Source organism: Marinobacter santoriniensis NKSG1, assembly GCF_000347775.1.
In the GTDB taxonomy this organism is placed as follows: Bacteria; Pseudomonadota; Gammaproteobacteria; order Pseudomonadales; family Oleiphilaceae; genus Marinobacter; species Marinobacter santoriniensis.
Genome location: NZ_APAT01000015.1, coordinates 968682 through 1022286, shown reverse-complemented (window position 1 = coordinate 1022286; position 53605 = coordinate 968682). Strand labels below are relative to the sequence as shown.

Annotated in this window: 63 protein-coding genes (2 of these 63 only partly in view); 26 read left to right on the top strand and 37 right to left on the bottom strand. The window is 57.4% G+C overall.

The window, feature by feature from the left end:
* Positions 1-357: the 5' portion of an NAD-dependent epimerase/dehydratase family protein gene (locus tag MSNKSG1_RS10535; protein ID WP_008939252.1), read on the bottom strand. 582 nt of this gene lie to the left of the window's left edge; only the first 357 of its 939 coding nucleotides appear in the window; it begins with the start codon at positions 355-357; its stop codon lies beyond the left edge, outside the window.
* Between the two features lie 148 nt (positions 358-505).
* Positions 506-679: an RSP_7527 family protein gene (locus tag MSNKSG1_RS19225; protein WP_160164272.1), complete on the bottom strand. Its 174-nt coding sequence runs from the start codon at positions 677-679 to the stop codon at positions 506-508.
* Between the two features lie 126 nt (positions 680-805).
* Between MSNKSG1_RS19225 and gcvA the strand changes: the two genes are divergently transcribed.
* From gcvA to MSNKSG1_RS10520, 3 genes are all read left to right on the top strand, one after another.
* On the top strand, positions 806-1684 hold the full coding sequence (gcvA, locus tag MSNKSG1_RS10530) for a transcriptional regulator GcvA (RefSeq protein WP_008939251.1): 879 nt from the start codon (positions 806-808) through the stop codon (positions 1682-1684).
* 146 nt (positions 1685-1830) lie between these two features.
* Entirely contained in the window at positions 1831-2163 is a 333-nt protein-coding gene (locus MSNKSG1_RS10525) for a thioredoxin family protein (RefSeq protein WP_008939250.1), read from the top strand.
* Between the two features lie 60 nt (positions 2164-2223).
* Entirely contained in the window at positions 2224-2553 is a 330-nt protein-coding gene (locus MSNKSG1_RS10520; RefSeq protein ID WP_227497990.1) for a hypothetical protein, read from the top strand.
* 81 nt (positions 2554-2634) lie between these two features.
* Here MSNKSG1_RS10520 and rlmF read toward each other — a convergent pair whose 3' ends face one another.
* From rlmF to MSNKSG1_RS10505, 3 genes are read right to left on the bottom strand one after another with little or no spacing between them, the layout of a single operon-like run.
* The gene (gene rlmF / locus MSNKSG1_RS10515; protein ID WP_008939248.1) at positions 2635-3579 is read right to left on the bottom strand and encodes a 23S rRNA (adenine(1618)-N(6))-methyltransferase RlmF; all 945 of its coding nucleotides are present in this window, start codon (positions 3577-3579) and stop codon (positions 2635-2637) included.
* Complete coding sequence (locus MSNKSG1_RS10510; RefSeq protein ID WP_008939247.1) at positions 3576-4013, bottom strand: DUF3010 family protein; 438 nt, start codon at positions 4011-4013, stop codon at positions 3576-3578. Before MSNKSG1_RS10510 ends, rlmF begins: the two co-directional genes overlap by 4 nt.
* A 29-nt stretch (positions 4014-4042) precedes the next feature.
* On the bottom strand, positions 4043-4387 hold the full coding sequence (locus MSNKSG1_RS10505) for a PBPRA1643 family SWIM/SEC-C metal-binding motif protein (RefSeq protein WP_008939246.1): 345 nt from the start codon (positions 4385-4387) through the stop codon (positions 4043-4045).
* A 124-nt stretch (positions 4388-4511) separates the two neighbouring features.
* Between MSNKSG1_RS10505 and MSNKSG1_RS10500 the strand changes: the two genes are divergently transcribed.
* On the top strand, positions 4512-5153 hold the full coding sequence (locus MSNKSG1_RS10500) for a DUF1294 domain-containing protein (protein WP_008939245.1): 642 nt from the start codon (positions 4512-4514) through the stop codon (positions 5151-5153).
* Between the two features lie 53 nt (positions 5154-5206).
* Here the strand turns inward: MSNKSG1_RS10500 and MSNKSG1_RS10495 are convergent, their stop codons facing one another.
* The 5 genes from MSNKSG1_RS10495 to MSNKSG1_RS10475 all read right to left on the bottom strand — a co-directional run bounded on the left by MSNKSG1_RS10495 (position 5207) and on the right by MSNKSG1_RS10475 (position 7937).
* Entirely contained in the window at positions 5207-5707 is a 501-nt protein-coding gene (locus tag MSNKSG1_RS10495) for a hypothetical protein (protein ID WP_008939244.1), read from the bottom strand.
* A 1-nt stretch (position 5708) separates the two neighbouring features.
* A complete protein-coding gene (locus tag MSNKSG1_RS10490) occupies positions 5709-6029 on the bottom strand; it encodes a hypothetical protein (RefSeq protein WP_008939243.1) in 321 nt (106 codons plus the stop codon).
* Positions 6030-6154: 125 nt separating this feature from the next.
* Complete coding sequence (locus MSNKSG1_RS10485; protein WP_040886758.1) at positions 6155-6646, bottom strand: MOSC domain-containing protein; 492 nt, start codon at positions 6644-6646, stop codon at positions 6155-6157.
* On the bottom strand, positions 6639-7184 hold the full coding sequence (locus MSNKSG1_RS10480; RefSeq protein WP_008939241.1) for a nucleoside 2-deoxyribosyltransferase: 546 nt from the start codon (positions 7182-7184) through the stop codon (positions 6639-6641). The genes MSNKSG1_RS10485 and MSNKSG1_RS10480 overlap by 8 nt, the downstream gene beginning before the upstream one ends.
* Before the next feature lie 3 nt (positions 7185-7187).
* Entirely contained in the window at positions 7188-7937 is a 750-nt protein-coding gene (locus MSNKSG1_RS10475) for an SDR family NAD(P)-dependent oxidoreductase (RefSeq protein ID WP_008939240.1), read from the bottom strand.
* A 110-nt stretch (positions 7938-8047) separates the two neighbouring features.
* Here MSNKSG1_RS10475 and MSNKSG1_RS10470 point away from each other — a divergent pair, with 110 nt between their 5' ends.
* Positions 8048-9811, top strand: a complete 1764-nt coding sequence (locus tag MSNKSG1_RS10470) for a DEAD/DEAH box helicase (protein WP_008939239.1) — start codon at positions 8048-8050, stop codon at positions 9809-9811.
* A 128-nt stretch (positions 9812-9939) separates the two neighbouring features.
* On the top strand, positions 9940-10098 hold the full coding sequence (locus MSNKSG1_RS19280; RefSeq protein WP_008939238.1) for a hypothetical protein: 159 nt from the start codon (positions 9940-9942) through the stop codon (positions 10096-10098).
* A gap of 4 nt (positions 10099-10102) precedes the next feature.
* Here MSNKSG1_RS19280 and MSNKSG1_RS10465 read toward each other — a convergent pair whose 3' ends face one another.
* The 3 genes from MSNKSG1_RS10465 to MSNKSG1_RS10455 form a co-directional block, all read right to left on the bottom strand.
* Positions 10103-10699 carry a DUF938 domain-containing protein gene (locus MSNKSG1_RS10465; protein ID WP_008939237.1) on the bottom strand — a complete coding sequence of 199 codons (597 nt, stop codon included), beginning with the start codon at positions 10697-10699 and terminating at the stop codon, positions 10103-10105.
* A 138-nt stretch (positions 10700-10837) separates the two neighbouring features.
* Complete coding sequence (locus tag MSNKSG1_RS10460; RefSeq protein WP_008939236.1) at positions 10838-11452, bottom strand: PEGA domain-containing protein; 615 nt, start codon at positions 11450-11452, stop codon at positions 10838-10840.
* A gap of 36 nt (positions 11453-11488) precedes the next feature.
* A complete protein-coding gene (locus MSNKSG1_RS10455) occupies positions 11489-12040 on the bottom strand; it encodes a hypothetical protein (protein ID WP_008939235.1) in 552 nt (183 codons plus the stop codon).
* Positions 12041-12294: 254 nt separating this feature from the next.
* Between MSNKSG1_RS10455 and MSNKSG1_RS10450 the strand changes: the two genes are divergently transcribed.
* Positions 12295-12774 (top strand): FKBP-type peptidyl-prolyl cis-trans isomerase, encoded by a 480-nt coding sequence (locus tag MSNKSG1_RS10450; protein WP_008939234.1) that lies wholly within the window; start codon positions 12295-12297, stop codon positions 12772-12774.
* Positions 12775-12850: 76 nt separating this feature from the next.
* On the opposite strand, the gene MSNKSG1_RS10445 is transcribed toward MSNKSG1_RS10450, so the two are convergent.
* Together MSNKSG1_RS10445 and MSNKSG1_RS10440 are read right to left on the bottom strand one after the other, a co-directional pair.
* Positions 12851-13291, bottom strand: coding sequence for a universal stress protein (locus MSNKSG1_RS10445; RefSeq protein ID WP_040886852.1), 441 nt, complete (start codon positions 13289-13291; stop codon positions 12851-12853).
* A gap of 50 nt (positions 13292-13341) precedes the next feature.
* On the bottom strand, positions 13342-14334 hold the full coding sequence (locus tag MSNKSG1_RS10440) for an MBL fold metallo-hydrolase (protein WP_008939232.1): 993 nt from the start codon (positions 14332-14334) through the stop codon (positions 13342-13344).
* A 110-nt stretch (positions 14335-14444) separates the two neighbouring features.
* Here MSNKSG1_RS10440 and MSNKSG1_RS10435 point away from each other — a divergent pair, with 110 nt between their 5' ends.
* Together MSNKSG1_RS10435 and MSNKSG1_RS10430 are read left to right on the top strand one after the other, a co-directional pair.
* On the top strand, positions 14445-15506 hold the full coding sequence (locus MSNKSG1_RS10435; protein ID WP_008939231.1) for a GGDEF domain-containing protein: 1062 nt from the start codon (positions 14445-14447) through the stop codon (positions 15504-15506).
* A gap of 297 nt (positions 15507-15803) precedes the next feature.
* Positions 15804-16589: an LPS glycosyltransferase gene (locus MSNKSG1_RS10430; protein ID WP_008939230.1), complete on the top strand. Its 786-nt coding sequence runs from the start codon at positions 15804-15806 to the stop codon at positions 16587-16589.
* A gap of 28 nt (positions 16590-16617) precedes the next feature.
* Here the strand turns inward: MSNKSG1_RS10430 and MSNKSG1_RS10425 are convergent, their stop codons facing one another.
* The 3 genes from MSNKSG1_RS10425 to MSNKSG1_RS10415 all read right to left on the bottom strand — a co-directional run bounded on the left by MSNKSG1_RS10425 (position 16618) and on the right by MSNKSG1_RS10415 (position 18360).
* Positions 16618-17565 (bottom strand): GGDEF domain-containing protein, encoded by a 948-nt coding sequence (locus tag MSNKSG1_RS10425; protein WP_152638749.1) that lies wholly within the window; start codon positions 17563-17565, stop codon positions 16618-16620.
* A gap of 109 nt (positions 17566-17674) precedes the next feature.
* Entirely contained in the window at positions 17675-18127 is a 453-nt protein-coding gene (locus MSNKSG1_RS10420; RefSeq protein WP_008939228.1) for an MgtC/SapB family protein, read from the bottom strand.
* 47 nt (positions 18128-18174) lie between these two features.
* The gene (locus MSNKSG1_RS10415) at positions 18175-18360 is read right to left on the bottom strand and encodes a hypothetical protein (RefSeq protein WP_008939227.1); all 186 of its coding nucleotides are present in this window, start codon (positions 18358-18360) and stop codon (positions 18175-18177) included.
* Between the two features lie 208 nt (positions 18361-18568).
* Here MSNKSG1_RS10415 and MSNKSG1_RS10410 point away from each other — a divergent pair, with 208 nt between their 5' ends.
* Both MSNKSG1_RS10410 and MSNKSG1_RS10405 read left to right on the top strand, forming a co-directional pair.
* Positions 18569-20026 carry a type VI secretion system PAAR protein gene (locus MSNKSG1_RS10410; RefSeq protein ID WP_040886757.1) on the top strand — a complete coding sequence of 486 codons (1458 nt, stop codon included), beginning with the start codon at positions 18569-18571 and terminating at the stop codon, positions 20024-20026.
* Positions 20016-20402, top strand: coding sequence for a hypothetical protein (locus tag MSNKSG1_RS10405; RefSeq protein ID WP_008939224.1), 387 nt, complete (start codon positions 20016-20018; stop codon positions 20400-20402). Before MSNKSG1_RS10410 ends, MSNKSG1_RS10405 begins: the two co-directional genes overlap by 11 nt.
* Before the next feature lie 72 nt (positions 20403-20474).
* On the opposite strand, the gene MSNKSG1_RS10400 is transcribed toward MSNKSG1_RS10405, so the two are convergent.
* The 3 genes from MSNKSG1_RS10400 to MSNKSG1_RS10390 all read right to left on the bottom strand — a co-directional run bounded on the left by MSNKSG1_RS10400 (position 20475) and on the right by MSNKSG1_RS10390 (position 22580).
* Complete coding sequence (locus MSNKSG1_RS10400; protein WP_008939223.1) at positions 20475-21029, bottom strand: DUF2845 domain-containing protein; 555 nt, start codon at positions 21027-21029, stop codon at positions 20475-20477.
* A gap of 6 nt (positions 21030-21035) precedes the next feature.
* The gene (locus MSNKSG1_RS10395) at positions 21036-21533 is read right to left on the bottom strand and encodes a DUF2780 domain-containing protein (RefSeq protein ID WP_008939222.1); all 498 of its coding nucleotides are present in this window, start codon (positions 21531-21533) and stop codon (positions 21036-21038) included.
* Between the two features lie 153 nt (positions 21534-21686).
* Positions 21687-22580, bottom strand: coding sequence for a patatin-like phospholipase family protein (locus tag MSNKSG1_RS10390; RefSeq protein ID WP_008939221.1), 894 nt, complete (start codon positions 22578-22580; stop codon positions 21687-21689).
* A gap of 101 nt (positions 22581-22681) precedes the next feature.
* Between MSNKSG1_RS10390 and MSNKSG1_RS10385 the strand changes: the two genes are divergently transcribed.
* Complete coding sequence (locus MSNKSG1_RS10385; RefSeq protein WP_008939220.1) at positions 22682-24424, top strand: N-acyl-D-amino-acid deacylase family protein; 1743 nt, start codon at positions 22682-22684, stop codon at positions 24422-24424.
* On the opposite strand, the gene MSNKSG1_RS10380 is transcribed toward MSNKSG1_RS10385, so the two are convergent.
* A complete protein-coding gene (locus tag MSNKSG1_RS10380; protein ID WP_008939219.1) occupies positions 24380-26056 on the bottom strand; it encodes a methyl-accepting chemotaxis protein in 1677 nt (558 codons plus the stop codon). The two genes, MSNKSG1_RS10385 and MSNKSG1_RS10380, sit on opposite strands and share 45 nt — an antisense overlap.
* Positions 26057-26246: 190 nt before the next feature.
* Here MSNKSG1_RS10380 and MSNKSG1_RS10375 point away from each other — a divergent pair, with 190 nt between their 5' ends.
* From MSNKSG1_RS10375 to MSNKSG1_RS10360, 4 genes are all read left to right on the top strand, one after another.
* Positions 26247-26702: a GatB/YqeY domain-containing protein gene (locus tag MSNKSG1_RS10375; protein WP_008939218.1), complete on the top strand. Its 456-nt coding sequence runs from the start codon at positions 26247-26249 to the stop codon at positions 26700-26702.
* Positions 26703-26781: 79 nt separating this feature from the next.
* The gene (locus tag MSNKSG1_RS10370; RefSeq protein WP_008939217.1) at positions 26782-27477 is read left to right on the top strand and encodes a hypothetical protein; all 696 of its coding nucleotides are present in this window, start codon (positions 26782-26784) and stop codon (positions 27475-27477) included.
* Between the two features lie 46 nt (positions 27478-27523).
* Positions 27524-28243 (top strand): J domain-containing protein, encoded by a 720-nt coding sequence (locus MSNKSG1_RS10365; protein WP_040886755.1) that lies wholly within the window; start codon positions 27524-27526, stop codon positions 28241-28243.
* A 40-nt stretch (positions 28244-28283) separates the two neighbouring features.
* The gene (locus MSNKSG1_RS10360; RefSeq protein ID WP_040886754.1) at positions 28284-30317 is read left to right on the top strand and encodes an alkyl/aryl-sulfatase; all 2034 of its coding nucleotides are present in this window, start codon (positions 28284-28286) and stop codon (positions 30315-30317) included.
* Between the two features lie 64 nt (positions 30318-30381).
* Here MSNKSG1_RS10360 and MSNKSG1_RS10355 read toward each other — a convergent pair whose 3' ends face one another.
* Positions 30382-30588 (bottom strand): cold-shock protein, encoded by a 207-nt coding sequence (locus tag MSNKSG1_RS10355; RefSeq protein WP_008939214.1) that lies wholly within the window; start codon positions 30586-30588, stop codon positions 30382-30384.
* Positions 30589-30802: 214 nt separating this feature from the next.
* Positions 30803-31885 (bottom strand): AraC family transcriptional regulator, encoded by a 1083-nt coding sequence (locus tag MSNKSG1_RS10350; RefSeq protein ID WP_008939213.1) that lies wholly within the window; start codon positions 31883-31885, stop codon positions 30803-30805.
* Between the two features lie 155 nt (positions 31886-32040).
* Here MSNKSG1_RS10350 and MSNKSG1_RS10345 point away from each other — a divergent pair, with 155 nt between their 5' ends.
* The 7 genes from MSNKSG1_RS10345 (at position 32041) to MSNKSG1_RS10315 (ending at position 37104) form a co-directional block, all read left to right on the top strand.
* Complete coding sequence (locus MSNKSG1_RS10345; RefSeq protein ID WP_008939212.1) at positions 32041-32361, top strand: 2Fe-2S iron-sulfur cluster-binding protein; 321 nt, start codon at positions 32041-32043, stop codon at positions 32359-32361.
* 84 nt (positions 32362-32445) lie between these two features.
* Positions 32446-33852, top strand: coding sequence for a cytochrome P450 (locus MSNKSG1_RS10340; protein WP_008939211.1), 1407 nt, complete (start codon positions 32446-32448; stop codon positions 33850-33852).
* Between the two features lie 228 nt (positions 33853-34080).
* Positions 34081-34572, top strand: a complete 492-nt coding sequence (locus tag MSNKSG1_RS10335; RefSeq protein ID WP_008939210.1) for a fasciclin domain-containing protein — start codon at positions 34081-34083, stop codon at positions 34570-34572.
* A gap of 241 nt (positions 34573-34813) precedes the next feature.
* Positions 34814-35779: a CsgG/HfaB family protein gene (locus MSNKSG1_RS10330; RefSeq protein ID WP_008939209.1), complete on the top strand. Its 966-nt coding sequence runs from the start codon at positions 34814-34816 to the stop codon at positions 35777-35779.
* Positions 35779-36099 carry a hypothetical protein gene (locus MSNKSG1_RS10325; RefSeq protein WP_008939208.1) on the top strand — a complete coding sequence of 107 codons (321 nt, stop codon included), beginning with the start codon at positions 35779-35781 and terminating at the stop codon, positions 36097-36099. Before MSNKSG1_RS10330 ends, MSNKSG1_RS10325 begins: the two co-directional genes overlap by 1 nt.
* Entirely contained in the window at positions 36092-36439 is a 348-nt protein-coding gene (locus MSNKSG1_RS10320; RefSeq protein ID WP_008939207.1) for a DUF4810 domain-containing protein, read from the top strand. The genes MSNKSG1_RS10325 and MSNKSG1_RS10320 overlap by 8 nt, the downstream gene beginning before the upstream one ends.
* Positions 36436-37104 (top strand): DUF799 domain-containing protein, encoded by a 669-nt coding sequence (locus MSNKSG1_RS10315; protein WP_008939206.1) that lies wholly within the window; start codon positions 36436-36438, stop codon positions 37102-37104. The genes MSNKSG1_RS10320 and MSNKSG1_RS10315 overlap by 4 nt, the downstream gene beginning before the upstream one ends.
* Positions 37105-37140: 36 nt before the next feature.
* Here the strand turns inward: MSNKSG1_RS10315 and MSNKSG1_RS10310 are convergent, their stop codons facing one another.
* Together MSNKSG1_RS10310 and MSNKSG1_RS10305 are read right to left on the bottom strand one after the other, a co-directional pair.
* On the bottom strand, positions 37141-37809 hold the full coding sequence (locus tag MSNKSG1_RS10310; RefSeq protein ID WP_008939205.1) for a glutathione S-transferase: 669 nt from the start codon (positions 37807-37809) through the stop codon (positions 37141-37143).
* A gap of 75 nt (positions 37810-37884) precedes the next feature.
* Complete coding sequence (locus tag MSNKSG1_RS10305) at positions 37885-38847, bottom strand: DUF6635 family protein (RefSeq protein ID WP_008939204.1); 963 nt, start codon at positions 38845-38847, stop codon at positions 37885-37887.
* Between the two features lie 174 nt (positions 38848-39021).
* On the opposite strand from MSNKSG1_RS10305, the gene MSNKSG1_RS10300 reads away from it, so the two are divergent.
* A complete protein-coding gene (locus MSNKSG1_RS10300; RefSeq protein WP_008939203.1) occupies positions 39022-39918 on the top strand; it encodes a hypothetical protein in 897 nt (298 codons plus the stop codon).
* 75 nt (positions 39919-39993) lie between these two features.
* Here MSNKSG1_RS10300 and MSNKSG1_RS10295 read toward each other — a convergent pair whose 3' ends face one another.
* Entirely contained in the window at positions 39994-40800 is an 807-nt protein-coding gene (locus MSNKSG1_RS10295; RefSeq protein ID WP_008939202.1) for an alpha/beta hydrolase, read from the bottom strand.
* Positions 40801-40823: 23 nt separating this feature from the next.
* The gene (locus MSNKSG1_RS10290; protein WP_008939201.1) at positions 40824-42326 is read right to left on the bottom strand and encodes a flavin-containing monooxygenase; all 1503 of its coding nucleotides are present in this window, start codon (positions 42324-42326) and stop codon (positions 40824-40826) included.
* Between the two features lie 123 nt (positions 42327-42449).
* Here MSNKSG1_RS10290 and MSNKSG1_RS10285 point away from each other — a divergent pair, with 123 nt between their 5' ends.
* Positions 42450-43463: an AraC family transcriptional regulator gene (locus tag MSNKSG1_RS10285; protein WP_008939200.1), complete on the top strand. Its 1014-nt coding sequence runs from the start codon at positions 42450-42452 to the stop codon at positions 43461-43463.
* On the opposite strand, the gene MSNKSG1_RS10280 is transcribed toward MSNKSG1_RS10285, so the two are convergent.
* The 7 genes from MSNKSG1_RS10280 to MSNKSG1_RS10255 all read right to left on the bottom strand — a co-directional run bounded on the left by MSNKSG1_RS10280 (position 43460) and on the right by MSNKSG1_RS10255 (position 50427).
* The gene (locus MSNKSG1_RS10280; RefSeq protein ID WP_008939199.1) at positions 43460-44101 is read right to left on the bottom strand and encodes a TetR family transcriptional regulator; all 642 of its coding nucleotides are present in this window, start codon (positions 44099-44101) and stop codon (positions 43460-43462) included. The genes MSNKSG1_RS10285 and MSNKSG1_RS10280 overlap by 4 nt on opposite strands.
* A 7-nt stretch (positions 44102-44108) precedes the next feature.
* Positions 44109-44870, bottom strand: a complete 762-nt coding sequence (locus MSNKSG1_RS10275) for an SDR family NAD(P)-dependent oxidoreductase (RefSeq protein WP_008939198.1) — start codon at positions 44868-44870, stop codon at positions 44109-44111.
* 101 nt (positions 44871-44971) lie between these two features.
* On the bottom strand, positions 44972-46255 hold the full coding sequence (locus MSNKSG1_RS10270; RefSeq protein WP_008939197.1) for a cation:proton antiporter: 1284 nt from the start codon (positions 46253-46255) through the stop codon (positions 44972-44974).
* A gap of 220 nt (positions 46256-46475) precedes the next feature.
* Positions 46476-47213, bottom strand: a complete 738-nt coding sequence (locus MSNKSG1_RS10265; RefSeq protein ID WP_008939196.1) for a maleate cis-trans isomerase family protein — start codon at positions 47211-47213, stop codon at positions 46476-46478.
* 24 nt (positions 47214-47237) lie between these two features.
* On the bottom strand, positions 47238-47381 hold the full coding sequence (locus tag MSNKSG1_RS18930) for a DUF3096 domain-containing protein (protein ID WP_008939195.1): 144 nt from the start codon (positions 47379-47381) through the stop codon (positions 47238-47240).
* A 104-nt stretch (positions 47382-47485) separates the two neighbouring features.
* Positions 47486-48493, bottom strand: coding sequence for a zinc-dependent alcohol dehydrogenase family protein (locus MSNKSG1_RS10260; protein WP_008939194.1), 1008 nt, complete (start codon positions 48491-48493; stop codon positions 47486-47488).
* A gap of 44 nt (positions 48494-48537) precedes the next feature.
* Positions 48538-50427 (bottom strand): potassium transporter Kup, encoded by a 1890-nt coding sequence (locus MSNKSG1_RS10255; protein ID WP_008939193.1) that lies wholly within the window; start codon positions 50425-50427, stop codon positions 48538-48540.
* Between the two features lie 81 nt (positions 50428-50508).
* Between MSNKSG1_RS10255 and MSNKSG1_RS10250 the strand changes: the two genes are divergently transcribed.
* Positions 50509-51504 carry an NADP-dependent oxidoreductase gene (locus tag MSNKSG1_RS10250; RefSeq protein ID WP_008939192.1) on the top strand — a complete coding sequence of 332 codons (996 nt, stop codon included), beginning with the start codon at positions 50509-50511 and terminating at the stop codon, positions 51502-51504.
* 57 nt (positions 51505-51561) lie between these two features.
* On the opposite strand, the gene MSNKSG1_RS10245 is transcribed toward MSNKSG1_RS10250, so the two are convergent.
* Together MSNKSG1_RS10245 and MSNKSG1_RS10240 are read right to left on the bottom strand one after the other, a co-directional pair.
* On the bottom strand, positions 51562-52005 hold the full coding sequence (locus MSNKSG1_RS10245; RefSeq protein WP_008939191.1) for a YtoQ family protein: 444 nt from the start codon (positions 52003-52005) through the stop codon (positions 51562-51564).
* 214 nt (positions 52006-52219) lie between these two features.
* On the bottom strand, positions 52220-53605 hold the 3' portion of the coding sequence (locus MSNKSG1_RS10240) for an FAD-binding monooxygenase (RefSeq protein WP_008939190.1). The gene runs 516 nt beyond the window's last position; only the last 1386 of its 1902 coding nucleotides appear in the window; the start codon falls outside the window, past its right edge — the gene reads right to left on this strand; its stop codon occupies positions 52220-52222.

Genomic DNA, 53605 nt, shown 5'->3' with positions numbered 1-53605 from the left:
CGTCTCTTCGGTCTGCGGCGTAGCCGTTTGCGGATACATGTAGGTATTATCGAAAAACACGAGCTTGGCATTGTGACTCTCACAGGCATTGAGGATGTTGCGCATCAGGATCGGCCATTGCTCAACCCAGAGCTGGGTGTCCATTGGCAAACCCACGGTCACGTAGACAATGCTTGAGCCCTCAACCGCCCGCAAGGCGTCATCGGCATTCAGCAGGTCGGCGCTGATCAGTTGGTCGGTGTCGTTCACTTTCTGCGGCTGTCGACTGACCAGCCGTATGTCACTGGTAAAGTCGCGTTTCAGGCTGCGCGCCAGTTCCCGCCCGATCTGCCCGCTGGCACCGAGGATGGTTTGCATAGGTTTGGTTCCTGGGGTTGCTCAGGCGCAGTTTATACGGGGGGGATGATTATCCCAACCGTAGGAGGCTTTTGGATGAGCCAGACACCTTTCGGGCATTGGCAGGCAGTCACCACATAAGGTCATTGAGCGCTAAACGGATCACAAATCAATGGCTCGTGGAAAGTTTCGGCAGCTTCACGTGGAAGAGGGACTTGATTTTGGCTTTGAGTGACACTGCCATCTGCGCGATGTACTCGCTTCGTTCCTGCGCCGCTAGCCTTTTGTAGTAAGCAATGTCGATAGTGCCGTGTTCATTCAGTTTCGGTGCTTGATAATCCATGGTGCTGTGTCCTGGTTCGATAAGTGAGTATCTTTTACAGGGCTTATGGTAATGAGTGCGAGCCTCTTGAAAAAGCGATCCTTTCTCATCAGACTGATGAATTAATCTCACCAGTCGAGCGAAGTCATGCGCCACCTGCCACCCCTGAATGCGCTTCGGGTATTTGAATCAGCCGCAAGACACCGCAGCTTTGCCGCAGCCGGCAAGGAACTTTTCGTGACGTCATCCGCGGTCAGTCATCAGGTGAAGACACTTGAAGAATATTTGGGGCTTTCACTGTTTGATCGAAGCAGGCGAACGGTGACGTTGACCGCTGAAGGCGAGCAATACCTCTCATCTGTCAGGCATGCGTTCGATGAGATTGAAATGGCCACCCAACGACTGACCGCGAACCAGGAATCCAACGTGGTCAAGATCAGTGTTGCCCCCAATTTCCTGACCCGTTGGCTGATGCCACGCATGGCTCGATTCCAGGCCCTGTACCCGGATATTGAGCTGGAAATTAACGCGTCCATGGGACTGCTGGATTTCGACCGCACCAGTACCGATATGGCGGTCTATTTCGGGAATGGTGAATGGGACGATATTGAAGTGCATTTCCTGCGCAAAGTTATGCTGGTTCCGGTGTGTAGCCCGCAGTTACTGGACGGTGAGCTGCCGCTGGAAAAGCCTGAAGACCTGGCCAAACACACTCTGATCTATGTCAGCAAACGGAAGTGGGAGTGGGAGAACTGGCTGCAACAATCAGGCGTGGATTTTATATCCGCCCGGGGCAGCCTACAGATGTCCAGCGGGCAACTTGCCACGGCGGCGGCCCAGGAGGGCCTGGGAGTAGCGCTGGCTGATAGCACCCTGACGTCCCGTGAGATTAAATCGGGGAAGTTGGTGGTGCCTTTCGACATCCAGTTGGATACAAATCGGGCCTTCTATCTGGTCTACCGCAAGCAACGTCCGCTGACCATCGGAATGAAAGCCTTCAAGGAGTGGCTGATGAGCGAGATGTAGGGAGCCTGCGATTCGCTCGATGCGCATAAGCACCTCCTCCCGGGCGGGAACCGTCATGAGACCAATTTAGTTCACCAATGTGTGAATAGACAGCGGTGTCGGCGGGCGCGAGGGCTTGAATCAATCCGACTCATGAGGACGTAGCGGTGATCGATATTTGCTCGGAAGAGGCCTTGTCGGATCTGTTGCAGTCGAACCCGGCGGTGCTTGTGCTCTTTGGCGGCCCGCACTGCGGTGTCTGCCAGGCCCTCAAGCCTCAACTGGAAAAGCTCGTGAGTGATGAGTTCCCGAAACTGACCACGGCGTACATTGATTGCCAGGAAGCTGCCACGGCAGTATGCGCGGCTCGTGGTATCTTTTCTCTGCCGGTAGTCCAGTTGTGGTTTGGCGGACAGCGATTTGCGGAATTCGTGAGGGTGTTTTCGATGGGTGAGGTGCGCTCAGCTCTCGAGCGGCCTTATCGGCTCATGGACGGATAGATCTGTTGTTGATGGATCTAACGGCATAGACTTGGCGAACGGCATCTACCGGGTGTTCATGTGGCACCCACACAACAAGCGCAGCGGCAGGCCCCTATCATGCATGTGGATAAAGCAAAGAAACGTATTGCGAAGCAGGTTAAGAAGGGCTTTCACGGGTATCCGTTGGTTTCGCTGGAGTACTTCGGCAAAACGCCGGATTCGGCGACGCAGGTCGTTATTTCATTTACCGAGGAAGAGGGCGGGGAGCCCCAGCAGCAAACGTTTGTGAGTGGCGGTGACGCCCGGGAAGACGAAACGATTCAGTCCACCCTCCTCAAAATCATTGAGCGGGCCGATGCCAAAACGGTGACGGAGGTCGACGGTATTTCCAGTCTCGGTGAAAACTGACGCTCAGGGTTTCTTTACCCGAAAAACGGCGGTGAGGGCTGCGGCGCTGGGCTGTTTGATGAGGCGTGAATCGGGATCGGCTCAGAGGAAGGTCCAGGCCAATACCCTCGTAATCTTATTTCCCTGCTTCATTTCTATGTCCCGACAATCAACGGCACCCAGCTTACGAATCAACTTCTTTGCGGGCTTCACATTGTCGGCCTTTGAAACCAGGCTGGTAAACCAGCGGCATTGAGTTGAATACGCCTGGCTTTCTCTTATCAGCTTTTTCAGAAACAGCTGTTCACCCCCCTTACACCAAAGCTCGGCGCCCAGCCCGCCAAAATTCAGAGAAGGGGATTGGGATTTGGCCTTTCGTTCACCACGACTGCGAGCAAGGTTATTGAGCTTGAGCCGGTTGCCCTTGATCGCTTCATCGAGCGAGGCATGGAAGGGCGGGTTGCATACGCTGACGTCAAAGAATTCCCCAGGATGAATGATCCCTTCAAACATGTGGTTTTTATCGTGCTGCGTGCGCAGCGTGAAGCGGTCTTTGAGCGTGGGGTTGTTGGCGATAATCGTGGCTACGTTCTCAAGCGACTGGGGGTTAATGTCACTGCCGATACACTGCCAGCCGTAAATCTGGCAGGCCAGTAGCGGGTAGATTCCATTTGCTCCCGTCCCTATATCGAGCAGCTTGATGCCTGGCTGTTCAAGGCCAGGCTGAAGTCCAGGCAGGTCGGCCACGTAATGGATATAGTCGGCTCTGCCCGGGATTGGAGGGCAAAGCGCACCGTCCGGGATATCCCAGTCGACAATGTTGTAATACCGGTTTAATAATGCGGCGTTGAGGGTTTTTACGGCCAATGGGTCTGCGAAATCGATGGAAAGGTTGCCATGGGCGTTCGGTTTCACATGCGGGGCGAGCGCTGGGTGGCTTTCTACCAGAGCTGGGAAGTCATAGCCCTGGTTGTGCAGATTCCGCGGGTGTAGGCCCTTGCGAGCGGGCTTTTTAGAAACCGGAACAGAGCGATGGTTTGGGGTCATAGGGAAGCCTGAAGCTGCCCTACATAAGCCGCGATGAACGCCGTTTCCTGAAAGGCCTTCAAGCCCGTCTCGGCAAACGCAATTGGCAGCGGGTTGGATGCCAGGGTGGACTTGATCAGTGCCGTGGGCAGCATGGTCACTGTTAATTCACTGCCGGTGATCAGTTGAATGGCCGCTTCCATTTTAAAGCTGATGGCCCCGCCGGCAAACTTGCCTTTTGGCATCCGCTCTTTGATCGCGACAGTGGTGACCCCGTACTGGGCGATGAAGTCCGCAAAGGCCGCCTGGAACCGCTTCAGATCTTCACGGCTGTGGTTTTTCGGCAGTGACAGTTTGCGCACCTTGCACTCCGGCAGGTTGAACTGCCCCCGGTCCATCTTCAGCAAACACACCACCGCATCGCTGCCAGTGAGCTCAACCCCGCAAACAGTCATAGCCATTACCCTCTATACCCCCGCTGTCGTCAGCCGCAGCACTTCTTGAATTTGATGCCACTGCCGCAGGGGCAGAGGTCGTTGCGGGAGGGCGATTTTGCCGTGGTGACCGTCCCTCCCTTATTCAGCAGAGCGGTGAGCTCGTTGATGGATTCCACTGCGCCCTCGCGGGTATCAACCGAAATGTTCGCGTGCAGTTTCGTCTGGGCCACCTGGGCCTCAACTTCCTGCTTGCGCGCTTCGTTAGTCACCACCAGCGTTAACGGATACTTCCTGCTGCCACTCTTTTGGCTGGCGTTGGTCTGGAAGCCGCCGTAAGCGGTGTGATGCTGCCGCGCGTCCTGCCGGCCCTTGTAGAAAAATTTATCTGACATGCTCGAATCCTGATGGGGAGAATACCCAGGCTACCGCCGGGAGGCACCTTTTAGCACGCTTGCGCGAACGGTGATATAGGCAGATATAATTTTCTGAATTGACTCGGGTGACAGGGGAAGTGCATTGAATCAGAAAGGGGTTCTCGCCACGTGGAATGACGCCAAGGGGTTTGGCTTTATTACTCCGGATGGCGGTGGTGAGCGGGTGTTTGCCCATATGAGCGGTTATGCGGGCCGGGGCCGGCCGGTTGCCAGTCGCAAGGTCTCTTACAGCCTCACGAAAGACAGCCAGGGCCGGCAGAGGGCAGGGCAGTTCCAATATGTGGGCGCGGCGAAAGTTGGCGCCAGTATGGCTCCGGGTTTCTGGTTCGCGTCGGCTGTTGTACTGGTGTTTTTCACCACTCTGGCTGGCCTTTTCCAGCAGGGCTATGTGCCGGTCTCGATCCCGGCAGCCTATGGCGGGATGAGTCTGGTGTTGTTTGTCATGTACTGGATTGATAAGCGGGCGGCGCAGCGAGGTGCCCAACGGATCGCTGAGAACACACTGCACCTGTTTGAGGTGTGCTGTGGCTGGCCCGGTGCGTTGATGGCCCAGCAGGCTTTCCGGCACAAGACGCGGAAGGGGAGCTATCGGTTCGTTTTCTGGCTGGCGGTTCTGGCCAACCTGGATGCTCTGGGATGGCTGCTGGTGACTCCCGAGGCGATGAGTTTGCGGCAACAACTGGGCTTTGATTTGTCGAAGTCTTTGCAGCCGCTTATCTGGTAGATGGGCAAAAAACCGGGACAGATCTATTGTCTGTCCCCATGGACTGCATCGTATTAACTACCAGCCAATATCGCTCGGAAACCATCGGAATCGAGAAAGTCAGATTCCAGTTTGATCAGGTTGCCGTCCTTCGACTGAAAGAAGACGAACGAGGGATCCTGCGCAGACAGAAAGTAGTAATAAGCTCTATTCGCGATTTTCCAGGTGCCCGAGTCGGTACCCTGAACAAACACGCTTTTGAAAGACTCGACGCTGGCCCGATCACAACCGTAGATTTCTTTGGCCGATAGCGTAGCCTCGAAAAACTCAGTCCACCCACAGTCACCCGCTTCGAGTGTGTTTTCGGTGCTGAAACTGATATATCGCTTGCCGACGGAATCGGAATACTTGATCAGCAGAATGTCGTTGTTTGCACCAATCGACCCCACGATGAGGGGAGAGCCGGGCACCCGAAATTTCATGCCGGCATAGGCGGCGGTGATGTCTGGGACTGTTTGTGCATATGCGGTGAGAGAGAAAAAGGCTAGAGCTATGAGCAGGGCGGTTTTCTTCATATCACAATCCTTGTTTTGCCATTTCGATTTGGGTTCGAAAATTAATCGCAACGCGGTTTCGGCAGGTTTCGTATATCTGCGTGTCGCCAGAGGCAATCCGTTTTCCAATCTTTGCGACCTGTTTAATGATGTATTTGCCGCCTGGACGGCCAGAAATGGGACGAGGAACGAAATCCATCGCTGCTGAGCAGCTTTGTGCTTCTTCCAGTGCCTCGTAGGCGATCGTAGCCATACCTTGGTTGACGGATTCAGGTGAGGTCGTTCCATCGCCCCAGAAATAGTTTATGACTGTGGATATGTGTTCGCGTTGATCAGATTCCATTTTTCCATTCCTTGTGAACATGGCCCTTCCTGGGCGGAGAAGCTGAAGATACAGCGCAGGGGTAGTTCGCGACAAGGGTGGTGGGCGTAAACGACGAATCTGCTGTGTTTGCCAGATGCCCGGGCTTACAACAAAGCCCGAACCGGATCACCAAGAGCCAGCTCACCCCCTTCAACCACCCGTGTGGTAATGCCGCCATGCCCACGCATGGCGTTGTACCCGCCTGGCCCAAGTGCTGTCTCCATCTTGCTGCAGGGGTGGCACAGGCCCGTGTATCCCAGTACCACACCACCGATCCGGAACCGTTTGCCTTTCAGGGCCAGCAGGTTCAGGCCAGAGACCACGATGTTGCGCCGGAAAACGTCGGGTTCAATGGCGTTCCGGCCCAGGCAGGAGGCAATGGCGTGCAGGTGTTCTTTCTGGATCAGGGTGACCTGTCGTTTGCTGGTGTCGCGGCCTTTGAACCGATCACCGTCCAGGCCTTTGCCCGGGGTGACGGTCACCTTCTCGAGCGTCTGCATCGGCTCACCGCGTGCCGGGCGGATGCCGATCCACTCCACGCGCCCGCGCTGGGGGAGTGTGTTGAGAAGGGCTTGAAGTGGGGTCGATTCAGGCATTGGCAAGCGCTCGCACACAGAGTCGAAACAGGTCGGCCGAGAAAAAACGGTGTTCGCCGGGTCGCTCGGCCACGAACAGTTGCCCACCGGATTCGCGGATTCCGCCTTCGATCATCAGGTTGTCGCTCATCTCGAAGTCCTCGATGGTATGGCCCAGTTGGTCCAGATCGGTTGCGCCTGTGCGTTCCCGATAGTGACGGCTGTTCAGGGTGAAACCGAAGGCGGGCTTGCCCTGGCCGATCATGTAGCCGATTTCGAAGACGGTGCCGGGGTCGGCGCTGATACCGCGAAAGGGGGTAAGGTTGGCAATGATCGCGTGGCAGCTGTCCATCAGTTCGCGGTTGGCCTGGTAGATCCGGTGGCCACGTTTTGGCTTGGGCAGGTCCTCGGAAAACGCCAGCTCGGTATCCAGCGGATCTACGCCTTCAAGCCCGGCTTCCCGGAGCAGGCGTTTTTTCTCGGCTACGATGGCCTGGTGTTCCCCGGCCGGGAAGAAGACTTCCGGGCCGGCGAGGTAGATGCGTCTGGGGTGTGCCATGGCTCAGGACAGAACCTGGCCGCCGTCTACCACCAGAGTCTGGCCGGTTATCCACCGGGCCAGGTCGGAGGCCAGGAACAGCGCCACGTCGGCGACTTCCTCCGGTGTGCCCAGACGCCCGAAGGGAATCCCGTTGCGGATGTTCTCGTAGAGTTCCGGGTTGTGCTGACGGGCCTGGTCCCAGACGCCGCCCGGAAACTCGATCGAGCCCGGGGCGATGCCGTTAACCCGTACTTTATGCGGGGCCATGGACGCCGCCAGACTGCCGGTGTAGTGGGCGACGGCGGCCTTGATAGCAGCGTAGGGCGCGGTGCGTGTCGAGGCGTGCAGGGCGGCGATGGAGGCGATGTTGATGATCGTGCCCCCGCTTTCCTTGAGCGCCGGCAGGCAGGTATGGCCGGCTCGGACCGTGCCCATCAGATCCACCTCAACGCTGCTCAGCCAGCCTTCTTCGTTGTCTTCCCGCCCGAATGCGGAGGCGCAATTGACCAGCACGTCCAGGCCGCCCAGCTCGCTCATGGCGTTCTGCAGGTAGGTTTCCAGCGAGGCCTTGTCGCCGATGTCGCAGGGGGCCACATGCAACGTCAGCCCTTCGCCTGCAGCTTCTTGTGCCAGTGCGTCCAGGGACGCCTGCCCGCGTGCGCATACAGAAACCGTGGCTCCGGCCCGGGCAAATCCCAACGCGATGGCCCGGCCAATACCCTTGCTGCCGCCAGCGACGATGACGCGCCGGCCCTGGAAGTTGAACGTCATTGCATGCTCCTGTTTTTATTCGGTTTGGTCTCGCCTATGATCGTGCCAATAGCTTGACTCTCCAGTTACTTTAACGCGAAACGTGGATAGGAACGATCCGACCCTGAAAAATGAATGCTCCCTTTAAACTGCGCCCCTACCAGCAGGAAGCGGTCGACGCCACGCTGAACCACTTCAGGAAGTCCGATGAGTCCGCCGTCATCGTGCTGCCAACCGGCGCCGGTAAAAGCCTGGTGATTGCCGAGCTGGCCCGTCTGGCTCGCCGCAGGATTCTGGTGCTGACCCACGTGAAAGAGCTGGTGGAGCAGAATCACGCGAAATACCAGAGCTATGGGTTAACGGGCGGCATCTTCTCCGCCGGGCTGAAGCGCAAGGAACACCAGCATCAGGTGACTTTCGCCAGCGTGCAGTCTGTAGCCGCGAATCTGGATCAGTTCCGGGACGACTACTCGCTGGTGATCATCGATGAGTGCCATCGGGTCAGCGGTGAGCAAACCAGTCAGTATCAACAGATCATCGAGCTGTTGCGGCAACAGAACGAGTCCCTCAAAGTGCTTGGTCTCACCGCCACGCCGTATCGGCTGGCCATGGGCTGGATCTACCGCTATCACTACCGGGGTTTTGTTCGCGGGGGTGATGAAGATCAGAGCAAGCCTTTTCGGCACTGCATCTATGAACTGCCGCTGAGCTACATGATCAACCGGGGGTATCTCACCCGGCCGGAGCTGGTGAACGCGGCGGTGGCGCAATACGATTTCTCCGCGTTGCCTCAGGACCGCTTTGGCGAATACGCCGAGAAGGACGTCAACCAGCTGCTGGGCAAGCACAAGCGGGTGACCCGGGCCATCATCGAGCAGGTGATGGAGCTGGCTGCCGACCGCAAAGGGGTGATGATTTTTGCCGCCACGGTGGATCATGCGCGGGAGATCACCGGTTATCTGCCGGAACATCAGACCGCCCTGATCACCGGCGCGACCGATCTGAAGGATCGGGACGGCCTGATCCAGCGCTTCAAGCAGCGGGAGTTGAAGTATCTGGTGAATGTGTCCGTGCTCACCACGGGCTTTGATGCGCCCCACGTGGATTTTATTGCCATTCTTCGCCCGACCCAGTCCGTCAGCCTGTATCAGCAGATTGTGGGTCGTGGTCTGCGGCTGGACGACGGCAAGCAGGATTGCCTGGTGATTGATTACGCGGGCAACCACGTGAACCTGCACCACCCGGAGGTGGGTGAGCCGAAACCGGATCCAGACAGTGAACCGGTGCAGGTGTTCTGCCCGGGCTGCGGGTTTGCCAATATCTTCTGGGGCAAGACCGACAGTGACGGCCGTGTGATTGAGCACTTCGGCCGCCGATGCCAGGGGCTGCTGGAGCCGGCGGAGGAGGATGAGGCGCGTCCTCAACAGTGCGACTACCGTTTCCGCTTCAAGGAGTGCCCCCACTGCGGTGGCGAGAATGACATCGCGGCCCGCAACTGTGGGCAGTGCCACAAAGCCATCATCGATCCCGATGATCAGCTACGGGATGCGCTGAAGCTCAAGGATGCCATGGTGATCCGTTGCGCCGGAATCACGTTGGGGGCTGATGGCAGCAAACTGAGGATCACCTATCACGGCGAGGATGGGGAGGAACTCAGCGAGTCGTTTGATTTCAGCAAGCCGGCACAGCGCACTGTCTTTAACCGGCTGTTCGGGCGTCGTTTCGCGAATGGCCAGGCCCCGAAAACCTTCAGCAAGGTGGGGGAGGTACTGGAGATGAAGGCCTTGTTGTCGCCGCCGGATTTTGTGATTGCCCGAAAGCAGAAGCACTACTGGCAGGTGCAGGAGCGGGTGTTCGATTACCAGGGCCACTATCGGAAGGCGTACGAGGGGTGAGCCCCCTGAAACGAATCGCAGCCGAGCGCCCTGAGTTCGGACGCTCGCTCCAGACAAATTTTTTCTATTTCGGATATAATGGCGGTTCGGAGTTCGTTTAAAACTCGCCAGTTAACCTGGAGAACATGATGGCTAAGAAACCCGAAAAGGCCACATTAACCTCTGCCACGATTGAGGAGCAGACTGCTGCTTTTTTAAAGTCCGGCGGCGCGGTTGAATATGTGGACAAGGGCAAAAGTGGACAATTCGCCTCTTCAGGTTCCAAGCAGATTGACCTGAAAAAGTAACGTTTCACCTCTTGAATACCAGCAGCTGGTTATTGGCGGGCATGGCGAGATTCTCGGTAAGCGTCATCCCGGCCGATTCCGCCAGAGCCCGGAGGTCGACCAGATCCCGGATGCCCATGTGGGCTGCCTGGGCTCTCAGGTGCTGATCAAAACGGCGGTTGCTGTCGCTGGAGTATTCGCCCTGGTTGTTGAAGGGGCCGTACAGGCAAAACGCACCGTCTTTCGGCAGGCGCTCCCCGATCCCATGGAACATCTGTTCGACGTCATTCCAGGACATGATGTGCGCGGTATTGGCGGAGAAGGCCCATTGGAAGGTGTCGACCGGCCAGCGGGCATCGCTGACGTCCAGCTCGACGACCGGCAGGATGTTGGGCAGGGCGGCCTGCTCCAGCCGGGCACGGCACAGATGCACCGCGTCGGGATGGTCACTCGGTTGCCACTGTAGGTGGGGCATGGCCTGTGCGAAATGCACGGCGTGCTGGCCGGTAAGTGTGCCGATTTCCAGCACGGTGCCCGGTGCATTGAAGATGGCCTTCAGCTGCTCCAGGATTGGCGCCTTGTTGTTCTCGCAGGCCTGGGAGTAGGGCAGGTCGTGGGTCATCGGGTTCTTTCCTCCGACGTGGAGCGATCGCAATGGTCGCTGAAGGCGGAGGCGTTCCTGGGTGGCGAAAAGCCATATGACAGAGTGACGACGTCACCAACGCATATGGCTTTCCTTTCCCGTTCGGGCCAATGATTCTTACTGCACGTTGTAGACCTCGATAATGGTCTTGGCCAGCTCAAGATCATTGTCCTCCGCGAGCGCAAGCTGGTTCAGAGCTCGGATCGTGGTGTCTTTTTCCGAGGCTTTGATATCCAGTAACTGAAGTACGGAGTTTACCTTCTCACCGCCGCCACTTGCGAGCTGGTGGCGAAACTCTCCGCTGAACGCGATGATGATTTCCTTGATCTGTCGGGGTTTGGAAGTCGAGATTCCTGAGGGGGTGTCCGGCTTCAGGGTGACGAAGTACTGATCCGGGGAAAACTCATGAATCGCACCGGATACTCCATCTGTGGTGGAGCCCAGCAGGCCTCCTAGTACGATGTTGCCGAAGAACCACGGGTTTGTTGTGGTCGACAGCTGAGCCGTATAGGTCTTGTAGCCTTCCTTTTCAAAAGTGATGAATTGATTGGAGCCGCGGTCGACCGGGACGGTAAGTGGTGTTTTACCGAGTACCCGGCCGGAAACGGTGACCGTGGCTTCTTCTGGCTCACTATTGAACGTAAGTTTCTGGTCGGTGCCGGAGACGATTGATGCGCACCCGCTCGAAAGCAACGCGACAGCGGCCAGTACGAGAGATAGGGAATAGTTCATGATGCTTCCTTGTCTTGAAGTGGTCGTCCGGAAAAATTATTGATTCAGGGAGATGTCGCCAGGCTGGATTTTTAATTCAGAGAGTTTCTCTAGCAGGCTTTGGATATTGGCTTTTCCCGAACCCTCGTTGGCCAGTCTGAGGCGCTTGATGGCGACAAAGGCATCGCCGACAGTGGCGGTATACGGGGCAACAACGGTTTCGTTCAGGACCACGGCGCCATTATTTTTTCGGTCTGTCAGGATGTACTTCACGTGGGTTGTAACTTTAAAGTCCAGCCCGAACATGGGTTGGTCTACTTCCAGCAGGAGCGCCTCAAGCTGGTAGCGTCCATCACCGGACAGGAGTCCCTGTTTCCTCAGGCTTTGTTTAAGGGCGCCAGCGAAGGCGTCATTGTCGATCTCGGAGGTCCATGCGGGGTTCGTGTCCTCGCCTCCCGAGACGTTGGCCACATTCACGTTGCTTTGTAGGGCGGTGTCGTAGGTGTTCACCGGCCCCTCGTAAACCATGTTGCCCATTTTCGCGCCGGAAGCGCAGCCAGAGAGATAAAGCACAGCGGCCAGTACTGCAAAAATCCTTGCGTTTCGCACAGTAGATTCCTTCTTACTTATCTGATTATTTTGGGGTATTTCCGAAAATGAACGAAAGTTCATTTCGGCGCGCTATGGTAGCTGAGCATTGTTGAGCGTGCTATGAATTGGAGGACTCGGTCGCGTAAAATTTCGTGAAATTCTCTGAGAACTAGAGAGACGAGGCTAAGACCGGGGCAAATACAGGGGAGGGACACTGCAGTCAACGCCGACGCTGGCTATAATGGCGTTTTTTTATCGTCGCAGAGAATCCTATGCCCATCGAAAAGAATCAGGTCGTCCTGTTCCACTACAGTGTCAGTGATGAACAGGGCAACGTTGTTGAAACTTCCCGTGGGGGTGAGCCGAATGCCTACCTGCACGGCCACGGGGGTATTATCCAGGGGCTCGAAGAAGCTCTGGAAGGTCGCGATGCAGGTGATACGTTCAGCGTCACGATCACGCCGGATAAAGCCTACGGCCCGCGCAAGGCCGATGCCATCCAGCGGGTACCGATCAAGCATTTGATGGGGGCCAGGCGCTGGAAGCCGGGCATGATCGCCCAGGTACAAACCGAGCAAGGCCCTCGCCACGTGCTGGTCGCCAAGGTCGGCCACAAGTTTGCCGACGTCGACACTAACCATCCGATGGCCGGCAGAACCCTGACCTTTGACATCGAAATCATCGAAGTCCGCGACGCGGATCCGGAGGAGCTTGCGCACGGCCACGCGCATGGCCCGGGCGGGCACCACTGACCGGATCCTTCATGCCGGAGGCATTATCGAATTGCCGGTGTGATCAGTGCGGTGACAACACCGGCCAGTGTTGAGGTCAGTCGCTGACGACCGTAACCGGCCCGGTCGCGTGTCTGACGACCTTTTCACTGATACTGCCCAGTGTCAGTCTTTCCACCGCCGAGTGACCGCGCCTGCCCAACACCAGGTGGGTGCCCGGGTTGGCCTCCAGGTATTCAATGATTTTATGGGCCGGCTCACCTTGCAGCAGAATCTCTTCTTCAATATTGGCATCACTGCCGATGGCTTGTCTGGCGGTATCGAACACTTTGCGTCCGTAGTCCTGCTCTTCCTGATCGAGATCGGAAGACCAGGTGCCGCGGACAATCATCCTCTCCAGCTTGGTGTGCGGAAATACCGTGAGTAATCTGAGTGGACGCCCGGTGGCGTGCGCAAGTTCAGCGGCCATTTTTGCGGCCTTGGAAGAATGCTCTGAGCCGTCGCAGGCGGCGACGATGCCGGGAGTAACATTGGCCATGATACATACCTCTTCTTCTGGGAATGTTCTCTCAATGTAGACCGCTCTGATCACGATGGCGACCAAACTTCTCCATGCTGCATCACCCGGAATTCCGACTCGCTGATGCCTTGCCTCTCCAGTGCCATCCTTAATCGCCGGGGTGGCTCGTCCATGGGCTCATCGGTGAGCACGAACGTGCCCCAATGCATGGCGACAGACTGCCGGGCGCCAATATCCTGGTGAATCCTGACCGACTCTTCCGGTGCCACGTGCACAGGTGCCATGAACCAGCGCGGATCGTAGGCGCCGATCGGTAGCAGCGCCAGATCGATAGGCGCGAACAGCTCGCCGATCTCGCGAAACACCTTTCCATAGCCGGTGTCGCCGCCGAAATAGAACCGGAAGCCCTCCATATCCAGCAGCCAGCTACACCAGAGCGACGTATTGGTGTCGGTCGGGGTTCGTCCGCTGAAGTGCTGGGTCGGCAGGCAGAACACTTCGTTCTCGGTGGACAGGGGCGTCGATTGCCACCAGCCCAGTTCCACGAGATTGTGGATTCCGCGTTTCTCGAACCAGGGGCTGAGCCCCTTGGGCACGCAGAAACACAGGCTGTCCCCGAAACGTCGGTGTAACTGGCGCACCGTTGGTTCGTCGAGATGGTCGTAGTGGTTGTGGGAAATCAGCACCAGATGGATCGGTGGCATGTCCGCCACTGTCAGCGCAGGAGGCGTGTACCGTTTAGGCCCGACCAACCGGAAGGGGCTGGCGCGCTCCGACAATACGGGGTCGGTCAGCACGTTCAGGCCCCGATACTGGAACAGGAATGAGGCATGTCCCAGCCAGGTCAGTTGCGGTTTGTCCGGCGGGTTCGTCAGCAAGTGACCGTCCGGGCGCAGCAGCGTGTAACGTTTGCCCTCCGGGAAACGTCGGCCCGGAGCCAGTTGCCAACGGAGGAAATCCCCCAGCCCATGGCGCGGCACGGGATCCAGGTTTCGGTACCTGCCCCGGTAAAAATGGCGTTCGGCAGCGAGGGCCGCCAGGCGTTCACGGTTGATGGTCATGACTCTTGTGCACATTTCCCACTGAAAATTAACAGTTGTTTGCAGATTTTTTTCGCAACATGACGTAGTTCACAGTAATCTTGTCTGACTTTCAGGGAATCCCGCAGTCTATGGACAGTCTGAACCTATCGATAAGTTATGAGCCCGCCCGGCAACGCAGGCCCCAATTCTGGCGCCTGGCCATGCGGTGTGCACAGATTGCCGGCACCGTCGACGTTGCATTCTTTGCCCTGTTTCTCGCCCTCGGGTCGCCTATTCTGGCGTGGGTGAACGTCGTCAGTGTGGCCATGTATGCAGGCGCTTACTACGCGCTCAAATACCGTATCAACAAAATCGCCGTCGTCCTGATCTGGGCGGAGGTCTTATCCCACGCAGCGCTTGGTATCATCCTGATTGGATGGGAGAGCGGTTTCCACTATTACCTGCTGATGTTCATCCCCGCCATATGCGTGTCTGCAGGCCGTCGATGGGCCATTTACGCGTTGTTGACACTCTGGGGCTACTATGTGGCACTGGATGCTCTCATGTGGTTTATCGAACCTCTGCAGCCCATCCCGGAATCCGCTCTGCACATCGTTCACCTCTTTAACCTGAGTGTCGTGTTCGCCATGTTCAGTTATCTGGCGTCTTACTATCTCAGGATGGTGGTGTCTGCTCAGCGGAAACTTCGTGATATGGCAACGACAGATCCGCTGACCGGACTCTTTAACCGTCGCCACATGACTTACCTCGCCCAGAACGAGCTGGCCCGGTTTCAGCGCAGTGGCCACCCGGTTGGCTTCCTCCTGCTGGATATCGATCATTTCAAAGCGATCAACGATAGCTTCGGGCACGAGGCCGGCGACAGAGCGCTGATTGTTGTCGCGGACACGATACGGGAAGAGTTGAGGGCCCAGGACCTGGTCGGGCGATGGGGGGGAGAGGAGTTCCTGGCCATTCTCCCCGAAACCGACTCCGAAAAGGCGCGGGCCAGTGCGGGACGGATCCGCAAGGCATTTCTTGCTAAGGACTGGAAAGAAATGACCGGCATTCCGGTGGACATGACCATCAGTATTGGTGTCAGTGAACTTCGTGCCGGTGATGATCTGAGCTCTGCCGTCAGCCGCGCCGATACGGCCCTGTACCGGAGCAAGAGCAGCGGCCGGAATCGGGTGGAACTGGAGACTGCCTGATCAATCCTTTGAACGCCAGGACCGAATTGGTCTTGTGTTTGACGCGGATGCCGAGACAGGTTTTCTCTACGTCTCTCCTTTCCCGTGAGGCCTCAATGACGTTCCAGTGGCGTCGGTAATGACGACTGAAGGCAAGCGTTTGAGTTTGCTGCATGTCGACGAACAGGGTATTTTCAGCGGCGTCTCCTGCTTCATTCACTGTTGTCCTGGCAAGCGTCAGAGGCTGTATGAGTGAGATTGAATCCGGGGCAGTGTGGATTCGAGAACTCAAGACTTTGCTAAAACGGGTTTATAAATATGGGAAAGGCCAGGGTTGCCGTATTGGTTATTAGCATTGGAGAAAGGCCATTCAGTGCTCTCACTCTGAGTAACATCAAGGCTTACGCAGATCGAATTGGCGCCGAATTTATAGTCGAGCGAGAAATTGCTATACCGTTTTGGTTGGCGTTCAAATGTAAGCTAATGAAGTTCAAGAGAAAAAATATTGAGTGTTATCTTCAGAAAATGCTTGGTATCAACAAGGCACTCGAAAGTTTTGATCGGGTTTTGCTGCTGGACGACTCCTGTCTGGTGTCTGACGGAGCGCCTAATATTTTTGATATGGTCCCGGAAGAAGAAATTGGCGCATTTCCTGAATCAGACTGCGTAGATTTTAAAGCCCCCTCTTATGATAAAAATTTCATTTTTAAAAGAAAGGGTGTTTCTATAAACGGGTACTATAACACCGGTGTGCTTGTGGTCAGTAAAGGGCAAAGGGATATATTTTCACCTGAAGCTCTGTCAGGTAATTTGACGCTGTTTAAGAGTATGTATCCTGATCAAGCATATTTTGCATATATGGTCGACGTGAATGGGATAAAGGTCCATAAGGTTTCCAGTGATTGGAATTTTATGCCGGTATTTGATTATTCGGATAATAGTAATCGTGAATTATTGAATCTGCCGGAAGAGCATTTGGACATCGTGAAACAGAAAAATATTGTCCATGTTACAGGTTATTATAAAAACAGAGATAAAATTATTGAACAGATTTACTTCGCTCTGGAGGACAATCTCGCCGGGGCAGAAGGCGGTCAGGGCTAGGTCATTAATAGATGCCCGGGGATAGGTATCAGACCTCCACCGGCTGGTGCGCCAGAGTATCCTGGGAAATCACACAATTGCGTCCGGCCGCCTTGCCGGCGTAGAGCAGTTTGTCGGCTCGTTTCATGAGCGAGTCATACGATGTGTCGGTTGAGGTGAAGGACGCTACGCCCACGGTGATGGTGGCGTGAAACGTAACGTCTCCCAACCGGAATTCCATGCTTTCAATGCGCTGACGGATGCGTTCGGCGAAGCTGACAGCGTTTTCCAGCCGGGTGTTGGGGAGAATGATCGCAAACTCTTCGCCGCCAATACGGCATGCGACATCCAGTGCGCGAAGCTCCCTTTGAATCATGGTTGCGGTATCGATCAGTACGATGTCACCACCGGCATGGCCGTACTGATCATTGATGGTTTTAAAATGATCAAAATCGAACATGATGACGGACGTGGGAAGGCCCGAACGCATGGCGTCGGAATGATGCGCCTCTAACTGGGCCACGAAATATCTCCGGTTGAAAAAGCCCGTCATACCGTCGGTCAGAGATTCCCGCGTCAGTCTCTCCTCCAGCGCTCTCTGATAACTGACATCCCTGACAACGGCCATGGCGGCTTTGGCCCCGTCCAGCACAATGGTGTTGATCATGATATCCACCGGGACCTCTGTGCCGTCTGCCCGCAGGCCGGAGAATCGTTTTTCAACCCCCATCGGCCGGGAGTGAGGTGCCCGAAAATACCCCTCGACACTTTGACTGTGGGAACTCCTGTTCGAGACAGGGATGAGGAGCGTCAGGTCTGAGCCGTTCAGGGCATCGGCAGTGTGGCCGAACATGCCTGCAGCAACCGTATTGACCAGTACGATTCTGTGTTCCTGATTAACGATAACGATCGCATCGGGCAGGGACTCAATGAACGGCAACAGATCGCTGGACGTTGTGATGAGCTTATTGGCTGACTTCTGGGCGGGGACGGTCACGGCATTAGGGGAAATCAAATATTGAACATTTATTCACCTAATATACCTGTTGGGGCCTCAAATACCACTAAACTCAGAAAAGTAGGCTGAATTGGCCTTATTTGAGGTCTCAGTCCTCAATCACTTCCCGCTCAAACCGCCCAAGAATCACCACAATAATGAGTGCCAGGACAGTAACCATGCTTGCCAGAGCCAGGGTCCCGACACCGCAGGCCACTCCAATTGCGCCGGCAATCCAGATGGAAGCACCCGTCGTGATGCCCTGAACATTGCCTCTGCTTTGAATAATGCAACCGGCGCCCAGGAAACCGATGCCGCCAACAATGCCCTGGACTATACGCGATGGATCGATGCGGGCCGAGGGATCACCCTGGGCGGTTGCCATCAGAATGTGCAGGCCGATCAGGGTAAATGTGGCTGCGCCCACAGAGACCAGCATATGTGAGCGCAGCCCCGCGGGTTTGCCACGAAGCTCCCGCTCAAGCCCCAGCACCAGGGCCAGCCCTGCCGCCATCAGCAGGCGGATCATCATGTCCATGGCAGGGATTTCGCTTTCGAACATGCATCACCTTTTGCGGAAGGTGGGTAGGATCAGGCCGGGAGACTTCCTCAGTGCCTGGGATTGGTGTTATCCCTTGAAGAGTCGTCCTCGGAGGCGTTGTCATCGGAAGTGAGGTAGAAGTCCTTGTCCTCATAGGTCTTCACATCCGGGTCTTCAATGGCGTTCTTGCGACGGCCCTTGTACAGCCAGAAGGCCACGACCGCGCCAATGATGATTACAACGATCCACTTCATGCCTTTTCCTCCTTAAAGTGATATGTCCTATATTCAGAACTCTGTAGGGCGATCCGTCAATGTTTATCGGAGAAGTGCCGTATTTGGAGCAAAGGTTGGTTGCGCGGGTTCTTCAGGGTAACATCGTGCGATTGCATCACCCGGGCGCGGATCGCCCTCAAAACGGTGATGTCGTTTCATGGATGGCAACGAACGCAAAGGATGCGATATGAGCAAAGCGATGGTTCTGGTCGGAGACCTCGGCTCCGATCACGAAGGTTTTCCTCCCACGCCGGTCATTGCCGGCTCCCCCGATGTCCTGATTGACGGCAGGCCTGCCGCCCGTGTGGGCGATCCGCTGGCTCCCCATTCCAAACCAAAGCATTCTCCGCACCCCCGCACAATCGCTGATGGATCCCGTACTGTCATGATCAATGGCAAGCCGGCGGCGATAACCGGTGGGGCTATTTCGTGCGGTGGGATAACGATGGGGAGTGGCAGTGTTGTTGTTGGCGAATCGCATCGGTCTGAGCGGCCACCAAATATCACCCCAGAGCTCGATAGGTCGGGTTCCCTTAGCCCTGGAATTACACAATTTCCGAAGCCAGAGAATCTCGCTCGAGGCCAAAACAATGAAAATTCAGGTGGCTTATCCACGTCTTTTGCAACAGCTTCCGACTCAGCGGGAGACACAAAAAAGGCATCGGTGGAGCCAGGGTTTCATGTAGTCCGAAGGCCGATGAACAAAGCCGATCTTCTGACTTTGTTCTACGGCGATGCGTCAGCCAAACCCGGGAACTTTGACCGTTTGAATCCAGGACTTGGTGACCAGGTTATGCCCGGCGAGATGGTTGTGTTGGGTGACCCTGAGGGCAGGGAATGCACAAGGAAAGAAGCCGATCTTATGGAAGTTGCCGCAAGGGTGAATGCCAAAGTTCAGGCGATGGATCAGGAAGAAGCTCAGTTTATCGTCAAATATTACGATCTACTGGAAGCCATCACGTCAACGAGCTCAGCCGGCATGGGGGCTGGCTCAGTGGTTATTGGCAAACAGATTGAGAGCATCAAAACGATTTTGAAAGAGGTCGAGAGGCTTCACCAGGAGAGTTATCGCAGTTATGGACATCTGAATCATCCGGATTTTTTTGAGAGGCGGAGTGCGTTGTTTAAAAAGCTGGACTTTGCTCTCGGCACCATCGCGCGTAAGGGGATGTCATTGGATGATGATGCGAAGCTGAAGCGTGCACTGGGGCTATCTTCGAAGAGTATTGTGCATAACTGGAAGGCTGCAGGGATTGGGGCAATTCCGGGCTATTCTACGCATTATGACAAGCTTGCTTCGGGTGCCAGATACGCGAAAGGCTTTGGATATCTTTCGATTGGTTTAGACGTCGCTGCTTCCGGAGTCAAAATCCGTGCTGCATGCATGAGCGGGCGAAACAGCGAATGTAGGCGTGTAAAATTTACTGAAGGAGGGCGGTTGTCGGGGGCCGCGGTAGGTGGAAGTGTTGGAGCGTTCGCTGGGCCTTTCTTGTGTGGTGTGATTGGTATTGGCTCAGGAGGTTTGGGAGGAATTGCCTGCGGGATAATAATGGCAGGTGTTGGTGGTACCGCAGGTGGATCTGTTGGTGGCGACACTGGCGAAGATGTCGGTGAAGTAATATTTGAGGTAACGAATGACGAATGACACTGTCCAAATCAGCGCAGCATTTGTCGGAGCGGGGGCGATTGGCTTGGGTTTACTCTCCCTGATAGCAATGATCACCTTCGGATTTTCAAGAGTGGCGCTGATCGAGAAGAAGATCTCGCGTCCTGATTCCACTGCGCTTCAGCATAGCAAGTTCTGGGGTGATGATCCCCTGGGACGATTGATGAGAAGCAGTTATGTGTTTACGTTTCTTGTGCTTCGATCCGTACCATCCAACCGGTTGAAACGCTCAGCCGCGCAAATTGGTGACACATCTGCTCGGTTACCTGTGACGTTAACTCTATGGGCGATATTGCCGCCTTTGATGATGTACGGTTGTTTTGCCGTCCTTCTGATTGTAAGTCTGTTTTTATAAGTGGCTTTAGGGGCCTGCGGCTAATTATGTATATTGTAATTACATACTGACGATGTCACATATTTCCGCGTCTCATTTCCGGGATTCAATATCCACAACCTGCCCGTTTTTCAGCGTAACCACCTGCCTGAACTGGTTGTTGGAAAAGTCATACAACCACTCCTGAATCAGTACCGGCCGAAGTGTTTGCCAGGTTTCCGCGCGTTTTCGGAGCGAGGATGTTTGCCAATGCATACGCTTTGAAATGGGCTCGCCGCAGCGAGCGATCAGTTCGTACTCATTGGTAGCATGCCGGAGGATGCTCGGGGTGCAGCTGGGTGCGTCGGAGACCGTGAATCCGTATCCGAGTGTGTCAATCCGGGCCAGTTTGCCGTTGCGGAACACCAGCCGCCGGATGAAACGCTGTGGGCCGGGATTGTAGTACCAGTGGGCCTCCGTCTGGACGATACCGAGGCCGGGTACCGTGGCGCTGGGGTATTCGGCTATGTAATCCGGGGATCCGCAGCGTTCCTCCACTTCCACGGGCCATGCATCTTCACTGATCAGGGCGGTGCCGCAGCGAAATGCGCCTTCGCTGCCTGGAGCGACGACAGCGAGGACAATCAGGGCCAGCAGTTGTCTGGGCATTGGTGATCAACTGCTCGGCATCCAGAGGCTTTGCATCTGCCCGACCAGTGACGAACCTACCCCCTGGCTGCTCAGGAAGCTCAGGAGAATCGGCGCGAACTGCTGGATCATCCCGCTGTCCATGCCCAGCGCGGAGAAGGCGGATTGAACGCCATCCATCGACGAGATGCCGGGAATCAGGCTTTTGCCCTGGCTTCCGTCGCCTCCCAACAGGCCAGTCAGGCCCGGAATTTTGCTGGTCAGGGCACTCATGCTGTCGGCGCCGAGCTGATGTTTTGCCAGCTGCAGCAGGGCACTGGTGCCGCCCGCAGCCTGTGTTTTGGTCACGTCGAGCTGATCCTGAAGCTGGCCGACCAAAAGCTGGGCGTCGCCACTGACTTCGGTTGTGGGGAACGTTGCCCCGGTTTCTTTCGAAATCGTGTCGTTCAGAGTAAAGGCGTCAACGGTCGGTGAAAGCAGATATATGCTGGAAATCAGCAGGAATTGCTTGAGAATGGCGTTCATTCCGAGGTCCCTCAGGCGTGCGTTGATGATCGTAATCGATTATTTGGGGCGGTATCGGAATAAAAAAGTGTTGTTATCCGAGACAGGCGATGTGATGGCGCCAATCCACGGAGCCGGCCAGGCTGTAGGATTCGTGCTGGGGGTGGGGCAACGTCAACTTCGGTTTCGAAGGGTAAGAGCCTGATTTTTGAGACTTTTGATGATTTCCGGCACCTTGAACGGCAACAGGGTCGCGGTGGTTTTTAACAGGCTGATCAGGACATTCATTCGCTTGTACCAGAGCACGCGATGTATCTTCTTTTTCATCGGATGGTAACCTTCGAGGTAAAGGTCGTTCACACGGTCAGCGTTGTTGGTGAGGCTGTAACGACTCAGATCCAGCGGCACCACGATGTCCGCGTTCTTCAGCTGCTTGCGGGTATTGAAATCGATACTGATGTTGATCGCGTTGCTGATCACGTCGAGCGTGTTTTCCGGTTTCGGGTACCGGGCGACATGGCTCAGGTCCACGGCAATGGTAATGCCTGCGCCCATCTTCTCCAGGGGTGAAATCGGGACGTTTTCGACCAGCCCCCCATCGACCAGGGTCCGGCCATCGATCTCAACCGGCACGAACAGGCCGGGCACCGCCATGGACGCACAAACGGCGTCTGCCAGACTGCCTTCGCGGAAAATCAGCTGTTCTCCGGTTTCGATATCCGTTGCACAAATGGCGAGTGGAATCTCCGCGTCCTCAATCCGACAGTCCCCCAGATCCCGCTGAATCATCTCCCGAATCACGTGAGTGCTGAAAAGGCCTCCGCGCTCCAGGGTGAAGTTGATAATCCGGGACAGGTTCAGTGTGGAGCAGATGGACAGTATGGATTCTGCCGGGCGGCCGAAGGCGTAATAGCTGGCAATGAGCGCCCCCGCACTGGTACCCGAAATGCAATGAATGCGGATGCCTTCTTCCTCGAATGCCTTCAACACGCCGATATGAGCAATGCCCCTGGCCGCACCGCCGCCCAGGGCCAGACCGATACGGGTATTGAAGGGATTGAGTTTCATGCGTCAGTGCCTGTCGGTGTCCGTGAGCATCGGGTATTCATTTCCTGTCATTCATCGTAATCTGATCGGTATTCAAACAAAAACAAAACGGAAAGGAAAAAATGATGGCTCAGTACGACGTTATCATCGAGGGTGGGCGCTATTTTGATGGCACCGGGGCGCCGTCGTCCATTCGCAACCTGGCCATCAAGGATGGCCGCATTGCCCAGGTAACCGCCGAGCCGATCTCTCATGCCGAGGCCGATCGCGTGATTGATGCTAGCGGCCGATGGGTCACGCCAGGTTTTCTCGACACCCACACCCATTACGACGCGGAACTGCTGGTGAGCCCGAGTCTGTCGGAGTCGGTTCGCCATGGGGTGACGACAGTGCTGGTGGGCAGTTGTTCCCTGAGCATGATATGCAGCGACTACGAGGATGCGTCGGACATCTTCACCCGGGTGGAGACGGTGCCCCGGGAACGGGTATTGCCGATCCTGAAAACCCACAAAACCTGGTCGACGCCCAAACAGTGGGCCGATTATGTCAAGCAGGTGCCACTGGGCCCCAACGTCATCAGTTTCCTCGGTCACAGCGATCTCCGGGTGGGCGTGATGGGGCTGAGCCGGGCCACCAGTCGGGACGTCCAGCCGAGTGAGGAAGAAATGCAGGCCATGGAGGCTCTGCTCAAGGAGGCGCTGGACGAGGGGTTCCTCGGGTTGTCCACCATGTGCCTGAAATGGGACAAGGTGGATGGTGACCGTGAGTGGTCCAAGAGCCTGCCCAGCACCTACGCCCACTGGAAGGAGATTGCCCGTCTGAACAAACTGGTGCGCCAATACGGCCGCGCACATCAGGGCGCGCCGAACGCCGCCACGCCGCTCCAGATTCTGCAATACGTGCGTGAATGCCTGGGCTGGCTGCGCCGGCCTCTGAAGACCACCCTGATCAGCCAGATGGACCTGAAGGGCAGTGCCTACCTGACCAACCTCACCAAAATGACGTCCCGGATCACCAATGCCCTGCGCGGCGATTTTCGCTGGCAGGTGCTGCCGACGCCGTTCACCGTGTATGCCGATGGCATCGACGTGGTGTTCTTCGAAGAGTTCGGAGCGGGCGAGATGGCGCTCGATCTGAAGGATGCCGTGGAACGCAATGAACTGCTCAAGGATGAAAAATACCGCCGGGAATTCCGGCGATTCTATGGGGAAAAGCTGAGCCCGAGGGTATGGCAGCGGGACTTCGGCGACGCGATGATCATCGATTGCCCGGATGCGTCGCTGATCGGCAAGAACTTTGAAGAAGTGGCCCGGGCCCGTGGTGTCCACGTGGTGGACCTGTTCCTGGACCTGGTGGTGGAGTTTGGCAAGAAAATCCGCTGGTACACCACGGTCGGCAATCACCGCAAACCGGTGCTCAAGCGGATGGTGAAAGATCCCCGGGCGCTGATTACGTTCAGTGATGCCGGCGCCCATATCCGTAATATGGCGTTCTACAATCTGCCCCTGCGCATGCTCAAGCTGGTCCAGGAATCCATCGACGAAGGCGATCCGGTGATGACCATGGAGCAAGCGGTTTACCGGCTGACCGGTGACCAGGCCGACTGGTTTGGTGTGGCCGCCGGTAAGATTCGTGAGGGAGACCGGGCCGATGTCGTGGTTCTCGACCCGGCCGGCTTTGATCAGAACCTGGAGGCGGTCTCCTGGGCCGACATGGAAAACTTCGACCTGAAACGACTGGTCAACCGCAATCCGGGCATCGTCAAAACCGTGCTGATCAACGGCAAGGTGGCGGTGGACGATGAACAGTTGTCGCCGGCGTTAGGTCGCGAAACCGGGTTCGGGGCGTTTCTGCCGGCCGGGTGACGCTTCGAAACGGGCGCGTCCGGGGTCAGTGCGTTGATCGGGAGCGTCTGTCCGGAATGCGCTCAGGTGATGATTGAGATCGGTATTCGCCTGCTCGAGGCGGGCTATCACCGTCAGCACGGACGCCATCTGGGACTGCATCTGTTCACCCCCGCTTGCGACCCGCTCAATCCGATGGTTGATATCCGTCGCCACCGTGGACTGTTCTTCCGTGGATGCGGCAACTTCCCGGAGCATGGCGGCAACATCCTGAATGGAGTGGTTCATTTCCCCGAGCAGTGTGCTCATCGAATGCCCGGATTCGACGCCGGTTGCGATGGCCTGTCGGGCTTCACCCAGGCTGTCATGGACTTTGCCGGTGCTGTTCTGGACGGTATCAACAATGCCTGCGATGTCTGACGTCAGGGATCGGGTGCGATCAGAGAGCTGTTTGACTTCGTCGGCAACGACAGCGAATCCGCGTCCGTGGCTGCCCGCCCGGGCGGCCTCAATGGCGGCATTCAACGCCAGCAGGGTGGTCTGTTCCGAAATGTCGTGAATGGCCCGGGTGACCGAGGCGACTTCGTTGATGGCCGCCGACAGCTCCTCGACCATGGTGCTCGTCGCGGCAACGGTACTGTCGATGGACTCAAGGGCGTCGCGATTGGTTTCGCCCATGGCATTGCCCCGGGCGACGATCTGTTCACCTTCGGCGGCGGTATCGCTGGCCTGGGCCGATTTTTCCGCAACTTCACGGAAACTGAGGCTCAGTTGTTCCACGGCTTCCCGCATTTGCCGGGTTTCGTCGGCCTGGGCGGCGATGTTCCGGTCGGCTTCTCCGGTGACCTGTCGCAGGTTCATAACCACGGAATCACTCTGGTCGGCGGAGGTGCGAACGGATTTCAGCGTGCCCACGAACAGCTCGAGAAAGTGATTGACGGCACGTCCTATCTCGCTGATCTCATCCTTGCCACTATCCTGAAAGCGGCTGGTCAGGTCGCCCTCGATCAGCTGGGCGGAATGCCCCTGGAATTCGGCCACCGACCGTTTCATCCGCACCAGAACGATGGTTACCAGGATGACCAGCAAGATGGCGGACCCACCGAGGACCAGCAGGATTTCAGTACGCTGAGCTCGCAGGTTTTGCGCGATGCCAGCGGCCAGCGTGTCGCTGTAGGTGGACGCCAGACTGATGGTGTTCTTGAAAGAGCTCTGCAATGGCACGAAGCGGGACTGATAGACGCTGTCGACCATGCCCAGTGCAGATGCTGGATCGGTCTCCGCCATTTTGTTCAGCTCCACGCTTTGCTGATAGTAGTCGTCCCATGCTGTGGCAGTGGAATCGATGGCATCCGCCACTTCCGGGGTGCGGTTGTCGGCAAGTGCGGCGCGGGCGGAGGCGAATCGTTCCTGAAGATCGTTATTGACCTTCTCCAGCAACGAGGCTGTTTCAGGCAGGATCGGATCGGCCTTGATCGTGGTGGTTGCGCGGGCCAGGGCCTGCGCCAGATTCTGTGTGACCCGGGTCGCCTCGTTGAAGCGGAGGGATTGCTCCATGACGCGGTCTGATCCGAACAGGGCGAGGCCGCTGATCAGCAGCGCCAGCAATAAGGACAGGGTGGAGAGAAGTATGACTTTCAGGCGGATGGACACGCGAAAACTCCCAGGCTGGAACCGGATTTAACGGGGATTACAATATGACTTTTATGTGGCACTTTCGTGACGGCCCGGGGCTGTCCGCTTGTAACCATGAGATGTTTCAGAGGAAAGGCGGAACCTCTTTGTATTATTCAGAGTCTGTCCCCATACATGATGAAACAACCAACAGAACCGGAGGTCGACAATGGCGGAATCATCACTTAAGGAACAATTGGGCAGCGCAGTCAAAGACGCGATGCGGAGTAAGGACAAACTCCGCCTGACCACCCTGCGGATGGCCCAGTCCGCAATCAAGCAGATCGAGATCGATGAGCGCCGGGAGCTGAGCGACGAGGACGTGCTGAAGGTGCTGGACAAGATGCTCAAGCAACGTCGCGACGCCGCCGCCCAATACGACGATGCGGGGCGGGAAGAACTGGGCGACCAGGAACGGGCGGAAATGGTGGTTCTCGAGGAATTCATGCCCGCCGCCCTGACCGAGGACGACCTGGACAGCCTGATTCGCATGACCATCAGCGCCACCGACGCCAAGGGCATGCCGGACATGGGGCGCGTGATGAACGAGCTGAAGCCCCAGGTACTGGGCCGGGTCGACATGGGGCACCTGAGCAAGAAGGTAAAGGCGGCACTGGCCGGCTGACAGAGGACTCGCCTTTACAAGGGCGTTACCCTAAGCTTTTAAGCAGGTTTTGCTCAGCCCGGGTGGTGTCCAGAAGCCTATGTCCGATAAAGCGCTACGTACCAGATCCGACAAGCAGTCCATCGATCGGTTTATCAACGAGGTTCGCAAACTTCCCCCGCAGGGTGGCGGGCAGGGCCGGCTGATATTCGCGCTGGACGCCACGGCCAGCCGCGAGGCGACCTGGGATCAGGCGTGTCACTTGCAGAGTGAGTTGTTCATGGCGACCAGGGATCTGGGTGGCCTGGCTATTCAGCTGTGTTACTACCGGGGCTTTGGTGAATTCAAGGCCACCGGTTTCGTGAACGAGACCGGCCAGCTGCTGGACCTGATGAACGGCGTCTCCTGCCTGGGTGGCCGTACACAGATCAGCCGGGTACTGGCCCACGCGATGAAGGAAACCCGCGCAAAGCCGGTGAAGGCGGTGGTGTTTATCGGGGATTGTTGCGAGGAGCCGGTGGACGAACTGTGTCACATCGCTGGTGAGCTGGGCATGTTGCGAACCCCGGTGTTCATGTTTCATGAGGGGGCCGATGCCCATGCCCGGGCGGTTTTCCAGCAGGTGAGCAAACTGTCCGGCGGGGCATACGCTCCCTTTGATCGCAACAGCCCGCAGGTACTCAAGGATCTTATGGCTGCCGTTGCGGTCTATGCTTCCGGGGGACCCAAAGCGTTGCAGGACTTTTCCCGCGGCAGCTCCCCGGAAGTCCGGCGCCTGACCCGGCAGATCAGGTAGTTCTTGTTATGTTTCTTTATGGGGACGAATGCCCCGGGGTGTCTGAGTGCCACTAGCGTTATTGGTCATCGCAGCGTCGGTTGTCGCCTGGCTCTGGCTGCGCAGTCAGCCGGCGAGTCAGCGCAAGCCGGCCATTATGAAGCTGGCGTTGATTGCCGGTATTGGAATGGTGGGCTTGCTGGCCATTACCGGCCGGCTGAACGTTCTGGTTGCGTTAGTGGCGTTGCTTTTCCCGCTGCTGCGCCGGGTGTTGCCATCGCTGTTACGGAAGCACGTGACCGGGCTTGGAGGCGGGGCGAAAGCCAAGTCTGGAAACCAGTCCCACGTTTCCAGCGACATTCTGGAGATGAGCCTGGATCATGACTCCGGGACCATGGAGGGCAGGATCCTGAAAGGCCCGATGGCCGGTCGTGCGCTGGCGGACCTGAGCGAGAGCGAGTTTCTGGACCTGTTGCGATATTGCCGGACGCATGACGACGACTCCGCACGGCTGCTGGAAAGCTATCTTGACCGCCGTTTCGGCGACTCCTGGCGCGCTGACGACGAGGCTGGCAATGCGAGCGGGGAGTCTCACGACCGTGAAAATGCCAGCGGTACACTGACTGAAAACGAAGCCCTGGATATCCTCGGGCTGAAGGCCGGCGCCAGCCGGGATGAAATCATCCAGGCCCACCGCCGGATGATGCAGAAAGTGCACCCGGATCATGGCGGGAGTAACTATCTGGCGGCCCGGATCAATGAAGCCAAAGAGCGCCTGCTGGGCTGAAAGGGCGCTTCCAACCTATAACAAAAAAGGTTTCCTCCCTATGTCTGCAACCTCCAGGGGGCTTCTCGCCCCGATGTTCGTCACGGCGATCGTCCTCGCCGGGTGTGATGCTGGCCCTGACTCATTATCCGGAAGCAACAGTGCCGGACACAGCGCGCCGTCTGCGAGTACGGGAAAGGCCAATCGGCAGGTGCTGTCAGAGCGGCCGTTCGACAATCGTGACGACTTCGAGAATGCCCGCCGGGGGCTGATTGCCCAGGATCCGGACCTGGTGATTGATCGTCGCGACGGACGTGAGATCTGGAACACGACCGACTACGCCTTTATCGACCGTGACGGTGAGCAGTCGCCGGACTCGGTGAACCCCAGCCTCTGGCGTCAGGCCGCGTTAAACAGAATCCACGGCCTGTTCAAAGTGACCGACGGGCTCTACCAGATACGGGGTTACGACCTGGCCAATATGTCCATTATCGAAAGCGACAGTGGCTGGATTCTGGTGGATCCGCTGACCGCCCGTGAAACGGCCAGCAAGGCCTTCCTGTTCGCCAGGGAACAGCTGGGAGAACAACCGGTTCGGGCGATCCTGTTTACCCACAGTCATATTGACCATTTTGGCGGCGTGCAGGGCATTCTTCAGCATCTTTCCGAGGAAGAAAGGGCCAACCTGCGGGTGATTGCGCCAGCGGGTTTCGAGGAAGAAGCCACCAGCGAAAACATCATTGCGGGGCCGGCCATGAGCCGGCGGGCGATGTTCATGTACGGCAAGCGCCTGGATCGCGATGAGCGCGGCTACGTCGGCACGGGCCTGGGAAAAGGACCGGCCTTCGGGACCTTTGGTATCGCAGAACCAACCGATCTGGTCAGCGAGACGGGAACCGAGCTGGTTGTCGACGGAGTGACGATGCGCTTCCAGATGGTCTCCGGTTCCGAGGCGCCCGCGGAGTTTACGTTCTATCTGCCGGAGAAGAGGGCCTTCTGCGGTGCGGAGCTGGTCAGCCACAACCTGCACAACCTCTATACGCTGCGCGGTGCCAAGGTGCGCGATGCCCGGGTCTGGAGCGCTTACATCGAAGACGCACGAACGCGTTTTGCGCAGGCCGACGTTTACTTCGGCAGCCATCACTGGCCCGTGTGGGGGCGCGAGAATATCCAGGATTTCCTGGTCAAGCAGCGAGACACCTACGCCTTCATCCATGACCAGACGGTACGCATGATGAACCGGGGCGCCACACCGCGAGAGATTGCCGAAAAGCTGCAGTTGCCCCCAACGCTGAACGAGGAGTTTCACAATCAGGGTTACTACGGCACGGTTGCTCACAATGCCAGGGCCGTCTACCAGTATTACATGGGCTGGTTTACCGGAAACCCCGCGCAGCTCAACCCGTTACCTGAAACGGACTCTGCGAAGCGGTATGTCGAAATGATGGGTGGCGCCGGGAAGGTTCTGGAAAGAGCCCGACAGGATTTCGACGCGGCTGCGGACATGGGGGGCAACGAGGGCCGGACGACCTATCGCTGGCTGGCGGAATTGCTCAACCAGGTGATCTTCGCCGAGCCGGACAATGAAGATGCGAAACGGCTGCTGGCGAACGTGTACGACCAGCTTGGTTACCAGTCGGAATCGGCGCCGTGGCGAAATTTCTATCTGACCGGTGCTTACGAACTGCGCCATGGCTCCCCGGAGGAGGGGCTCAAGCCGGCCATGATGCGGGAGGTGCTGCTGAATACCCCGGTGTCCCGGTTCTTTGACAGCATGGCGGTGCGCCTGAATGCGGATGACGCGGAAGGTAAGCACCTGACCATCAAATTTACCTTCACGGATCTCGAGCAGAGCTATCTGCTGACCCTGGAGAATTCGGTATTGCACAACCGAAAGAGCCGACCGGATACGCCGGCGGACGCCACGCTGATGCTGACGCGCCCGATGTTCGTGGATCTTTTGATAGGCAAGGCAGGGTTAAAGGAGCTGTTGTTCAGCGACGACATTCATTTCGAGGGAAGCCGACTCGACCTGATTGGTTTTTTCAGCATGCTGGATAAACCCGAGGGCCGGTTCAACATCGTGACCCCATGACGGGCGCTGAACAACAAAAAAGGCAGCCTGAGGCTGCCTTTTTTAATCACGTGTTACCTGTTATTTACAGGGCAACAACGTTCTCTGCCTGCGGGCCTTTCTGGCCCTGGGTCACGCTGAACTCGACTTCCTGGCCTTCGGCCAGAGTCTTGAAACCGCCACCCTGAATAGAGCTGTAATGGACAAAGACGTCCGGGCCGCTTTCACGAGTAATAAAACCAAAACCTTTTGCTTCGTTGAAGAACTTAACGTTGCCAGTAACTGTAGACATAAATAGCTATCCTGAAATTAATCATCAATGTGCCGTCGAAAGATCGTTGTGATCTTTGATCAGCGATATGCGGGAAACAAAAAACGTGCAGGATCAAAAACAGGACAAGAGGTGTGACAACACAAAAGGTCTTATTCGTGAAATGCTTTGCTAAATCTTTCCAACGAGAATGACAGTACGCTAATTAACGGGCGCTGCATAGCAAAGTTTTCAATTATTTATCCGGGCCCCTTCCACATGCGGCAGGTACGTACAGTTGGCGTCGATAATCTTCGGGCGTTACCTTGAACCACCTTTTGAAGGCTCGCCGGAAATTGGCGCTGTCGTGGTAATTGAGTAATTCGGCCATCGCTTCAATGGATAACTGGCTGTCACGTAAATAGCCCAGGGCCTGTTGTGACAGGATGTCGTCCCGGATTTGCCGGAATCCGGTGCCTTCCTGTTTCAGCCGCCTTGCCAGAGTGCGCTTGCTGATAAACAACGCCGCCGCCGCTTCTTCTTCACTCAGTACCCCCGGAGGGTGGGAGAGCATCATTCTCTGGATCTGGTATTTGCAGGTGCTTTTGCTGGACTGCAGCTGCGCGAGCATGGTCTCGCACTGTTGCAACGCCATCATGTAGTTTTCATGGTTGGCGGAGGCATTGGGGACTTTGCACACCTCCAGTGGAATTCTCAGCGAGATGGTCCGGTGGCCGAATTCCATGGCGCCCGGTATGTGGCTTGAATAAAGGTCACTGTAATGGGGCTCCTGATGGGCGAAACAGATGACCGCCTCCTTCAGGGGGCGGCCAACAATAAATTCGGCACAGTCAAACAAGATAATCGTAAATATTTCACTCAACACCCGCAGCAATTCTTCCTGAAGCTCCATGCCAAAGGTGCAGGTCACCTCCAGCCAGTCCTGCCGGGTATCCAGTGAAAGCCGGGCGAGATTCATTCGGGTTGGCAGGAATGCCTGAAATGCTTTGAGGGCCGTGAGCAAATCGGGGCTGCTGTTCACCAGAAACCCCATGGCGCCATGGGTGGGGGACGTCATGCGTTGCCCCAGGCGCAGCCCAAGGGTTTCATCCTTTGCCAGCTGTATGCTGTTTTGGAGGATCTGAAGCTGTTGCCGGGGCGTGAGCAGCGAGTCGTCCTGAAGAAACTGGTCCACTGAAAGCTGGGTCAGCTTCAGCAAATCAGCCACATCCCTTTCCTGAAGGCCAAGCTCCCGTGCAATCAAGCGGCTGTAGTTGGAGGGGATACAGGCCTGGTTCAGGTCTATGGCGTGCATGGTCTTGGACAGATCTCCAGTCATGGGCGCGCGACCATTCCAGTCGGCGGTTCCGTTTATCCGTCCTGAAGTGTCTTGAAATGACTCCCTCCTGTCAATTAATGACCTGCTCTCTGGCAGGCCCTGACCGTAATCTGGCCTGAATGTCCTTCCCGAAGAAAAACAACGGAGCAGTGTGTATGGGCCAGATTACGTTTGTTGAGCACAACGGCACGGAACATGTGGTTGAGATCGAAGCGGGCAAATCCCTGATGGAGACGGCCGTCGAAAACGGTGTACCGGGGATCGACGCCGACTGCGGGGGTGCGTGTGCCTGTGGAACCTGCCACGTGATTGTGGACAAAAACTGGATTCAGGCCACGGGCGAGATCTTCGCCAATGAAGAAGGCATGTTGTCGATGACACCGGAGAAAACCGATACCTCCCGCTTGTCCTGCCAGATCACTGTTTCGGACTCCATGGATGGGATGGTGGTGCACTTCCCGGAATTTCAGATGTAGATCAAACGCCGTTTCCCGACGCCCGTTCGCTGCACCGGTGGCGGCGGGTTCTTACGAACTGATTCTGAACCCCGGAGGTGTTGTATGAACACGCTCAGATCCCGATTTGAACCCGCTATTCAGCCGGTTCTCGACAAGGCCGCGGCCGTTATTCCCCTGCACTGGCAGATCAAAGGCGTTCATGCGTTCCAGGCGGTTAAAAAGCGGGTCGGCAGGAGCCGGCCAGTGCCGGTCTTCAAAGACGTCCCGCTGCCGGATGTGTCGACACTTGCCCTGAAAGATATTGATGTCAGTAATCCGTTTCTGTACCGGCAGGGGCTCTGGCATTCCTATTTCAAACGACTGCGGGACGAGTGCCCGGTGCACTACCAGGCAAACAGTCCGTTTGGCCCGTTCTGGTCCATTACCCGGTACGAAGACATCCTGTTTGTCGATAAGCACCATGATCTTTTTTCCGCAGAGCCGATCATTTCCATCGGGCCGCAACCGGAAGGGCTGGAAATCGAAACCTTCATTGCCATGGATCCGCCCAAACATGATGTTCAGCGCCAGGCAGTCCAGACGGTTGTGGCGCCGAAAAACCTCGCGCAAATGGAAAGCCTGATTCGCAGACGCACCGCCGACGTACTGGATCATCTGCCTGTCGGGGAACCGTTTGACTGGGTCCAACGGGTATCCATTGAGCTGACGTCACGCATGCTGGCGACTCTGTTTGACTTCCCCTTCGAGCAACGCCATAAGCTGGCTTATTGGTCGGACCTCGCAGCTAGTGCACCCGAATCAACCGGTGGTAAGGCGGATCACGACGAGGGCTTCAGAGCGGCCGCCGATATGGCCAGGCAGATGTCTTTGCTGTGGCGTGACAAGCAAGCTCGCAAGGCAGCGGGTGAGGAGATGGGCTTTGACCTGATCAGCCTGTTGCTGGCCAACGAGAACACCCGGGATATGATCAACCGTCCCATGGAGTTCATCGGAAACATGGTGTTGTTGATCGTGGGTGGCAATGACACCACTCGCAACTCCATGACCGGCGGGGTGCTGGCGCTGAATCAGTTCCCGGAGGAGTTTCGCCGCCTGAAACGGAATCCGGACCTGATTCCCAACATGGTCTCGGAAATCATCCGCTGGCAAACGCCTCTCGCCTACATGCGCAGGGTCGCCAAACAGGATGTGGAGCTGAACGGCCAGACCATCAAAAAGGGCGACAAGGTGGTGATGTGGTATGCCTCCGGCAATCGTGATGAGCGGGCTATTGATAACCCGGACCAGTTCCGGATCGACCGGGCAAACGCCCGCAAACATCTGTCCTTCGGTTTTGGCGTGCACCGGTGCATGGGCAACCGGCTGGCGGAAATGCAGCTGCGTATCCTGTGGGAAGAGCTGCTGACACGCTTCGATGACATTGAAGTGGTCGGTGAGCCGGAATACGTGCAATCCAACTTTGTGCGCGGCTACACCAGCATGCATGTGAAGCTGACGGGGAAGGCCTGAAAAATCACTGGGCGCATCACCAATCCCGGAATTTCAAGGACTTGGTATTGAAGAATATGAATATGTGCAAAAGTTAATCAAATTAGTCCGGATGGCAGGTTCTGCTGCGCTCGTGTGTTCGTATATCTGTGGGAATCCGATGGGGATACACGAGAGGAAAATGACATGAAAAAAGCAGGGATAGTCAGGTCTTGTTTGGCGTCTACGTTGTTGCTGGGCGGAGCAGTTGTGGCCACCCCGGTTTTCGCCGAACACCATGCAATGGGAGAGAAAGAGAGCAAGACGATCGTCGAGAGTGCGGCCCAGGCTGATAACCTCAGCACGCTGGTCGCGGCGATCAAGGCTGGCGGTTTGGCTGAAACCCTTTCCGGGCCTGGGCCGTTCACGGTCTTTGCGCCCACCAATGCCGCCTTTGAAAAACTGCCGGCGGGTACCGTTGAGATGCTGTTGAAGCCCGAGAACAAGGCACAGCTGCAGTCGATACTGACCTATCACGTGGTGCCTGCCAAGGCGACATCATCGGCAGCCGTTCAGATGGTTCAGGATAACGGAGGGACCCACAACGCGAAAACCGTCCAGGGAGGTGAGCTGACGCTCAGTATGGAAGGCGATTCGCTGATGATCGGGGACGCCAATGGCAACAAGGCGATGGTGATCGCGGCAGACATGATGCAGTCCAACGGTGTCGTGCACGTGATCGATACGGTGTTGATGCCGTAACGTCACAGGAAACGCACTGGAAATGGAAAACGGCCGTTCGCGGCCGTTTTTTTATGGCTGCTGTATTTATGACGCACATCTATGCTGTAAAATGTCCAATCTGACAACATGTAAGGGATGACATCCGGTTCACAGAGGAACCACCTTCCGCGTCTTGGTACGCACCCCCTTTTGGCCGTCTCATCACAGTTATCTGTTGTTTGTTTAACCATTATTCCTGGCAGGTTATGGAGCCTCATCGATGAAAAAAGTCCTTCCCTGGCTGATGTTAGGGCTGCTCACAGGCTGTGCGACACAAACGCCTCAGATGAAAGAGGTCGAACCGGCCGTCTCTCCTGAACAGCAGCGGGCTGCCCAGCAGGCCGCATTAGAGGCCAACAAGCCCGAGCGTTTGAGCCTCAAGCGAAAAATCGCGGTGGGCCGGATTTCCAATGAAACGAATTATGGTCGCAGCCTGCTGCGCTCCAATGCGGAAGATCAGCTGGGCTCCAAGGTGACGGACATGTTCCTGCAGGCGCTGGCCAACAGCGAAAGCTATCTGGTGTTTGAGAGGCCGGATATCGAACTATTGAGCAAGGAAGCGGAACTGTCCGGCCAGGAAATTTCCATCACCGGGGTGGATACCCTCGTGATTGGCTCCCTGACTCAGTTTGGTCGCGCCACGACCGGTGAGCGTGGATTCTTGTCGTCGTCCAAAAAGCAGGAAGCCACGGCAACGGTGGATCTTCGATTGGTGGACGTAAAGACCGGTCGGGTGTTTGCCTCGGTGACCGGGACCGGTTCCTCGTCGACCGAACAGGCTCGTACGATGGGGTTTGGCTCTGCGGCCGGGTACGACGGCAGTCTGAATGATCAGGCCATTGCCGCAGCGGTCACGGCGGCTGTCGACAAGATGACTGGGCTGTTCCTGGAAAAGCCCTGGACGGCGGATCTTCTCGCCCGCGAAGACGGACTCGTCTACATCAGCGGTGGCGAGAGCCAGGGTGTTCGCAAAGGCATGGTCTTCGCTGTGGAAACCCGGGGCAAGGACGTGAAATCCAGGACGACCGGTACCGTTATCTCTCTGCCGGGCAAGAAAGTCGCGGAATTGACCATTGTCGGGCTGTTTGGCGATGACCCCATGAATCAGGGCGCCATCGGGGAGATCTCCCAGGGTTCTATTGAAGGGTATGATCTGGGCGAACTGCGTGTGAAGGAGAAGAAGTAATGAGGATGCTGCTTGCGTTACTGATCTGTCTGACCCTGACCGCCTGTGTCCAGTCACCCACCCGCAACACCCAGGTTGTGGATGACCGTCCGGGAATCGCATTCGAACTGCCGTCGGTGGCATCGGAGTATTACGAGCTCCGGATTGATGGCGTCTCCTATGGGTATGTTGGCCAATACCAGGCTGGCGAAAACCTGCTGAAAATCATTGATGGCACGCATCAGGTGGAGCTGCTTTCCGACGGCAAGGTAGTGTTTCAACAGGAGATTTATCTCGGTGCCGGCGTTAACCGGGTTCTGAAGGTTGGGCCGCATGACTAAGCAATTCCTTTTCACCCTGTCGATGTGTGTTTTGATGACAGGGTGCGCCAGTCATCAGGGGCTGTATGACTGGGGTCAGTATCAGGAAACGCTGTTCGTGGTTTACCAGGAGCCCGCCCTGAAAGAGGAAGCCCTGAAAAACTATGTGGACTTTGTCGAAACCGGAGGCACCCCGCAGCATCCCATTGCCCCGGGGCTTTATGCAGAAGCGGGTACCTTTATGCTCGAACAGGGTGATGTGGACTCCGCGATCAGGTTTTACCGCATGGAATACGATGCATGGCCCGAAAGCCGACCTATGCTCAGTACCCTGATCAAGAACCTGGAGGCGCGGCAATGAAAATGTTGAAGCTGTGTCTCGTGTTTCTCCTGGTGGCATTGGCCACAGGGTGTGCCACTACCGGCCAGAGCAATCGTCTTGATGCTTTCCACAACGCCGCACCGAGATCCATTCTGGTGGTGCCGCCGGTCAATATGTCGACTGATGTACAGGGAACGACATCCTTATTGGCTACGCTGCCGTACTACCTGGGGGAGAAGGGCTATTACGTTTTCCCGGTCAATACCGTGAAAACGCTGCTGGAGTACGAGGGCTATTACGAACCGGCCGAGATCCATGCTGCACCGCCGGAACAGCTGGCCAACCTGTTCAAGGCCGATGCAATACTGTATGTGACCATTCACGAGTGGACATCCAGGTACATGTTGCTGTCGACCACGACCGAAGTGGATTTCGAGTACCGGATTGTCAACGCCGATGGTGCCGAGCTCTGGAATGACCGTGAAAGACTGACCTACACCCCGGATAACAACAGCTCGGGGAATCCCTTGGTGGATCTTATCTCCATGGCGGTCACGGCCGCGGCCGAAAGGGCAGCACCGAATTACCTCCCTCTGACGAGGCAGGCAAATGCGGCCGCGTTCTACGGGGTAAATGGGGTGCCGCCCGGGCCCTATAGCCCGACGTACGAGCAGTATTACAAGCGGATCAACGCCTCACAGTAATCGCGGGGCAGGGCCTCTGTTGCGACGTCAGCCAGATCAGGCGTAGTCATACTCCCCGCCCTTTTCAAGGGCCTTCCGGTAAGCCGGTCTTGCATGAACCCGCTCCACCCAGGCGGTGATGTGAGGCCGGCTGTTTCTGACGATGCCTCGTGCCACGGAGGCTTCCAGCGGAAAGCTCATCTGAATGTCCGCTGCACTCAGTGTATCTCCGACAAACCAGGTGTTTTTCGCCAGGTGGGATTCGACAAAATCCAGATGCGTCTTGATCATCGGGCCGATAAACATCTGGTTGGTTTTGTCAGAAATGCCTTTCGCCACCGGCTTGACGAAAAACGGCATCGGACTGGTTTTAATCTTCTCAAACACCAGTCGCATCACCAGTGGCGGCATCAGGGAACCCTCGGCGTAGTGTAACCAGTAGGTGTAATCCAGCCACGCCTGGCTGCCGGCCTTCGGTAACAGGGTGTCTTTTCCATAGGTGTGGGCAAGGTATTCGATAATCGCGCCAGACTCGGCCACGACCAGGTCGCGGTCGGTGATTACGGGTGACTTGCCCAAAGGATGCACCTGTTTGAGGCTTGCCGGTGCCTGCATGGTTTCGGGATCACGCTGGTAACGTTTGATCTCGTAGGGTACCTCCAGCTCTTCGAGCATCCACAGGACACGTTGTGAGCGGGAATTGTTCAGGTGATGAACCGTAATCATGCACAAACTCCGTTTGCATCAGAAAATGGGTGGGCTTGAAAGGGTAGGCCGGAAATCGCTTTTTGGTTCACTTATTTACAGCAAACCGGCTCTTATCATGTCAAACGTATCCAGAATTCGCGCGACAAACTGATCTTTTGGTCGGAACGTGCTCTGGGTGCTGACAGTAACATCTCGTTCCAGATGATCCAGCAACTTGTGCAGACGCCGGCGATGCAGGCCGATTGCCGCCTGGACCGGATCGGAAATAACACCGGACAAAGCGGCAAATGCTGCCAGTGCGGCCATGACCGCGACCATCACGGTGGCCGTTGTTGCCAGCGATGGCTCCGGCGGAAACCAGGTGTAGTACCACTCGCCGATGGTTTCGCCGAGAACGAAGTCCCGGACAGCCATGGTTTTCGCCAGCATGGAGGCCAACACGACGCCGAGACCAATGCCGCCGGGGGTAAACTTTTGGAAAGCAAACGCCCCCAGTACAGTGCATGAAAGGCTGTTGGTGATATCGGCCGAGGCCGTTCGGGTAACGCGATATTGACCGAGGGCATCGGCGATCAGCGGTTCAATCAGCCGGGTGAATTGTGGGTGATCGATGGGTTCACGACTGTGGTGCGCGTATAACTCCTCCAGGGCTTCCAGCAGGTAGCTCTCCAGCAGTTGGCCTTCCCGCCCATCGTTCAACAGATCCACCTGGATCAGGTCCGAGATGTGCTGCTGTACCCGGGTGGTAAAGCCGGCCGGTACGTGATCCGCCAGAGTATGAAGCCACGTCAGGCCGGTTCGGTGGCGTGTCAGGATCCTGATCACGCAGGCCAGGGCGTACACCGGTGCCCAGAGCAGATTGAGCGGTGCGCGCAGCATGTCCCATCCCAGGGCGACCCGATTGGTGGCAATGGCGCCGGGGTAATGGAAGTGGCGGTCAATGAACGCCGGTATGCGGTCACGACAGTCCTGAAAATAGCGCTCGATGCCGGAGCGGATGGCCTGCTCGATCTCGGCTTGGGAAACCTTCTGCTCGTCGCTTGTGATGGGGGGCATAGAGGCAGATACGTCAGCAGCAGGTGAGTGTCCGGGGTATTTAACCGCAATTGCCGCGGGTGGGCCACCTGGTGACCGTGACCATGGTCAGCCGGTTTGCTAAGATGCGCCGCTCGCGTTTGACCATCTGGATGGTCAGGCTTAATGGAAAGTAAATCAAGGAAGATTCCGCGTATGAATTCTCACCCTCCCTCTGTCTCTGCACCGCTTGCATCCCCGCGTAAGGCTGAGGCCGGCCCTCCCCTGAGCTGGATTTTTGAATCCATCCGTTTGTTTCGTGCCCATTGGGGCGTTGTACTCTCGGCGTACCTTGTGGTGTTGGTGGTAACCCTGCTGCTTCAGGTTGGCGTGGTAACGCTGATGACCGGTGCCGGGTTTGCCGTGACGGCCCTGGCAGGCATCGTGGTATTTGTCGTGTCCTGTCTTCTGAATGCCGGGGTATTGGCGGTGTTTCATGGTGTGGCAGAACGTCGACCGAGGTTTTCGGACGTGGTGTCCGGTTTTAACGGCCACACGGTACTTCATATCGTGTTGATGCTCGTCATGATGATTCTGATGGCCGTGGCGGTCGCGGGTATTGTTTATCTTGTCACTGATGTTTCAGCCGTGTCTGGCCAGGCGTTTGGACCGGCCGGTTTCGAACACTGGATGGACGGCGGTCTTGGCGCCCGGAATGGTGGGATGGCCCTGGGGCTTTCCATTATTGTTGGCCTGATTCTTCTTGGTCTGTTCGCGGCGCTGTTCTCGTTTGTCATTCCACTGATCGTGATTGCCCGGCAGGGGGTGATGCGGGCGATGGCCAACAGTTTGCGGGCCAGTATTCGTAACGTCCTCGTTCTGCTGTTTTTCGGGATCAACGCCATCGTATTCATGCAGCTGTTGTTTATTCCCGTTTTCGCAATTGGTGCGGCCAGCACGTCGATGATTGTGATGGGGGTGTTAGCCTTTATTACCTCGATTGTCTGGGGCGCGGTGCTGGGAGGCGCTTATTATTTGTCTTTCCGGGATATCTTCCTGGAGGCGGTTTCGCCGGAAACCCGGGCGATGGATGAGCAACCCTTGCCTGCCTGACGGTGGTCAATCCGCCCATAGCGAGTCATCCGAACAGCCCCCTTCCGGGGGCTGTTTTCATGTGGGCCTGGCGTGTCAGGCTGCGGTGGAAGAGCTGTAATCTGCCTGCTCCAGCCATTGGAACATGGCACCCTGGACATCCCCGAAGAAACGGCCACCGATGGTCCAGTGATCGCAGCCAGGAAGTTCCACGAGCTTGCAGCGATCGCCGTAGCGCTGGGCAATCTGGCGCTGGATGCGGATCGGGGTGATGCGATCCGCGGTTCCGCCGACGATCAGGATCGGGCAAGAGATGCTGTCCGGCTCGACGTTGGCGAAGGCTTTTCGGGTAAACGCCGCCAGTGTCATCTGGAAGGTCACCATTCCGGATTCGTAGCCGCAGTGTTCGAAGATGTCCCGTTGTTTTGCCTCACTCTGCGCATTGGCGATACCGTATTGGACGTTGGCCAGTCCCAGTTCGGTGGCCTGTCTCCACAGCGGAAAACGCAGCAGGTTGCGTCCGAGGGTGCGAAACACGGACAGCCCCAGGCCGTTTATGCCGGCCGGCGCTGCTGAGGACAGCAGAATCACCCGCTCGCAGGGAATCCGGGCGGCAGTAAGCTGCGCCAGCAGTCCGCCCATGGAATGCCCCACCAGAATGGGAGCACGGTCCAGCTTGCTGGCGTGATTCACCAGAAAGCGAACGTAATCCTGCAGCCGGGTCTGTGCCAGTGCCCTTCGGCTCTCGGCGGAGTGGCTCGCCCTCGGGGCGTGGTGGGGCAGCGTGAGTGCCTCCACCGGGTAGCCCTGTTCGCTGAAGGCGTCGCGCACTTCGCTCATGGTGTCGGCGTCGCTCCACATCCCGTGGATCAGTAGCACCGGTGGTTTCTGGTTCGTACTCATGCTAGGTTCCCGCCTCCCGTCGCTCATGCCGTGGCCGTCATTGGCCGGCTGTCACGGGTGGTTGTCGCTTCCGGCTTTTCAAACTGCAGGATGCCATCATCGACGGGATCTTCCACCAGCATCTTCTTGTCTTTGCCGTAGTGCATGGTCACTTTCCAGGGGCCGCTCAGGCCCTGGCGGGGCATGCGGTCCTTGGCGCGGACAATGTAACCCGGCGCAAATTCATCCAGCATGCCGGTGCCGCTTTCCAGACCGTCCCTGTCCACCGGACGGACCACGTTCGTCCCGCGCCGGGCCATCTCATCGAACAGGCGGCAGATATAGCGGCCACCGATGTCACACTTGAGGGTCCAGGGGGCGTTGGTGTAGCCGAAGATCCAGGCGTAGTTCGGAACGTCCTGGAGCATGATGCCCTTGTAAGTGAGCTTGTTCGGCAGATCAACGGCCTTGCCGTCCAGCTGCAGTTCCAGGCCGCCCATGAGCTGAACATCCAGGCCGGTGGCGGTGACGATGATGTCGGCATCCAGGGTCTGGCCGGATTTCAGCACGATGCCGTTCTCGGAAAAGTGATCGATATGGTCGGTGACCATGTCCGCAGCGCCGGATCGCAATGTCTTGAAGAAATCGCCGTCCGGAGCGGCACAGAGGCGCTGTTCCCAGGGGTTGTAATTCGGTGTCAGGTGCCGCATGTCGACGTTCGGGCCGGCCTGACGGCGCATGTGGCGGAGCATGAACTTGCGCATGGCATTGGGCCAGCGCATGCACGCCAGGTAGAGCCCTCGCTGGAACAGGATGTTGCGTTTGCGCGCCAGTTTGAAAACCAGCTTTTTGGGCAGCACCTTGTTCAGGGCGATGGATATCTTGTCGGTGTCCGGCATGGCCATGATGTAACTGGGTGAGCGTTGCAGCATGGTCACGTGCCCGGCCTTTTCGGCCATGGCGGGTACGACGGTGATGGCCGTGGCGCCGCTGCCGATCACGACGACTTTCTTGCCAGTGTAGTCCAGGTCCTCCGGCCAGAACTGGGGATGCACAATCGTACCCTTGAAGTTTTCTTCGCCCTCGAAAGTGGGCCGGTAGCCGTGGTCGTAGTTGTAGTAACCGGCGCAGTTGAGCAGGAAGTTGCAGGTGAACTGGCGGGTTTCACCGGTCTTCTCGTGGGTGGCGGTTACCGTCCAGAACTGATCCTTGCTGGACCAGTCGGCGCCGGTAATGTGCAGGCCGTAGTGGACCTTGTCCTGCAGGCTGAATTCCCGGGCCGTCTCCTCGACGTAATGGCGGATGTCACCCCCTTTTGCCAGCACCTGATCGGAGTACCACGGCTTGAAGTTGTAACCGAAGCTGGCCATGTCCGAATCGGAACGGATGCCGGGATACCGGAACAGATCCCATGTACCACCCATGTTCTCCCGGCGTTCCAGAATCGCCAGGGTCTTCTGCGGATAGTTTCGGGCGATGTGGCACGCACTGCCGATGCCGGAAAGGCCCGCACCGATGATGATGAGGTCATAGTGGGGTGTTGCCATGCGGTTCTCCTTGTTATTGGTCTCGCACTTTTATCCATACTATGCCAATGCAGCGCCTTGACAATATTGCCGGATCTGGACATATTTTTGACAAATCGCGACAGGTAGCCAGTTGGAGGAAACGTGTCCAGTCTGATCCGGGCCACCAATCTCTGGGGGTATGATGAACTTGTCAGGAGCAAGGGCGGGGACCCGCTGCCATTGCTGGCAAGATACCGTATACCGCCGGAAGAGCAGCGGGACGACCAGTCGTTCCTGGTGTTCAGACACCTGACCGCGTTACTCGACGACACGGCCAACGAACTCGGTGATCCTGCCTTTGGAATGATGCTGGCGAGGTACCAGGGTATGGATATCCTGGGCCCCATCTCGGTTATTGCCCGAAGTTCCCTGACAGTGGGAGAGGCCATCAACAGCATCGCCCGCTACCTCCACCTGCATTGCCCGGCGCTGTCGCTGACCATGTCCCGGGTAACCATGAATGATGAGTCGGTGATCCGGTTTGTCTTCACGATTGATGGGGAAGGCGGGGGTTACCGGGCCCAGTCCCACGAGCTGAGTCTGGCAAACGCCATGCAGGTCATGACCCTGCTGTGTGGCGATGGGTTCGCACCGCTGGCGGTATATTTCATCCACGCCCGACTCGCCGACGAATCGGTCTATCGGAAAGTCTTTCGCTGTGATGCCTTCTTCGAGCAGGACTGGTGCGGGTTTTATTTGCCGGCGTCTGTCGCCTCCATGCCCCTGCCCAGCGCGGATCATCAGACCTGGCAGCTGGCCCGGCGTTACCTGGACGCCCAGCAGGCTCCCAACGCCAATACGCTCACCGAAGACGTGATCCGGCTGATCAATACCCTTTTGCCAACGGGACAGTGTACCAGTGACGCCATCGCCGCCCACCTGTCGCTGCACAAGCGTACCCTGCAGCGAAGACTGGCGTTGGAGGGAACCACCTATGAGCAGTTGCTGAACAACGAGCGCACACGATTGGCCCGCCAGTATCTGAGGGAACCCGATATGGGGTTCGGCCAGATCAGCGGGCTGCTCGGTTATTCCGAACAGTCTGCGTTTAACCGGGCGTGCCGGAGTTGGTTCGGACTGACGCCAAAAGGCTACCGGAAGCAGTTGCTGGGCTAGGTTTTGGTCAGAAAAGCGAAATACAGGCTCTGAATATGGCTGTGCAGCGTAGGTTCAAACTCCAGTTTGAACACCGTCAGAGGCGGACGTTCCATCGCCTTGCGGGCGGCTTCCGGCGGGTGGGTCATGTGCCAGCATCCGATCAGAGCCTGCTGGCATTGCAGGAGAAACTTGAAGCAGTCGCTCTCAGCATGTCCGGTGGCGGCCTGGATCAGTTCAGCGAGTCGTTGGGACTGTTCCAGCAAAAACAGTTTGAAATTGCGGGCTTCCTGTTCGGTCAGGCCGGTTTCCAGGGCCATGTGGAGGATGGCGGTCAGGCCGCAGAAGAGCGGGTGTGTCACCAGCAGCCCGGTCAGGTCGTCGGGTAGCGCCAACGATTGACGGCCTTCCGCATCGTCTACCAGGGCCGTGAAGGCGCGGCGATAGACGGCGATGAACAGCAGTTCCTTGCTTCTGAAATAGCGGTATAGCGCGGCTTTGGTGAGGCCGCTGGCGGCAGCGACATCCGCCAGGGTCAGCTGGTCATATCGGCGGTTGACGAACAACTCGGCTGCCGCATCCAGGATGTGCTGTTCCCTGGCGATTTTTTCCGCTTCCGTACGGGCGCGCTGCCGTCCACTGCAAAGCATGCCTTTCATCGAATTTTCAAGCCTGTAACCAGCCAGCGAGTCGCCGGGTAATGAACCGGGGAGAAAACTTGCCCGACCATATCATCAACCGGTTGCGCAGTCCGGGGATGACAATGGCCTTGCGCCGTTTGGCGAGGGCTTCGTTCACGACTGCTTCTGCGGACATCGCGCCGGCCTTGAAGAGTTTGGTGTCGGCCATGTTGGCTTCGGCCGCGAATTCCGACTCCGTGGCGCCAGGGCACAGGGCGCTGACTGTCAGGCCGGTACCTCTGAGTTCCTCGTGCAGCGCTTCCGAGAAGGACAGCACAAACGCTTTGGTCGCGTAGTAGATGGCCATGTTGGGGCCCGCCTGGAAGGCAGCACTGGAGGCAACATTGATGATGAAGCTGTTTTGTTGGGCTTTCAGGTTGGGCAGGAGCTTCCAGGTGAGTGCAACCAGAGAGGTGATGTTTACCTGGATCATGTTGAGCTGACGCTCCAGTGACAGTTCCCCGAAATCGCCCCGGTCGCCGAAGCCGGCATTGTTGATCAGGCCGGAGAGCTGCCACCCGGCGGCTGTCACAGCGGCAGCGACTTTTTCAGCTCCGTCAGGCGTGGCGAGGTCCGCGGCCAGGATCTCGACGGAAATTCCGAAGGCATCAGACAGTTCGCCCGCCAGGGCCGCGAGACGTTCCTCACGACGGGCAACGAGGATCAGATTCTGCTTTTCGGCGGCGAGGGCTCGGGCAAAGGCTTCGCCAATACCGGCGCTGGCGCCTGTGATCAGGACATGATTCATCTTGTTTTCCTTATTAAGTGAACGCTGGTCACTTAATATACGGTGCAGCCCTTCGGATGTAAATAACCCGCGGTTAATTATTTCCTGATGAGCGGCTGTTCCTATGAGTCGTTGGTCTGCGCCGCAATGCTGCTACGGATCAGCGGCTTGATGCTGGAGCCCTGAACGATGATGGAGAAAATCACCACAATGTAGGTGATCACCAGCAGCAAAGTATGCAGATCCACACCGTTGAAATAGGCGGCATGGCTGGGAATGGACGCTGCCATGGCCAGCGCCAGACCGCCCCGCAAACCGCCCCAGGTGAGTATCGCCACCGAGTGTTTGTCGTAGGTACGGAAACGGCGGAACGCCAGGTACGGCAGGCTGACACTGATAAAGCGCGCCAGCAGAACAGCAGGCACCGCCAGCAGGCCAAGAAGAATCTGCTCTCCGGTCACGGGCAGTGTCACCACCAGCAGCCCTATCAGCAGGAACAGGAATGCGTTCAAAACCCCGTCCACCGCATGCCAGAAGTTGCGGATGTTGCGAATGCTGCTCAACCGGGCCATGGAGGCGGCCTTCGCACGGGTGACGTTACCGAGAAAGATGCCACTGACCACCATGGCCAGGGCTCCGGAAACGTCGATGATATTCGCGAGGGCAAAGCCGGCGGTGGGAATACAGAACGTCAGCAGCAACCGGATATTGCCGTCCTCGCTCTTGACCAGCAGGAAGTGACCGATGACGGCCAGCAGCATGCCGAAGGCTATGCCGCCCAGGGCATCGGTCAGGAACAGATCCGCGACATTGGCAAACGTGGGTTCGGTATGGCTGAACGCCAGGGTCAGAATGGTGGTGAACACCACCAGGCCGACACCATCGTTGAACAGGGATTCGCCTTCGACCTGGATCGAGATGGAGGGCGGTGCCTTCATCTGTTTGATGATGGCCAGGACCGCAATCGGATCCGTCGGGCTGATCAGCGCGCCGAACAGCAGGCAGTAGATGAAGGGCACGTTCCAGCCCATTAGTCCCATGATCCAGTAGACGAACAGGCCTACCAGGAACGTCGAGGCCAGCGTACCGAACAGGACCAGGATGGTGATTTCCCATCGACGCCTGCGCATGGCCCGGAGGTCGATCTCCAGTGCTCCGGCAAACAGCAGCGGCCCGAGCATGCCCTCAAGCAACAGCGATTTGAAGTCCACATTGGATAGCATGTCGGAGACGGCCACGGCCGTCTGGTTGCCGAGCACTTTCACTGCGAGTATGAGAAGTAGTGAGATGACCACGGCCCCGCTGGTAATGGCGATGGTGGTCTGAAGGTTGAGGAAAAACTGATTGGCAAACGCCACCAGAATGGCGGTAGCTGAAAGGAAACACAGCAGATACCAGGTATCCATTGATTCTCCCGGATAAGAAACGGTTCATTCCCGGGCGTTAATACCCGGTGGTTAAGTATGATTGATAGCGCGACTTGAACTGGGCGAGGGTAGAGGGACGTGCCCGGGGTGGCGCCAAGCCGGTAGGATACCACCGAACCGGATACTGACCGAAGGTGTGGAGAAGGCGGCAGATGCGCTAAGTCAACAGGGCGTCACTGGCACTCGCGCGACGTTGATCTCATGGGATCTCTTCAAATAGCCGGCCGAGGCCGCGTTGAGGCGTCAGTTTTCCGCACAGGCGCAGGGCTTCCCAAAAGCTGACCTGATTGGCGGTCAGGACCGGTTTGCCCGTAGCACTCTCGATATCCGGAAGCCATGCGGCCGAGTGAAGGGCTGTGTCCGGTATGAGCAGCGCGTCCGCGTCGTTGTGGCTGTTGGCCACCGCAAACTCGATCACGTCGTCTTTTTCGAGTTCGCCTACCTCGGCAGCCGTTACAATGCCCCGGCTCGACACATGAACCACATTGATGTCGAAGTGATCCAGGAACTGGCAGAAGCGTTGGGCAACGTCTTCCGGATAAGTTGCTGCAATCGCAACGCTGTTCGCATTGATGGCGGTGATAGCGCGTGCAAACGCCATGGCGGTGGTGGAGGCGGGAACGCCCAGGGCTTTTTCCAGGGCATCGATCTGCTGGCGGATACCGTCCAGGCCCAGCACGAAACTCGCACTGGTGGAGGTCCACAGGACCGATTCGATTCCGGAGTCGGCCAGGGCTTCGGCCCCTTTCTGCAGCCGGGGGAGGCTACCCATCTCACTGAGCGCCTCAACCGTGTGGGTATCCTCAAGGAATCCGGTGTGGACAAGGTGAACCTCCGCAGGCGGATCGATCATCCGGCCTAACAAGGGGTAGTCATCCTCGGCAGCATGGCCGGGATACAGGAAACCAAGCCTGGGTGACGGGACTGTCCGGGACATGGGACCTCCTGCGCAGCAGTGGCGTCAGAACGAGTGGCCAAACAGCCCCAGCACACCCATTGCGATCAGGTAACCGGCGACAATGTAGTTGAGCAGCCGGGGAAATATCAGGATGCCGATGCCTGCGCCAAGGCTGATCAGCGGGGCCAATTCCAGGTGTATGGTCATAGTCTGAGCCTCACGTCGGGATCGTTGGTGTACTCACCATCAGCCTGACACTTGTATCGGTGCTCGGCAATCCCTTGCGAGCACCGGGGCCGGACGGGGAAACCTCAGAATGTCAGGCAGATCTTGCCGAAGTGCTGACCGGACTCCTCGTAACGGAACGCGTCTGCAATCTCTTCCAGCGAGAAAGAGCGATCAATGACGGGGTGCAGGTCGTTTGCCTCTATCGCGCGTATCATCTCCTGCTGATGTCGCCGGCTGCCCACGATCAGGCCCTGCAGGCGCGCCTGTTTGGCCATCAGTCGGGCGGTAGGGACGTCGCCGGCCCGGCCGGTGAGTACGCCGATCAACGAGATATGGCCGCCGATTCGCACCGCGTCAATGGACTCCGGCAGGGTGCCGGGTCCGCCGACCTCAATGACATGATCCACGCCTTTCCCGCCGGTCAACTCGAGGACACGCTTGCCCCAGGCGGGTGTGGTCTTGTAGTTGATGGTGTGGTCGGCTCCGAGGGCGGAGAGCCGTTCGAGCTTTTCGTCAGAAGACGACGTCGAAATCACCCGTGCGCCCATCATCTTCGCGAATTGCAGGGCAAAGATGGAGACGCCCCCGGTACCGAGCGTCAGTATGGTGTCGCCAGCCTTCAATCCGGCATCTACCACCAGCGCCCGCCAGGCGGTCAGCCCCGCGGTGGTCAGCGTTGCGGACTCGGCGTGGCTGAGGTTTTCGGGCGCACGGGTGAATCCCTGTGCAGGACCTGTCACCCGTTCGCGGGCGTAGCCGTCGATTCCGTCGCCGGGTGTCGTTGTGAAATTATCGATGGGGGCCGGCCCGTCCAGCCACTTCGGGAAGAAGGTGGAAACCACGTGGTCGCCGATCCTGAATTCGTCCACACCGGGACCGACAGCTTCCACCACGCCGGCGCCGTCGGCCATGGGGATTCGGCCGTCCTCCGTGGGTATGACCCCCGCAACCACTCCATAGTCATGGAAGTTGAGGGAGCTGGCATGAACCCTCACCCGTATTTCGCCTGGCCCGGGTTCACCAGGCTCGGGACCCTCGGTGATCTGCAGTTTGTCCAATCCGCCGGGCTGGGCGAGTGTGGCTCGCTTCATGGAATAGCCTCCGTCCGTTCATTTGTTGAGTGGTCCAAAGATCGTCAGATTCCCAGTTGCAGCCCGATTTCAATCACGCGGCTGGCAGGGATCTGGTAAAGCGATGTAGCGTGCATGGTGTTACGCACCATGAATGCGAACAGTTTGTCGCGCCAGGCCATCATGCCGTCTTTTTTCCGGTCGGCGATGACCGACGTCCTGCCGACAAAATACGTGGTGTCGTCCAGATCAATGGGCAAGTCCCGATGCTCGATACAGTAGGACAGATCCGAGGGGATATTGAACCCCTGCATGAAACCATAGTTGAGCCGGACTTCGTAAACGCCCTGGCCGAACGCTTTAACCTGCATTCGATCCTCATGGGAGACTCGCGGATCTCGGGTCATTTTGACGTTCACGATCACGATGTTTTCGTGCAGAAGTTTGTTGTGTTTCAGCAGCTGCATCATGGCGTTGGGGACTTCTTCCGCCCGCGCGGTGAAAAACACACCGGTGCCGGGGACCCGGTGGGGCGGGTCGTGTTCGAGACGGCCCAGCAGGGTTTCAATGGTGATGGTGTTGGCTTCGTAGGACTGGATCAGCAGCTCTGTACCACGGCGCCAGGTAACAATGACGGTGAAGATCACCGCGCCCATGGCTACCGGAAACCAGCCACCGCGGGGAATGGTTTCGGCGTTGGCGGTGAGGAAGGCCAGATCCACGGTGAGAAACACCAGCAGGAAGAGGCTTGCCTTGGCAAGGCTCCAGCCACCCCGTTCGCGGGCCACGTTGAATGCGAGGATCGTGGTCACCAGCATGGTCGCATTTACACTGACACCGTAGGCCGCCGCCAGGTTGTTCGATGAACGGAAGGTGAGCACCAGGGCAATGGCCGCGATCATCAGGAACCAGTTGATTCCGGGCATATAGATCTGGCCGTGGGAGTGCTCCGAGGTCTGCTGAACCTTCAGGCGTGGTACAAAGCCGAGCTGCACGGCTTGACGGGTCAATGAAAACGCGCCGGTAATGACCGCCTGCGAGGCGATGATGGTGGCCGCTGTGGCGAGGCCGATCAATGGAAACAGCGCCCAGTCCGGTGCCAGATGGAAAAACGGCTGCAGCGTACCGTCCGGCTTGTCCAGCAGCAACGCACCCTGGCCGAAGTAGTTCAGCAGCAGGGCAGGCAGCACGAAATAGAACCAGACCACGCGTATCGGTGTCGCGCCGAAATGGCCGAGGTCTGCGTAGAGGGCTTCCCCGCCGGTGACCACCAGGAACACCCCGATCAGCACCAGAAAGCCCGCCAGGTTATTGCTCGCGAGAAACTGCACTGCGTACCAGGGCACGACCGCCTTGAGCACTTCCGGATGATCCATGATGCTGTTGATGCCCAGGGCGGCCAGGGTCAGAAACCAGGCCACCATGATCGGCCCGAACATGGCTCCAACCTTGGCGGTGCCGTGCTTCTGCATGGCAAACAGTACCACCAGAATGGCAATGGTCACGGGCAGAACGTAGCTTTCGAGTGACGGCGCGGCGACCTCCAGTCCCTCCACGGCGCTGAGTACCGAGATGGCCGGTGTCAGCATGGTGCCGCCGTAGAGCAGGCCCGCGCCGAACAGCCCCAGAAGGATCAGAACCCGCCGGGAGTGACTGTGTTGAGCCTGATCCGGCCGCAACAGCGCCAGCAACGCAAAGATTCCGCCTTCGCCGTGATTATTGGCGCGGAGAATGAAAACCATGTATTTCAGCGAGATCACAATGACGAGTGCCCAGAAGATCAGCGACAGTATGCCGAGGATATTGGCCTCGTTGATGGGCACGGGGCTGACGCCTCGAAAGCACTCGCGCAGGGCATAGATCGGGCTGGTGCCGATGTCGCCATAGACGATGCCAAGCACCGCGAGACCAATCGCCGCGCGTCCGGGTTCCGATGCATTTTCAGATTCGGTCATATACGCTCCCTTGAAGAACTTGCATGGCGACCCATCAATCACTGACAAGGGTTCCAACAATCACCATAGGAGATTCTGTCCATGAGTACCTACAAAGCGATCAATCTTGTTAAACGTCCTGAGGGTAATATCGGTCCGGATCTGTTCGAGGTGGTGGAGAAAACCGTTCCCGAGCCTGCCGAGGGTCAGTTTCTGGTAAAGCAGACCTACATGTCCCTGGACCCGGCCATGATGGGCTGGATGTCCGCCGACACCGATAGCTACATTCCGCGTGTGGAACTGGGTGATGTGATGCGTTCGTCCGGCATTGGTGAGGTCGTAGCCTCACGACACCCGGATTTTTCGGTGGGCGATCAGGTGATCGGAATGTTCGGCTGGCAGGAGATGGCGCTGACCGATGGTACGGGCGTTAATAAAGTCGACAAAGACCTGCCGCCGGAAATGGCGCTGTCGGTGTTTGCCCTGCCGGGGCTGACCGCCACACAGGGGCTTTACGGCTATGGTCACCCGAAGTCGGGTGAAACCCTGGTGGTTTCCGGTGCGGCCGGCTCGGTGGGTTCGATCGTAGGCCAGTTGGCCAAGGCCGATGGCCTTCGGGTGATTGGCGTGGTCGGAAGTGATGAAAAGGCCGACTGGATCGTCAACGACCTGGGTTTCGATGGTGCCGTGAATTACAAGACCGATGACCTGGGCGCGAAACTCGATGAATTGGCGCCGGATGGTATCGACGTCTACTTCGAGAACACCGGTGGTCCGATTCAGGATTATGTGTTCGAGCGCATGAACGCCCACGGCCGCATTGTAGTGTGCGGCATGATCGCCGATTACACCTCTTCGAACCCGCGCCCCGGTCCCAACTGGATGCGTATCATCAAGAAACGCCTGTCGATCCAGGGCTTTACCATGCCCGATCACCGGCACAAGACGAAGGAGCTGCAGGCCAAGCTTACGCCCTACGTGCAGAAGGGACAGATCAAATACCGCACACACGTTCTGGAGGGGCTGGAATCCGCCATGAGCGGTCTGTCTCTGTTCCTGACCGGGGGGAACAAGGGCAAGTTGATGGTCAAGCTCTGACGGAGCCGGGCCGGCGCGGAGTAAGATGCCGCCGGCCTTTTTGCAGCGTCAGGCCGTCTATTTGGCGGTCGTGACGTACTTCAGTACCTCAACCACCTGCTCGGGCGTCTGCGCCCAGGCCATGGCAGCGGCATCGACTTCCTTGAGCGGATGAACGATGTCGTCGCCGTGTAGCGTGACGTACGGCGTGCCCATGGCGGCGCAGAAGCCCGCGTCAAAGGCTGCATTCCACTGCTTGTATTTGTCCCCGAAGCGAATCACCGCCAGGTCACACTGCTCCAGCAGGGTCTTGGTGCGAATGCCATTTACCTTGGAGGACTGGTGATCCCGCCAGAAGGGTACATCCGGTTTGCCCAGAACATCCCCGGCGGCATCGCTGGCCTCGTGGTTGGTAACCGGCGCCGTGAATTCTACGGGTAAGCCCGCGGCTTCGGCACCGGCCTGAATCTGTTCGCGCCAGTCGGTGTGAATTTCGCCAGAGAGATAAACGGTCCAGATCATTGCAGGTTCCTTGAATGTTGTCAGGAGGGACTAGATACGAGCCAAAAGTAGATAGGGTGCATCATACTTTAAGGGGAAAGGAGAGTCAGCGTCAGTCTGGACCTGGCTGGTGTTTTCGACTCAATGAACTCCGGAAAACCTGAATCAATTACACGGGATGGAAAAAAGGGGCGATCTGTATCGCCCCCATACTTCAGTATGCCCGGTGCTTTTCTCAGCGCGGGTTACGGCGCATCGTCCCGTCAAAGAACCTGGCGAGTTCATTAACGTCACCAAGTGGCAGCACCTGCGAAACGTAATGGTCCGGTCGTACTACGACAACGGCCCCGTTTCTGTCGATACCGCGTGTTTCGAAGATATCGATTTCCGGATCGAGGGCGTAGACCTTCTCATAGTCAGTCACCTGGAAGGGACCCACCTTTGGCGCAAAAATGGCCGGGATATTCGGGCCGAATTCAATCTCGCCATGGGGTTGTTGGTAGATCACCTTGACGTCGAAGATGCTGTCCAGGTCCCAGCCCTCCGGGGTGTACTTCACGACTGGCGAATCGGGGGAACTGAACAGCCACTCCGCCCAGGCGGCCAAGCGGGAATCTTCCCCGGGACGCGCCTTGTCGGCAAAGGCGTAGATGCGCCAACGACCGTCGGCGGTGGCATGGTGACCGAGGTGAATGCCGTTGCCATCGCAAACACGCGTTACTCGCTCCGATTTGAACCGTTTGCCAACGGGGAAACCGGTGGCGAGGTTCTGATGATCTGTCGTACCGGTAATCATCGACTCCGTATACTCGGTCATGAAACCAGCCGGAAACTCCGCGGTTTTCACGTAAAAATCCGCGAGTTCTTTCGGATCCTCGAACTCCTCGGCGGGCTTGGCCATCAGGGTTGACCATTCCCTGTCGAAGTCGATCAGGTTCTGCGCGACAACCTGTCGTTCACTCGAATAGGTACTGAGCAGGGATTCGGGCGCGATGCCGGAGAGCACATGCCCAAGCTTCCAGGCGATGTTCCAACCGTCCTGCATGGATACGTTCATGCCCTGACCGGCTTTGGCGCTATGGGTGTGACAGGCGTCACCGGTGATAAACACCCGGGGAGATCGGGTGTCTTCCTCGCCGGGGGGGACGTCATCGAATTTGTCGGTCACCCGGTGGCCAACCTCGTAGACGGCGTACCAGGCGCAGTTCTTCACCTCCAGGGTATAGGGATGCAAGATCTGGTTGGCCTTCTTGATGGTGGTCTCCAGGGTGGTCTGGCGGATCTGGTGGTTGTCATCCTCGGGGACATCGCCGAGATCGACATACATCCGGAACAGGTGGCCGCCTTCCCGGGGAATGAGCAGAATGCTGCCCCCGCTTGAGGACTGAATGGCGCACTTGGTGCGGATGTCCGGGAAGTCGGTGGTGGCCAGCACATCCATGACACCCCAGGCATGGTTGGAAACCGCGCCGATGTGCTTCCGGCCAATCGATTCACGAACACGACTGTGAGCGCCATCACAGCCGATAACGTATTTGGCTTTCACGGTGCATTCCTGGCCTTCCTTGTCGCCCACGGTATGACGCAGTGTGACTTCGACCGGATAGTCCTCGCCGTCGTG

Excerpts from the sequence above, each read along its gene's own strand:
- MSNKSG1_RS19225 (WP_160164272.1), bottom strand. The coding sequence starts at position 679 with ATGGATTATCAAGCACCGAAACTGAATGAACACGGCACTATCGACATT.
- gcvA (WP_008939251.1), top strand. The coding sequence starts at position 806 with ATGCGCCACCTGCCACCCCTGAATGCGCTTCGGGTATTTGAATCAGCC.
- rlmF (WP_008939248.1), bottom strand. The coding sequence starts at position 3,579 with ATGACCCCAAACCATCGCTCTGTTCCGGTTTCTAAAAAGCCCGCTCGC.
- MSNKSG1_RS10510 (WP_008939247.1), bottom strand. The coding sequence starts at position 4,013 with ATGACTGTTTGCGGGGTTGAGCTCACTGGCAGCGATGCGGTGGTGTGT.
- MSNKSG1_RS10505 (WP_008939246.1), bottom strand. The coding sequence starts at position 4,387 with ATGTCAGATAAATTTTTCTACAAGGGCCGGCAGGACGCGCGGCAGCAT.
- MSNKSG1_RS10495 (WP_008939244.1), bottom strand. The coding sequence starts at position 5,707 with ATGAAGAAAACCGCCCTGCTCATAGCTCTAGCCTTTTTCTCTCTCACC.
- MSNKSG1_RS10490 (WP_008939243.1), bottom strand. The coding sequence starts at position 6,029 with ATGGAATCTGATCAACGCGAACACATATCCACAGTCATAAACTATTTC.
- MSNKSG1_RS10485 (WP_040886758.1), bottom strand. The coding sequence starts at position 6,646 with ATGCCTGAATCGACCCCACTTCAAGCCCTTCTCAACACACTCCCCCAG.
- MSNKSG1_RS10480 (WP_008939241.1), bottom strand. The coding sequence starts at position 7,184 with ATGGCACACCCCAGACGCATCTACCTCGCCGGCCCGGAAGTCTTCTTC.
- MSNKSG1_RS10475 (WP_008939240.1), bottom strand. The coding sequence starts at position 7,937 with ATGACGTTCAACTTCCAGGGCCGGCGCGTCATCGTCGCTGGCGGCAGC.
- MSNKSG1_RS10470 (WP_008939239.1), top strand. The coding sequence starts at position 8,048 with ATGAATGCTCCCTTTAAACTGCGCCCCTACCAGCAGGAAGCGGTCGAC.
- MSNKSG1_RS19280 (WP_008939238.1), top strand. The coding sequence starts at position 9,940 with ATGGCTAAGAAACCCGAAAAGGCCACATTAACCTCTGCCACGATTGAG.
- MSNKSG1_RS10465 (WP_008939237.1), bottom strand. The coding sequence starts at position 10,699 with ATGACCCACGACCTGCCCTACTCCCAGGCCTGCGAGAACAACAAGGCG.
- MSNKSG1_RS10460 (WP_008939236.1), bottom strand. The coding sequence starts at position 11,452 with ATGAACTATTCCCTATCTCTCGTACTGGCCGCTGTCGCGTTGCTTTCG.
- MSNKSG1_RS10450 (WP_008939234.1), top strand. The coding sequence starts at position 12,295 with ATGCCCATCGAAAAGAATCAGGTCGTCCTGTTCCACTACAGTGTCAGT.
- MSNKSG1_RS10445 (WP_040886852.1), bottom strand. The coding sequence starts at position 13,291 with ATGGCCAATGTTACTCCCGGCATCGTCGCCGCCTGCGACGGCTCAGAG.
- MSNKSG1_RS10440 (WP_008939232.1), bottom strand. The coding sequence starts at position 14,334 with ATGACCATCAACCGTGAACGCCTGGCGGCCCTCGCTGCCGAACGCCAT.
- MSNKSG1_RS10435 (WP_008939231.1), top strand. The coding sequence starts at position 14,445 with ATGGACAGTCTGAACCTATCGATAAGTTATGAGCCCGCCCGGCAACGC.
- MSNKSG1_RS10430 (WP_008939230.1), top strand. The coding sequence starts at position 15,804 with ATGGGAAAGGCCAGGGTTGCCGTATTGGTTATTAGCATTGGAGAAAGG.
- MSNKSG1_RS10420 (WP_008939228.1), bottom strand. The coding sequence starts at position 18,127 with ATGTTCGAAAGCGAAATCCCTGCCATGGACATGATGATCCGCCTGCTG.
- MSNKSG1_RS10415 (WP_008939227.1), bottom strand. The coding sequence starts at position 18,360 with ATGAAGTGGATCGTTGTAATCATCATTGGCGCGGTCGTGGCCTTCTGG.
- MSNKSG1_RS10410 (WP_040886757.1), top strand. The coding sequence starts at position 18,569 with ATGAGCAAAGCGATGGTTCTGGTCGGAGACCTCGGCTCCGATCACGAA.
- MSNKSG1_RS10405 (WP_008939224.1), top strand. The coding sequence starts at position 20,016 with ATGACGAATGACACTGTCCAAATCAGCGCAGCATTTGTCGGAGCGGGG.
- MSNKSG1_RS10400 (WP_008939223.1), bottom strand. The coding sequence starts at position 21,029 with ATGCCCAGACAACTGCTGGCCCTGATTGTCCTCGCTGTCGTCGCTCCA.
- MSNKSG1_RS10395 (WP_008939222.1), bottom strand. The coding sequence starts at position 21,533 with ATGAACGCCATTCTCAAGCAATTCCTGCTGATTTCCAGCATATATCTG.
- MSNKSG1_RS10390 (WP_008939221.1), bottom strand. The coding sequence starts at position 22,580 with ATGAAACTCAATCCCTTCAATACCCGTATCGGTCTGGCCCTGGGCGGC.
- MSNKSG1_RS10385 (WP_008939220.1), top strand. The coding sequence starts at position 22,682 with ATGATGGCTCAGTACGACGTTATCATCGAGGGTGGGCGCTATTTTGAT.
- MSNKSG1_RS10375 (WP_008939218.1), top strand. The coding sequence starts at position 26,247 with ATGGCGGAATCATCACTTAAGGAACAATTGGGCAGCGCAGTCAAAGAC.
- MSNKSG1_RS10370 (WP_008939217.1), top strand. The coding sequence starts at position 26,782 with ATGTCCGATAAAGCGCTACGTACCAGATCCGACAAGCAGTCCATCGAT.
- MSNKSG1_RS10360 (WP_040886754.1), top strand. The coding sequence starts at position 28,284 with ATGTCTGCAACCTCCAGGGGGCTTCTCGCCCCGATGTTCGTCACGGCG.
- MSNKSG1_RS10355 (WP_008939214.1), bottom strand. The coding sequence starts at position 30,588 with ATGTCTACAGTTACTGGCAACGTTAAGTTCTTCAACGAAGCAAAAGGT.
- MSNKSG1_RS10350 (WP_008939213.1), bottom strand. The coding sequence starts at position 31,885 with ATGACTGGAGATCTGTCCAAGACCATGCACGCCATAGACCTGAACCAG.
- MSNKSG1_RS10345 (WP_008939212.1), top strand. The coding sequence starts at position 32,041 with ATGGGCCAGATTACGTTTGTTGAGCACAACGGCACGGAACATGTGGTT.
- MSNKSG1_RS10340 (WP_008939211.1), top strand. The coding sequence starts at position 32,446 with ATGAACACGCTCAGATCCCGATTTGAACCCGCTATTCAGCCGGTTCTC.
- MSNKSG1_RS10330 (WP_008939209.1), top strand. The coding sequence starts at position 34,814 with ATGAAAAAAGTCCTTCCCTGGCTGATGTTAGGGCTGCTCACAGGCTGT.
- MSNKSG1_RS10325 (WP_008939208.1), top strand. The coding sequence starts at position 35,779 with ATGAGGATGCTGCTTGCGTTACTGATCTGTCTGACCCTGACCGCCTGT.
- MSNKSG1_RS10320 (WP_008939207.1), top strand. The coding sequence starts at position 36,092 with ATGACTAAGCAATTCCTTTTCACCCTGTCGATGTGTGTTTTGATGACA.
- MSNKSG1_RS10315 (WP_008939206.1), top strand. The coding sequence starts at position 36,436 with ATGAAAATGTTGAAGCTGTGTCTCGTGTTTCTCCTGGTGGCATTGGCC.
- MSNKSG1_RS10310 (WP_008939205.1), bottom strand. The coding sequence starts at position 37,809 with ATGATTACGGTTCATCACCTGAACAATTCCCGCTCACAACGTGTCCTG.
- MSNKSG1_RS10305 (WP_008939204.1), bottom strand. The coding sequence starts at position 38,847 with ATGCCCCCCATCACAAGCGACGAGCAGAAGGTTTCCCAAGCCGAGATC.
- MSNKSG1_RS10300 (WP_008939203.1), top strand. The coding sequence starts at position 39,022 with ATGAATTCTCACCCTCCCTCTGTCTCTGCACCGCTTGCATCCCCGCGT.
- MSNKSG1_RS10295 (WP_008939202.1), bottom strand. The coding sequence starts at position 40,800 with ATGAGTACGAACCAGAAACCACCGGTGCTACTGATCCACGGGATGTGG.
- MSNKSG1_RS10290 (WP_008939201.1), bottom strand. The coding sequence starts at position 42,326 with ATGGCAACACCCCACTATGACCTCATCATCATCGGTGCGGGCCTTTCC.
- MSNKSG1_RS10280 (WP_008939199.1), bottom strand. The coding sequence starts at position 44,101 with ATGAAAGGCATGCTTTGCAGTGGACGGCAGCGCGCCCGTACGGAAGCG.
- MSNKSG1_RS10275 (WP_008939198.1), bottom strand. The coding sequence starts at position 44,870 with ATGAATCATGTCCTGATCACAGGCGCCAGCGCCGGTATTGGCGAAGCC.
- MSNKSG1_RS10270 (WP_008939197.1), bottom strand. The coding sequence starts at position 46,255 with ATGGATACCTGGTATCTGCTGTGTTTCCTTTCAGCTACCGCCATTCTG.
- MSNKSG1_RS10265 (WP_008939196.1), bottom strand. The coding sequence starts at position 47,213 with ATGTCCCGGACAGTCCCGTCACCCAGGCTTGGTTTCCTGTATCCCGGC.
- MSNKSG1_RS18930 (WP_008939195.1), bottom strand. The coding sequence starts at position 47,381 with ATGACCATACACCTGGAATTGGCCCCGCTGATCAGCCTTGGCGCAGGC.
- MSNKSG1_RS10260 (WP_008939194.1), bottom strand. The coding sequence starts at position 48,493 with ATGAAGCGAGCCACACTCGCCCAGCCCGGCGGATTGGACAAACTGCAG.
- MSNKSG1_RS10255 (WP_008939193.1), bottom strand. The coding sequence starts at position 50,427 with ATGACCGAATCTGAAAATGCATCGGAACCCGGACGCGCGGCGATTGGT.
- MSNKSG1_RS10250 (WP_008939192.1), top strand. The coding sequence starts at position 50,509 with ATGAGTACCTACAAAGCGATCAATCTTGTTAAACGTCCTGAGGGTAAT.
- MSNKSG1_RS10245 (WP_008939191.1), bottom strand. The coding sequence starts at position 52,005 with ATGATCTGGACCGTTTATCTCTCTGGCGAAATTCACACCGACTGGCGC.